This window comes from Nocardia vulneris, from assembly GCF_001613425.1.
Lineage (GTDB): Bacteria > Actinomycetota > Actinomycetes > Mycobacteriales > Mycobacteriaceae > Nocardia > Nocardia vulneris.
The window spans coordinates 112176-168353 of record NZ_BDCI01000010.1; the positions used below are offsets into that span (position 1 = coordinate 112176).

General features: G+C 67.4%; 55 protein-coding genes, 1 tRNA gene and 1 pseudogene. 32 read left to right on the forward strand and 25 right to left on the reverse strand.

The window, feature by feature from the left end:
- The first annotated feature begins 85 nt into the window (after positions 1–85).
- The gene (locus NVU01S_RS13890; protein ID WP_244467267.1) at positions 86–2206 is read left to right on the forward strand and encodes a prolyl oligopeptidase family serine peptidase; all 2121 of its coding nucleotides are present in this window, start codon (positions 86–88) and stop codon (positions 2204–2206) included.
- Between the two features lie 6 nt (positions 2207–2212).
- Here NVU01S_RS13890 and NVU01S_RS13895 read toward each other — a convergent pair whose 3' ends face one another.
- Positions 2213–2956, reverse strand: a complete 744-nt coding sequence (locus NVU01S_RS13895) for a PIG-L deacetylase family protein (RefSeq protein ID WP_043671420.1) — start codon at positions 2954–2956, stop codon at positions 2213–2215.
- A 158-nt stretch (positions 2957–3114) separates the two neighbouring features.
- Between NVU01S_RS13895 and NVU01S_RS13900 the strand changes: the two genes are divergently transcribed.
- Complete coding sequence (locus tag NVU01S_RS13900) at positions 3115–4839, forward strand: thiamine pyrophosphate-dependent enzyme (protein WP_043671423.1); 1725 nt, start codon at positions 3115–3117, stop codon at positions 4837–4839.
- A gap of 214 nt (positions 4840–5053) precedes the next feature.
- Positions 5054–6619 (forward strand): peptide ABC transporter substrate-binding protein, encoded by a 1566-nt coding sequence (locus NVU01S_RS13905; protein WP_043671426.1) that lies wholly within the window; start codon positions 5054–5056, stop codon positions 6617–6619.
- Positions 6620–6681: 62 nt separating this feature from the next.
- On the opposite strand, the gene NVU01S_RS13910 is transcribed toward NVU01S_RS13905, so the two are convergent.
- A complete protein-coding gene (locus NVU01S_RS13910; RefSeq protein ID WP_043671429.1) occupies positions 6682–7431 on the reverse strand; it encodes an SDR family oxidoreductase in 750 nt (249 codons plus the stop codon).
- 101 nt (positions 7432–7532) lie between these two features.
- Here NVU01S_RS13910 and NVU01S_RS44825 point away from each other — a divergent pair.
- A pseudogene (locus tag NVU01S_RS44825) lies at positions 7533–7676 on the forward strand (transcriptional regulator); the annotation flags it as partial.
- A gap of 252 nt (positions 7677–7928) precedes the next feature.
- Here NVU01S_RS44825 and cyaB read toward each other — a convergent pair.
- Genes cyaB through NVU01S_RS13930 form a run of 5 tightly spaced genes read right to left on the reverse strand, consistent with a single transcriptional unit; the run spans position 7929 to position 11094 of the window.
- Positions 7929–8495 (reverse strand): class IV adenylate cyclase, encoded by a 567-nt coding sequence (cyaB, locus tag NVU01S_RS13915; protein ID WP_167829390.1) that lies wholly within the window; start codon positions 8493–8495, stop codon positions 7929–7931.
- Between the two features lie 8 nt (positions 8496–8503).
- The gene (locus NVU01S_RS13920; RefSeq protein WP_043671435.1) at positions 8504–9910 is read right to left on the reverse strand and encodes a class I SAM-dependent methyltransferase; all 1407 of its coding nucleotides are present in this window, start codon (positions 9908–9910) and stop codon (positions 8504–8506) included.
- Positions 9907–10419, reverse strand: coding sequence for a hypothetical protein (locus tag NVU01S_RS43360; RefSeq protein ID WP_156161599.1), 513 nt, complete (start codon positions 10417–10419; stop codon positions 9907–9909). Before NVU01S_RS43360 ends, NVU01S_RS13920 begins: the two co-directional genes overlap by 4 nt.
- Positions 10420–10463: 44 nt before the next feature.
- Positions 10464–10778, reverse strand: coding sequence for a hypothetical protein (locus NVU01S_RS13925; protein WP_043671438.1), 315 nt, complete (start codon positions 10776–10778; stop codon positions 10464–10466).
- Between the two features lie 4 nt (positions 10779–10782).
- Positions 10783–11094, reverse strand: a complete 312-nt coding sequence (locus NVU01S_RS13930; protein ID WP_043671440.1) for a hypothetical protein — start codon at positions 11092–11094, stop codon at positions 10783–10785.
- Between the two features lie 742 nt (positions 11095–11836).
- Here NVU01S_RS13930 and NVU01S_RS44830 point away from each other — a divergent pair.
- Positions 11837–12115 (forward strand): hypothetical protein, encoded by a 279-nt coding sequence (locus NVU01S_RS44830; RefSeq protein ID WP_244467268.1) that lies wholly within the window; start codon positions 11837–11839, stop codon positions 12113–12115.
- A gap of 62 nt (positions 12116–12177) precedes the next feature.
- On the opposite strand, the gene mobF is transcribed toward NVU01S_RS44830, so the two are convergent.
- Complete coding sequence (gene mobF / locus NVU01S_RS13940) at positions 12178–16293, reverse strand: MobF family relaxase (RefSeq protein WP_052280653.1); 4116 nt, start codon at positions 16291–16293, stop codon at positions 12178–12180.
- Positions 16294–16885: 592 nt separating this feature from the next.
- Here mobF and NVU01S_RS43365 point away from each other — a divergent pair.
- Positions 16886–17065 carry a hypothetical protein gene (locus NVU01S_RS43365; RefSeq protein ID WP_156161600.1) on the forward strand — a complete coding sequence of 60 codons (180 nt, stop codon included), beginning with the start codon at positions 16886–16888 and terminating at the stop codon, positions 17063–17065.
- Positions 17066–17075: 10 nt separating this feature from the next.
- Here NVU01S_RS43365 and NVU01S_RS13945 read toward each other — a convergent pair whose 3' ends face one another.
- Positions 17076–18806 carry a recombinase family protein gene (locus NVU01S_RS13945; protein WP_082032078.1) on the reverse strand — a complete coding sequence of 577 codons (1731 nt, stop codon included), beginning with the start codon at positions 18804–18806 and terminating at the stop codon, positions 17076–17078.
- A 45-nt stretch (positions 18807–18851) separates the two neighbouring features.
- Between NVU01S_RS13945 and NVU01S_RS13950 the strand changes: the two genes are divergently transcribed.
- Together NVU01S_RS13950 and NVU01S_RS13955 are read left to right on the forward strand one after the other, a co-directional pair.
- Positions 18852–19610: a helix-turn-helix transcriptional regulator gene (locus NVU01S_RS13950; RefSeq protein WP_244467269.1), complete on the forward strand. Its 759-nt coding sequence runs from the start codon at positions 18852–18854 to the stop codon at positions 19608–19610.
- Positions 19611–19674: 64 nt separating this feature from the next.
- Positions 19675–20862, forward strand: coding sequence for an acyl-CoA dehydrogenase family protein (locus tag NVU01S_RS13955; protein WP_043671447.1), 1188 nt, complete (start codon positions 19675–19677; stop codon positions 20860–20862).
- A gap of 3 nt (positions 20863–20865) precedes the next feature.
- Here the strand turns inward: NVU01S_RS13955 and NVU01S_RS13960 are convergent, their stop codons facing one another.
- Entirely contained in the window at positions 20866–21354 is a 489-nt protein-coding gene (locus tag NVU01S_RS13960) for a GNAT family N-acetyltransferase (protein ID WP_043671449.1), read from the reverse strand.
- 78 nt (positions 21355–21432) lie between these two features.
- Between NVU01S_RS13960 and NVU01S_RS13965 the strand changes: the two genes are divergently transcribed.
- Positions 21433–22035, forward strand: coding sequence for a ClpP family protease (locus NVU01S_RS13965; protein ID WP_043671453.1), 603 nt, complete (start codon positions 21433–21435; stop codon positions 22033–22035).
- Positions 22036–22037: 2 nt separating this feature from the next.
- Complete coding sequence (locus NVU01S_RS13970) at positions 22038–22631, forward strand: ATP-dependent Clp protease proteolytic subunit (protein WP_042255441.1); 594 nt, start codon at positions 22038–22040, stop codon at positions 22629–22631.
- 91 nt (positions 22632–22722) lie between these two features.
- On the opposite strand, the gene NVU01S_RS13975 is transcribed toward NVU01S_RS13970, so the two are convergent.
- Positions 22723–23100 (reverse strand): helix-turn-helix domain-containing protein, encoded by a 378-nt coding sequence (locus NVU01S_RS13975; protein WP_043671456.1) that lies wholly within the window; start codon positions 23098–23100, stop codon positions 22723–22725.
- Positions 23101–23233: 133 nt separating this feature from the next.
- Between NVU01S_RS13975 and NVU01S_RS13980 the strand changes: the two genes are divergently transcribed.
- The 6 genes from NVU01S_RS13980 (at position 23234) to NVU01S_RS14005 (ending at position 27026) form a co-directional block, all read left to right on the forward strand.
- On the forward strand, positions 23234–23563 hold the full coding sequence (locus tag NVU01S_RS13980; RefSeq protein WP_043671459.1) for a hypothetical protein: 330 nt from the start codon (positions 23234–23236) through the stop codon (positions 23561–23563).
- 154 nt (positions 23564–23717) lie between these two features.
- The gene (locus NVU01S_RS13985) at positions 23718–24626 is read left to right on the forward strand and encodes an EamA family transporter (protein WP_043671461.1); all 909 of its coding nucleotides are present in this window, start codon (positions 23718–23720) and stop codon (positions 24624–24626) included.
- 189 nt (positions 24627–24815) lie between these two features.
- Entirely contained in the window at positions 24816–25205 is a 390-nt protein-coding gene (locus NVU01S_RS13990) for a hypothetical protein (protein ID WP_063048121.1), read from the forward strand.
- 61 nt (positions 25206–25266) lie between these two features.
- Positions 25267–25764, forward strand: coding sequence for a hypothetical protein (locus NVU01S_RS13995; protein WP_043671467.1), 498 nt, complete (start codon positions 25267–25269; stop codon positions 25762–25764).
- Positions 25765–25885: 121 nt separating this feature from the next.
- Positions 25886–26539, forward strand: a complete 654-nt coding sequence (locus NVU01S_RS14000; RefSeq protein ID WP_043671469.1) for a VC0807 family protein — start codon at positions 25886–25888, stop codon at positions 26537–26539.
- A 130-nt stretch (positions 26540–26669) separates the two neighbouring features.
- The gene (locus NVU01S_RS14005) at positions 26670–27026 is read left to right on the forward strand and encodes a hypothetical protein (RefSeq protein WP_014987590.1); all 357 of its coding nucleotides are present in this window, start codon (positions 26670–26672) and stop codon (positions 27024–27026) included.
- Between the two features lie 13 nt (positions 27027–27039).
- Here NVU01S_RS14005 and NVU01S_RS14010 read toward each other — a convergent pair whose 3' ends face one another.
- Positions 27040–27495 (reverse strand): hypothetical protein, encoded by a 456-nt coding sequence (locus NVU01S_RS14010; RefSeq protein ID WP_043671472.1) that lies wholly within the window; start codon positions 27493–27495, stop codon positions 27040–27042.
- Between the two features lie 153 nt (positions 27496–27648).
- Between NVU01S_RS14010 and NVU01S_RS14015 the strand changes: the two genes are divergently transcribed.
- The 3 genes from NVU01S_RS14015 to NVU01S_RS14025 all read left to right on the forward strand — a co-directional run bounded on the left by NVU01S_RS14015 (position 27649) and on the right by NVU01S_RS14025 (position 30118).
- Entirely contained in the window at positions 27649–28605 is a 957-nt protein-coding gene (locus NVU01S_RS14015) for a GlxA family transcriptional regulator (protein WP_043671474.1), read from the forward strand.
- A gap of 106 nt (positions 28606–28711) precedes the next feature.
- A complete protein-coding gene (locus NVU01S_RS14020; RefSeq protein WP_043671477.1) occupies positions 28712–29422 on the forward strand; it encodes a class I SAM-dependent methyltransferase in 711 nt (236 codons plus the stop codon).
- Positions 29423–29503: 81 nt separating this feature from the next.
- Positions 29504–30118: a dihydrofolate reductase family protein gene (locus tag NVU01S_RS14025; RefSeq protein WP_043671480.1), complete on the forward strand. Its 615-nt coding sequence runs from the start codon at positions 29504–29506 to the stop codon at positions 30116–30118.
- On the opposite strand, the gene NVU01S_RS14030 is transcribed toward NVU01S_RS14025, so the two are convergent.
- The gene (locus tag NVU01S_RS14030; RefSeq protein WP_043671483.1) at positions 30112–30804 is read right to left on the reverse strand and encodes an SGNH/GDSL hydrolase family protein; all 693 of its coding nucleotides are present in this window, start codon (positions 30802–30804) and stop codon (positions 30112–30114) included. The two genes, NVU01S_RS14025 and NVU01S_RS14030, sit on opposite strands and share 7 nt — an antisense overlap.
- 39 nt (positions 30805–30843) lie before the next feature.
- Positions 30844–31278 (reverse strand): MarR family winged helix-turn-helix transcriptional regulator, encoded by a 435-nt coding sequence (locus NVU01S_RS14035; protein ID WP_029892829.1) that lies wholly within the window; start codon positions 31276–31278, stop codon positions 30844–30846.
- An 83-nt stretch (positions 31279–31361) separates the two neighbouring features.
- Here NVU01S_RS14035 and NVU01S_RS14040 point away from each other — a divergent pair, with 83 nt between their 5' ends.
- Positions 31362–32540, forward strand: coding sequence for an MFS transporter (locus tag NVU01S_RS14040; protein ID WP_043671486.1), 1179 nt, complete (start codon positions 31362–31364; stop codon positions 32538–32540).
- Here the strand turns inward: NVU01S_RS14040 and NVU01S_RS14045 are convergent.
- The 4 genes from NVU01S_RS14045 to NVU01S_RS14060 form a co-directional block, all read right to left on the reverse strand.
- Positions 32537–33469 carry a hypothetical protein gene (locus NVU01S_RS14045; RefSeq protein WP_082032079.1) on the reverse strand — a complete coding sequence of 311 codons (933 nt, stop codon included), beginning with the start codon at positions 33467–33469 and terminating at the stop codon, positions 32537–32539. The two genes, NVU01S_RS14040 and NVU01S_RS14045, sit on opposite strands and share 4 nt — an antisense overlap.
- A gap of 132 nt (positions 33470–33601) precedes the next feature.
- Positions 33602–34537 carry a threonine/serine dehydratase gene (locus NVU01S_RS14050; RefSeq protein WP_043671492.1) on the reverse strand — a complete coding sequence of 312 codons (936 nt, stop codon included), beginning with the start codon at positions 34535–34537 and terminating at the stop codon, positions 33602–33604.
- A gap of 8 nt (positions 34538–34545) precedes the next feature.
- Entirely contained in the window at positions 34546–35937 is a 1392-nt protein-coding gene (locus NVU01S_RS14055; RefSeq protein ID WP_043671495.1) for a bifunctional lysylphosphatidylglycerol flippase/synthetase MprF, read from the reverse strand.
- Positions 35938–36117: 180 nt separating this feature from the next.
- On the reverse strand, positions 36118–36888 hold the full coding sequence (locus tag NVU01S_RS14060; RefSeq protein ID WP_244467270.1) for a dienelactone hydrolase family protein: 771 nt from the start codon (positions 36886–36888) through the stop codon (positions 36118–36120).
- A 258-nt stretch (positions 36889–37146) separates the two neighbouring features.
- Between NVU01S_RS14060 and NVU01S_RS14065 the strand changes: the two genes are divergently transcribed.
- Together NVU01S_RS14065 and NVU01S_RS14070 are read left to right on the forward strand one after the other, a co-directional pair.
- Complete coding sequence (locus NVU01S_RS14065) at positions 37147–37650, forward strand: hypothetical protein (protein WP_043671500.1); 504 nt, start codon at positions 37147–37149, stop codon at positions 37648–37650.
- 75 nt (positions 37651–37725) lie between these two features.
- Positions 37726–38460 carry a DUF6597 domain-containing transcriptional factor gene (locus NVU01S_RS14070; RefSeq protein ID WP_043671502.1) on the forward strand — a complete coding sequence of 245 codons (735 nt, stop codon included), beginning with the start codon at positions 37726–37728 and terminating at the stop codon, positions 38458–38460.
- Between the two features lie 6 nt (positions 38461–38466).
- Here NVU01S_RS14070 and NVU01S_RS14075 read toward each other — a convergent pair whose 3' ends face one another.
- From NVU01S_RS14075 to NVU01S_RS14085, 3 genes are all read right to left on the reverse strand, one after another.
- A complete protein-coding gene (locus tag NVU01S_RS14075; RefSeq protein WP_043671504.1) occupies positions 38467–38865 on the reverse strand; it encodes a VOC family protein in 399 nt (132 codons plus the stop codon).
- Between the two features lie 64 nt (positions 38866–38929).
- A complete protein-coding gene (locus tag NVU01S_RS14080; RefSeq protein WP_043671506.1) occupies positions 38930–39343 on the reverse strand; it encodes an arsenate reductase ArsC in 414 nt (137 codons plus the stop codon).
- Positions 39344–39711: 368 nt separating this feature from the next.
- Complete coding sequence (locus tag NVU01S_RS14085; RefSeq protein ID WP_043671508.1) at positions 39712–40617, reverse strand: oxygenase MpaB family protein; 906 nt, start codon at positions 40615–40617, stop codon at positions 39712–39714.
- Positions 40618–40714: 97 nt separating this feature from the next.
- On the opposite strand from NVU01S_RS14085, the gene NVU01S_RS14090 reads away from it, so the two are divergent.
- Positions 40715–41467, forward strand: a complete 753-nt coding sequence (locus NVU01S_RS14090) for an SIR2 family NAD-dependent protein deacylase (protein ID WP_043671510.1) — start codon at positions 40715–40717, stop codon at positions 41465–41467.
- A gap of 4 nt (positions 41468–41471) precedes the next feature.
- Here NVU01S_RS14090 and NVU01S_RS14095 read toward each other — a convergent pair whose 3' ends face one another.
- Together NVU01S_RS14095 and NVU01S_RS14100 are read right to left on the reverse strand one after the other, a co-directional pair.
- The gene (locus NVU01S_RS14095) at positions 41472–42767 is read right to left on the reverse strand and encodes a D-arabinono-1,4-lactone oxidase (protein WP_043671512.1); all 1296 of its coding nucleotides are present in this window, start codon (positions 42765–42767) and stop codon (positions 41472–41474) included.
- Positions 42768–42820: 53 nt separating this feature from the next.
- Entirely contained in the window at positions 42821–43495 is a 675-nt protein-coding gene (locus tag NVU01S_RS14100; protein WP_043671585.1) for a TetR/AcrR family transcriptional regulator, read from the reverse strand.
- Positions 43496–43612: 117 nt separating this feature from the next.
- Between NVU01S_RS14100 and NVU01S_RS14105 the strand changes: the two genes are divergently transcribed.
- A complete protein-coding gene (locus NVU01S_RS14105) occupies positions 43613–45112 on the forward strand; it encodes an MFS transporter (RefSeq protein ID WP_042255462.1) in 1500 nt (499 codons plus the stop codon).
- Between the two features lie 235 nt (positions 45113–45347).
- On the opposite strand, the gene NVU01S_RS14110 is transcribed toward NVU01S_RS14105, so the two are convergent.
- A complete protein-coding gene (locus tag NVU01S_RS14110; RefSeq protein WP_043672613.1) occupies positions 45348–46523 on the reverse strand; it encodes a lipase family protein in 1176 nt (391 codons plus the stop codon).
- Between the two features lie 524 nt (positions 46524–47047).
- Between NVU01S_RS14110 and NVU01S_RS14115 the strand changes: the two genes are divergently transcribed.
- The 6 genes from NVU01S_RS14115 (at position 47048) to NVU01S_RS14140 (ending at position 52638) form a co-directional block, all read left to right on the forward strand.
- The gene (locus NVU01S_RS14115; protein ID WP_043672616.1) at positions 47048–47389 is read left to right on the forward strand and encodes a DUF190 domain-containing protein; all 342 of its coding nucleotides are present in this window, start codon (positions 47048–47050) and stop codon (positions 47387–47389) included.
- Positions 47386–47625: a hypothetical protein gene (locus NVU01S_RS14120; RefSeq protein WP_052280725.1), complete on the forward strand. Its 240-nt coding sequence runs from the start codon at positions 47386–47388 to the stop codon at positions 47623–47625. The genes NVU01S_RS14115 and NVU01S_RS14120 overlap by 4 nt, the downstream gene beginning before the upstream one ends.
- 47 nt (positions 47626–47672) lie before the next feature.
- Positions 47673–49313, forward strand: a complete 1641-nt coding sequence (gene pgm / locus NVU01S_RS14125) for a phosphoglucomutase (alpha-D-glucose-1,6-bisphosphate-dependent) (protein WP_042255463.1) — start codon at positions 47673–47675, stop codon at positions 49311–49313.
- Positions 49306–50739 carry an MFS transporter gene (locus NVU01S_RS14130; RefSeq protein ID WP_043672511.1) on the forward strand — a complete coding sequence of 478 codons (1434 nt, stop codon included), beginning with the start codon at positions 49306–49308 and terminating at the stop codon, positions 50737–50739. The genes pgm and NVU01S_RS14130 overlap by 8 nt, the downstream gene beginning before the upstream one ends.
- A 256-nt stretch (positions 50740–50995) precedes the next feature.
- Positions 50996–51733: a DsbA family protein gene (locus NVU01S_RS14135; RefSeq protein ID WP_052280726.1), complete on the forward strand. Its 738-nt coding sequence runs from the start codon at positions 50996–50998 to the stop codon at positions 51731–51733.
- A gap of 101 nt (positions 51734–51834) precedes the next feature.
- Positions 51835–52638: an SAM-dependent methyltransferase gene (locus NVU01S_RS14140; protein ID WP_043672512.1), complete on the forward strand. Its 804-nt coding sequence runs from the start codon at positions 51835–51837 to the stop codon at positions 52636–52638.
- A gap of 552 nt (positions 52639–53190) precedes the next feature.
- Here NVU01S_RS14140 and NVU01S_RS14145 read toward each other — a convergent pair.
- Positions 53191–54618, reverse strand: coding sequence for a DUF222 domain-containing protein (locus NVU01S_RS14145; RefSeq protein ID WP_052280727.1), 1428 nt, complete (start codon positions 54616–54618; stop codon positions 53191–53193).
- 122 nt (positions 54619–54740) lie between these two features.
- Here NVU01S_RS14145 and NVU01S_RS14150 point away from each other — a divergent pair.
- Together NVU01S_RS14150 and NVU01S_RS14155 are read left to right on the forward strand one after the other, a co-directional pair.
- Positions 54741–54813: transfer RNA gene (locus NVU01S_RS14150), tRNA-Ala, on the forward strand.
- A 157-nt stretch (positions 54814–54970) separates the two neighbouring features.
- Positions 54971–55222: a hypothetical protein gene (locus tag NVU01S_RS14155; RefSeq protein ID WP_156161625.1), complete on the forward strand. Its 252-nt coding sequence runs from the start codon at positions 54971–54973 to the stop codon at positions 55220–55222.
- Positions 55223–56178: the final 956 nt, after the last annotated feature.

Here is a 56178-nt window from a genome sequence, read left to right on the forward strand (position 1 = left end):
CGTTCATGGGACGTTTTCGGTAGGCTGCCCGGGACAGCTCGGTCGGTGCAGCGAAGTGTGATCCGCAGGGAGCAGCATGAGTGGCGTGGGCGTTCGAGGTATGACCAGGGCCGTCGCGGCCGTGTGCGCGGTGGTGACGGTGGCGGCTTGTGGCGGGCGGGACGCGGCGCCGGACGATCCGTTCCTGTGGCTGGAAGAATTGGACAGTGCGCGGGCGCAGAGCTGGGTGGCGGCGGAGAACGAGAAGACGCTCGGCGTGCTGGAGCAGGACCCGCGCTACGCCGAGAATCTCGCCACGGCAAAGGAACTCGGGAACGCGCCCGACCGCCTGCCGCTGCCGCGGCTCGTGGACGGGCGGATCGCCAAACTCTGGCAGGACCCCGCGCACACGCGGGGGATCTGGCGGGTCACCTCGGTCGCCGATTACGAGTCGGCGCAACCGAATTGGACCACGCTGCTCGATCTGGACGCGCTGGCGAAAGCAGAGGACGAGAACTGGGTCTGGAAGGGCGCCGACTGCGAGTCGGTGAGTGGGACGCGCTGCCTGATCAGCCTGTCCGACGGTGGTGAGGATGCGATCACGATCCGCGAATTCGACGTGACCACAGGGCAATTCGTGCCCGACGGGTTCGTCCTGCCGCGCAGCAAACAGAATGTCGCCTGGTCCGGCGAGGACACCCTGCTGGTGTCGCGGGAATGGCAGCCGGGCGAGGTGACCACGTCGGGATATCCGTACATCGTCAAGAAGGTGCAGCGGAGCCGACCGCTCGCGGACGCGACGGAGGTGGTGCGTGGCGAAAAGACGGACGCGCTGGCGACCGCGCCGCTGCTGCTGAGTGACGGAAACGGCAACAGGCTCAACATCGTTCAGCGCTCGCCGTCGTTCTTCGAACGCAGCTTCACCCTGCTCACCGGGTCGGGCACGGCCGCCCTCGCGCTGCCCCCGAAGGCCGATTTCGCCGGCCGGGTCGGCGACCGGATCGTGCTGACCGTGCGGCAGGACTGGACGACCGCAGGCGCGACTTTCCGGGCGGGTTCGCTGGTGTCGCTGAACGCCGACGAGATGGTGAAAGATCCGCAGCGGCTACGCGCCACCCCGGTGTACCTGCCGGGCCCCACCGAGACCGCGGAGGGTGTACTCGCCACCCGCGATCGGCTGGTCGTCACCTCGATGAACGACGTGCGCGGCCGCGCCGCCATATACACTCCGCAGCCGGACGGTTCCTGGTCGGCAGCCCCGGTTCCGTTGCCGGACAACGCCGCGATCGCGACGGTGGACGCGGACGCGAAGGGCAGCGCCGCGTATCTGTCGGTGACGTCCTTTCTGGATCCGACCGCCGTGTGGCGGCTGGACACCGTGAGCGGGCAGGTGCAACCGGTGAAATCCACACCGCCCCGGTTCGATTCGTCCCGCTACGTGGTCGAACAGCACAAAGCCGTCTCGCCCGACGGCACCCAGGTGCCGTACTTCATCGTGCACGCCGCGGATCTGCGTTTCGACCGCAGCACGCCCACGATCATGTACGGCTACGGCGGCTTCGAGATCTCTCAGACCCCCACCTACGACGGTGTGCTCGGCAGGCTGTGGCTGGCACGGGGCGGCGCTTTCGTGGTGGCCAACATCCGCGGCGGCGGTGAATTCGGGCCCGCCTGGCATGAGGCGGCGCTGACCACCAACCGGCAGCGCGCCTTCGACGACTTCGCCGCGGTCGGCAAGGACCTGATCACCAGAAACATCACCGCGCCACAGCATCTCGGCATTCTGGGCGGTTCGAACGGCGGGCTGCTGATGGGTGTCGAACTCACCCAGCATCCGGAAATGTGGCAGGCCGTGGGCATTCAGGTGCCCCTGCTCGACATGGTGCGCTACGAGAAGATCGCCGCGGGGGCGTCCTGGGTGGGCGAATACGGCAGTGTCGCCGATCCCGCGCAGCGCGCGTTCCTCGAATCCATCTCGCCGTATCGCCAATTGCGTTCCGGTGTGCGATATCCCGAGCCGTTCATCTGGACCACCACCAAGGACGACCGGGTCGGCCCGCAGCACGCGCGCAAGTTCGCCGCGCGGCTCGCCGAACTCGGCAACCCGTACCTCTTCTACGAGGCGACCCAGGGCGGCCACGGCGCGGGCACCACGATCGACGAGCAGGCCCAGATGAGCGCACTGCAATACACCTACTTCATGCGCCGTCTCATGGCGTCGAGCTAGGGGAGTTCAGACGAAGAACGTCTCGGTGGTACCGGTGAACCGGTCGAGCGCGTGCGGCGGCAGCACCGCATGATCGGCGGGGTGTTCGGAGATCGGCAGGATCTGGCTGCGGAACTGCGCGATGGCGCGCAACTTGGCCTCCACCGCCGGGCCGGGCAGGCTCAGGGTGCGGGCGCGGCCGGTGGGCACCACGGGATGTTCGGGAGTCGCCCAGTGCCACATCCAGATCGGGAATTCGAGCAGCCGGGTCGGCGAACCGGCGCAGGCCGCGGCCGCGGCGCGACCCACCGCCTCGTGATCGGGGTGCCCGTCGTGGCGCCACGTCGTCGCGCACCACACGCCCGAGCGTCCGCATTCGGCGAGCACGCCGGTGATGGCGTCGGTGACCGCCGCCTCCGCGGCGGCGACCTTGCCGTCTTCGACACCCAATTGGAGCGGCGCGTCGACGCCCAATTCCGCTGCCGCACGCCGTGATTCGAGCGCACGCAGGTCTGCCAGCTCGGCCGGGGAATAGGTGGGCGAGCCGGGATGGGAACCTTCGCCGTCGGTGACCGTGACGACGGTGACCGGCAGGCCTTGCGCGCGTGCCAGCGCGATCAGCCCGCCGACGCCGAGCACCTCGTCGTCGGGGTGCGGGGCGATGACGACCAGATGCCGCCAACCCACGAGGGAAAGTTCGTGCTGGCGCTGCCGCCAGGGTGACCAAGCGCTGACCGGAGTGCCTCGGGCGGCTTGGTCGATGATCTGCATGCGTCCGGGCTACCCCGCACGGTCCGGGGCAAACGGCGGACGGGACCGGAATGTGGTTCACCTCGCTACCCGGCATGGTGTGCTGGTAGCCGGGTATGTCCGCGGAAAGACGAGGTAACGACGCCGAGAAAGACGACAGATCGCAGAGGAGCCGAGGAATGACCACGATCGCGGAAATGATTGTCAGCGCACTGGCCGAGGAGGGCGTCACCCACGTCTGGGGTGTCGTCGGCGACGCGCTCAACCCGATCACCGACGCGATCCGCCGCGACGATCGGGTGGAATGGGTCGGAGTGCGCCACGAGGAGGTCGCCGCCTACGCGGCAGGAGCGCAAGCCCAGCTCACCGGCACCATCGGGGTGTGTATGGGTACGGTCGGGCCCGGGTCGATCCATCTGCTCGGCGGGCTCTACGACGCGAAGAAATCGCACGCGCCGGTGCTGGCGATCTGTGGCCAGGTGCCTACCGCCGAGATCGGCAGCGAGTATTTCCAGGAGGTCGACAACGACACCGTCTTCCGCGACGTCGCGGAGTTCACCGCGACGGTCACCACCGCGGAGCAGATGCCGCGCCTGCTCGAGCAGGCGGTGAACGCCGCCGTCTCGCGTCAGGGCGTCGCCGTGCTGACGATTCCCGGTGATATCGGCGGATTGAAGCTCGCCGATCCCGACGCCCGCCCGCGGTTCGTCGCCCGCGATCGCACGATCGTTCCGGGCCCCGATGAGCTGCGCCAAGCCGCCGACACGCTGAACCAGGCGGAGAAGGTGACGTTGCTGGTCGGGATCGGGGCCAGGCAGGCGCGTGCCGAGGCGCTGGAACTGGCGGCGAAGCTCAACGCGCCCATGGTGCTGACGATCAAAGCGAAAGAGGGCCTCGAGGACGACAATCCGTACGCCGTCGGGCAGACCGGGTTGATCGGTAATCCCGCCGCGAACGCGGCGCTCGAGGACTGTGACGTGCTGTTCCTGGTCGGCACCGACTTCCCGTATCGCGACTGGTACCCCACCGGCAAGACGGTCATCCAGCTCGACGCGCGGCTCGAGCACATCGGCCGGCGCACCGCGGTCGACGTCGCGATGGTCGGTCATGCGGGCCCTGCGCTGCGCGAGCTGCTCCCGAAACTGGACGCGAAGAAATCGGACAAGCACCTGTCGAAGGCGCAGTCGCACTATCAGAGCTGGATGGAAAGTCAGCTGCGGCTGGCCGAGCCGAAGCACGACCGCAAATTCCTGGGCCGGATCCGGCGTCACCTGGACAATCCGGACGAGCTGATCCGCCCCGAGGCGGTCGCCGCCGCGGTGAACAAGCACGCGTCCGACGACGCGATCTTCACCTCGGACACCGGCATGTCGACGGTGTGGCTGTCCCGGTTCCTCACCATGCGCGGCTCGCGCCGGCTGCTCGGTTCGTTCAATTTCGGGTCCATGGCCAACGCGATGCCGCAGGCGCTCGGGGCGCAGATGCTCGATCGCGACCGGCAGGTCGTCGCCTTCTGCGGCGACGGCGGACTGCTGATGCTGCTCGGTGACCTGCGCACGGCCGTCACCTACGACCTCCCGTTCACCGCGGTGGTGTTCAACAACGGCAGGCTCGGCATGGTCAAGCTCGAACAGGAGGAAGGCGGCCTGCCCGAATTCGGCACCGTGCTGGACAACCCCGACATCGCCGCGGTCGCGCAGGCGATGGGCCTGCAGTCGCGCCGGGTCACCGACCCGGACGAGCTCGACGGGGCGATCGCGGAGGCGCTGCAGCAACGCAAGCCGGTGCTGCTCGACGTGGTCACCAACCCCGACGAGATCTCCGTGCCGCCCAAGCCCACGCTGGATCAGGCCTGGGGCTTCGCCATCGCCAAGGTCAAGGAGAGCATCGAGAGCCGCGCGTGACCCGTGACCCCGCCCGGCTGCCGGGCGCGGGTCTGATCATCGGTAGATCCCATGACAACCGGGCGCGGAAGGTTTAGTGTCCGAGGACATTCCAAGGTTGTCGGGATCGGGCACGGAGAGTTCCGTCGTGCGCGGGTGTATCTCGAAGACCGGTTATGAATCGGGAGAACGCGTGAGATTCACAAGAGCTGGTGCGCTGCTCGCGGCGGCACTGATGGCCACAAGCCTCGGGGCGACCGCATGTTCGTCGGACGGCGGTGCGGATTCGAGCATCGTGACCACCAACGCCGGGGAGCCGCAGAACCCGCTGGTGCCCACCAACACCAACGAGAACATGGGCGGTCGCGTGGTCGACCGGCTGTGGGCCGGGTTGAAGTACTACGACGCCGACGGCAAGGCGCACAACGAGGTCGCCGACAAGATCGAGACGACCGACCGGAAGAACTACAAGATCACCCTGAAGCCGGACTGGAAGTTCAGCGACGGCAGCCCGGTCACCGCGAAGTCGTATGTCGACGCCTGGAACTACGGCGCGCTCAGCACCAACGCACAGCTGCAGAGCTACGTGTTCAATCCGATCAAGGGCTTCAAGGACGTGTCGGCGGAGAACCCGACGGTCAAGACGATGTCCGGGCTGAAGGTGATCGACGATCGCACCTTCACCGTCGAGCTCGAATCGCCGTCCATCGACTTCGAGACCGAACTCGGTTACGCGCCGTTCTACCCGCTGCCGGAGGTGGCGTTCAAGGACATGAAGGCGTTCGGCGAGCACCCGATCGGCAACGGTCCGTACAAGTTCGCCAGCGATACCGCGTGGCAGCACAACGTGCAGATCGACCTGGTGCCCAACCCGGAATACAAGGGTGGCCGGCCGGCCAAGAACGACGGCCTGCGCTTCGTGATGTACCAGTCGTTCGACACGGCGTACGCGGACCTGCAGGCGGGCAACCTCGACACCCTCGACGTGATCCCCGACAGCGCGATGGGCACCTACAAGCAGGACCTCGGCGATCGCGCGATCACCAAGCCGATCGCGTACAAGGCGTCCATCGGCATCCAGACCTCGGTACCGCACTTCGGCGGCGAGGAAGGACTGCTCCGGCGCAAGGCGCTGTCGATGGCGATCAACCGGGAACAGATCTCGCAGAACATCTTCCACGGCACCCGGATTCCGGCGCGGGACTTCACCGCGAGCACGCTGCCCGGCTTCAAGGGCGACCTGCCGGGCTCGGAGGTGCTGCGGTACGACCCGACAGAGGCCAAGAAGCTGTGGGCCCAGGCCGATGCCATCTCACCGTGGTCGGGCACGTACGAGATCGCCTACAACTCCGACGGCGGCCACCAGGGCTGGGTCGAGGCCACGGCGAACAGCATCAAGAACACCCTCGGCATCGAGGCCGTCGGCACCCCGTATCCGACGTTCAAGACCATCCGGGACCTGATCAACGCCAAGACGATCAACAAGGCGTTCCGGTATGGCTGGCAGGGTGACTACCCGACGATGCTGCAGTTCCTCAGCGCGATGTACTACAGCTTCTCCGAGACGAACAACGTCAACTACAACAACCCCGAGTTCGACAAACTGCTGAACGATGCGCTGGCCGCGTCGACGCAGGAGGAGTCCTACAAGATCGTCGCGCAGGCGCAGACGCTGTTGTTCAAGGACATGGCCGATATCCCGATGTTCGACTACCAGGCCGCCGCAGGCCGCTCGGAGAACGTCAAGAAGGCCGAGTTGGCCTGGAACGGGCTGTTCGACTTCGAGGGAATCGAGAAGTAGCAGTTCGGCATTCGCCGGACGAGGCCCGCTGACGCGCGAAAGCGTCAGCGGGCCTTCGCTTGTCAGCCCTGCTGGGTGGGGACGACGATCATTTCGGCCACGTTCATCCGTTTGGGTGCCGCGACCGCGTAGCCGATGGCGTCCGCGATGTCCTCGGCCACAAGGGTTTCCAAGCTGTCGCGCCATTCGGCGAGGCCGGACTTCTGGCTGGTATCGCGCATGCCGTCACCGAGTTCGGTGCGCACCAGTCCGGGCTCGATGTTCTTCACGCGCACGCCACGCGGTCCGAACTCGGCGCGCAGATTACGGGTCAGATGGGCGACCGCCGCCTTGGTGGCGGTGTAGACGCCGTAGTTCGGGAACACCTGGTGCCCGCCGATGGAACCGATCAGGACCAGATCGGCGCGGCTGCCCGCGTGCGCGGCGGCGAGCAGGTCGTCGATGAAAGCCCTTCCGGTGTAGAGCAATCCGTTGATATTCGTGCCCACCATTTGATCCCACTCGGCGGTGGCGGCGGCCTCGAACGGTGCGGCGAGCATGACACCCGCGTTGGCGACCACGAGATCGACCGGGCCGAGCGCGGCCCGCACGGCGGCCGCGGCATCCAGCACGGACTGCTGGACCGTGACATCGGTGGCGACGGCGAGCACCTCGCCGCCGATCTGCGCGGCCAGTTCTTCGAGCCGGTCCTTACGCCGCCCGAGCAGGGCGACCTTCGCGCCTTCGGCCGCGAGCCGCTGTGCGGTGGCGGCGCCGATACCGCTGGTCGCGCCGGTGACGACCGCCACACGGCCGGTGAGGTTGTTTGTCATGACCACAACATTCGTGCTGGTCACGGCGCCGTGCCAGGGGAAGGACTTCCTGGTAGCGGGAGGGCCACCCAGGAACGCGGGCGCACACTTACGCTCGAAGCATGGACTCCGACAATCGACTGGGCGCTTTTCTGCGGGCACGGCGCGAGCTGGTGCGCCCGGAGGATTTCGGGATGTCCGGCGGGGGTCAGCGCCGGGTGTCGGGGCTGCGGCGCGAAGAGGTCGCGATGCTTGCGGGGGTCACGTTTAGATTAAGCACTCCATATTGGCTGGTCAGCGGTGGTTGTGTGGCAAGCCCCGAAGGGGCGCGGCAGTCTCTTCAAAATTGGGGTGGTTGGGACCGTGAGTCTCTGCTTTCGAGATCGGTCGTAGTGGTTCGGTGATCCACCCTGGCCACACCCCCGAGGTACCCCGGAACGTAAGGCGGGCACCCTGAGGCGGCGCGCGTATGCGCGCCGCTCTTGATGCCGATTCTGGACGATAAGTGTGCGAGGAGATCAGGGTGTAGCGGCCATGACGAGATCTCGGTATGGCAGGCCGATCACGGGGTGTTCGGTGATGCCGAGTTCGGCTTCTATCTCAGTGAGATGGGTGATCGCGGCGTCGGTGTCGGCTGCGGTCACCTCTGTCTCAATGAAGGTTCCGGCGTGGGTGACGATGTCGATGCTGACGATTATGTCGTCGTGTTCGGGATGGTCGTAGATGGTGCGGGCCTTCTCGACGCAGACGAGTTCGACCATGCCGATTGCGGCAAGCAGTTCGCTAGCGGCGGCGGCCTGGTTGGGGCCGCTGAGAGTCACGTTGGTTTCATGTTTGGCGATCACGTCGGCGTCATTGTGTGTGGTGGAGTCCGACGGCGGCTTGTAGGTGATCTCAGCGAACCCGTCCCGATGTCGAACACGCAGGCACTCAACGGTTTTCATATAGTCCACATCGGGGCGGCTGTAGTAGGTGTCGACCTCGGTGAGGTGCCCTGCTTCGCGGTAACCGAGTTCGGTGAGACGCTGGCGGAGAGCGGCAGGGTCCGGGAGCTGGCGTTTGCGCTCGACCTCGATCAGGTGCATAGGATGGATCATCCTCTCGTGTGTATCGCCGTGTGAACGCGGGCAAGGTTGGGTTTCGTGCAATGCTGACCGATGGTTCCGAGAGCTTGCTGTAGTGCCTCGGAGTCGGTGACGGGGATGTTCTGGAACAAAACCATCTGCTTGGCGTCGCCGAGCGGATTCGCGAGGTTTTTGCCGAGGAACCGGTTGTAGTAGTGGCGCTCTCGCGTGAAGACGTCCACCGCCTGCACGGGAATGAGGACTGAGGGGATGCTCGCCGGGGTTCCGGCAGAGTGGACGGCGAATGCTGTCAGTAGCTCGTCGGCGGTGAAATATGCGTAGGTCTCCCGGCCTTCACGTTCGAGCCAATCGGTCCATATTTGGCGACAGTTGTCGTCATCGTTTCCGACTGCTGCGAAGAATAGGTTCAAAGCGACATCGGTGACGGCGTCGAATATGTCTCCGTCGATTACATGGTGGTCGCCGTATGATTCGCTCACGGCCCGGATGTTGGCACGGTCGTTGGGCGACATGCACGCGCTATCGGTGAAGGCGAAGTGAACCCGCTTATGTCCGGCGCGGAAGTCGATCCAATCTCCTGAGAGTTGACCGTCGAGTACTGGCGTAAATCCCAGTATGCCCGAACGCCATACGTGATCACGCAGCGTAATGTAGTGGCGTTGTATTTCACGGAACAGGCCGATCGGACCATTGATGACGGCGCAGATGCGGGGGTTTAGTTCCGGTGCGGCGACGATGCGGGAGTTCTGGCGGACGATCACCTCGTCGTCGTAATGATGGTAGGGGTGGGTGCCGTGGCGGAGATAGTGCGGAAGGAAGAGGCGCAGGAACCGTAGCCACGACGGCGCACTGTAGGACTGGACAGCGGGCTCGTGTAGCGATGGCGTGTCCACGGCGTACACGTCGCGATAGACGAAGAACCCGTAGGGTTTCAGTACGTTTGGGAAGGTTCGAATCATCGTGTGTAGGCCGCTGTAGGCACCGCCGTAGGAGTAGACCTCGTGCAGCAGTGCTGAAGCGCTGATGACATCGACAGGTTCCGTGACCAGGGTCGCGATGTCCTGCGCCCAGCCGTGCACGAGTGCGCACGAACCGACTGTGTTGAAACGGTCAATGGCCTGGGTTAACGAACGTGACGTTACGCCAGGGGCCTCGATAAGTGTGAGGCGAACGTTGCGGGGATCAGCTTCGAGTTCGGACGCCAAAAAAGCAACGGCGGCACCACCGCCGGGCCCGATCTCGATGATGCGAGGGTCGGCGTCGGCCACGCGCGTTAGCGCGCGGTGCACGAGTAGACCCTTTTCGCGTCCGTGGTCGTTCGCGGCCACATCGAGGTAGGTTACCTCTGATTTCTGTTGCTGAGCAAAGTGATTCGATGTACCGAAGATCGCGCAGCGTGCGGATTCAAGCATCATTGGATAGCCTCGGTTTCCGAGGGCCGATGGTTTTTGTAGCGGATAGTGTTGACGTAGGTCGATATGTGGTCGAGGAGATAGGTCAGGCTGGGCAGCACGTTGCTGGCAGGTTCCGCAATCCACCAGCGGATATCGGCACGTTCTTCAGGTGGGGACGGGAGTGTGATCGACTCGGAGCGGGGAACGATTTCTATTCCGAGTTCGGACAGATGTTCCGGCAGAGTGCAGTCCGATTGACCTGGCGTAGTGAGCCACACCCATCGATCGCCGAACCGGCTTCGCAATGGCTCGTCGGATACTTTCTCGGCAATGACTGTTCTAGCGGTTGACCCGTAGGTGACCAAATGGTTTCGGAGATCTCGGCCCAACCTGCTGGGCATCGCTACTGCGGTGAGGATTCCTGAGGGTATCCATATTCGGTCCATGGGAGCATTGAGCCAGGCTTGAAATCCCATCGCCGCGTATTGTTTCTGTCGGGCGATCGTTGAATCTGTTTCATAGAATCTCATCGTGTCGACTCCGAGTGCTGGGTTGTTTGCGGGGCGCGAGGCGATCAGCGTTGCCGACTGGTGTCGGGCACCATTCGTCCGGCTGCAATGAGAGCCTGCTGCGCTGCGGCTTTGCGCGGACATTCCTCTGCGCGGCATCCTCGGTGGCGCTGCATGGTCACGTGGGCCTCGGGGGTGCCCATGATGTAGTCAGGTGCCTGATGCGGCCACGAGATCAGCCGCACGTCAGAGTCGGCGGGCTTGCTTTGCTCGGTCCGGCTCGTGGCGTGTTCGGTGCGCCACTCGGCTTGGACGCGGTCAACGATTTCTTGCACGGACAAGCCGTCCGTCTCGGCATCTCGCCACCAGTTGAAAGCCACGGCCTTACTCCTGCGAGCCTGATGCCACGGCAAGACGTTCCGGGTGCGGGTCGAAGGCCACGGGCGGCCAGCGGTGCCCGCGTTTCCAGGTCCGCTGCGGCGCGACCATGATCAAGTCGCAGAGTTCGGTCACCGCACGACGTACGGGCCAAATGTGGCGTTTGTCGGGCACAATCAGCGCGTCGGCGTCGTTGTCGAGGACGTAGCGCACCAGCCGCAAAGTCGGTGCGAGAGTTTCCGAGCCGACGACCAAATCCTGTATCAATTCGAACCCCCACCGGCCAGCCAACTCGCGAGCCGCCGCCTGATCGCTCAACGTGTTGACACCTGAAATCGATTGCCGCACATAGCAAATAGCAGTTGGCCTCATATCGCGCCCTTCGGTTGGTTGCACATGCGTGATGAGTGAGCACCCACCGCCAGGTGCCTTGCGAGGGAACGGGACCGCTATCGGCGGTTTGGCTCCGGTTCAGCGTGTCTGACGCGAAGTGCAGAAACGACGTCTAATCGGGCGTCTCTTAGCTGCCACAGCAGGCGACATTTGGGTGTCATTTCTCCGGGCGACGGGCTATCGTGGCGCTATGGTGACCGGACCGAACACGGCTTTGCGCGCTGCGCGAATGGGGCGTTTGATGAGTCAAGATGACCTGGCTCGGGCGCTCCGCGCGATCGGCTGCACGAGCGCGAACAAGCGGCTTGTGCAGCGATGGGAGTCCGGTACGACCCGAACGCCTCGCCCCTCTCACGCCAGCGCGCTGGAGCGGGTTCTGGGGATGCCGATCGAGCACTTGGGGTTTGTCATGGCACATGTAGCAGACGACGGCAGAGGGGGCCACGATGTGTCCTTGCCGAAGTCGGCGACCGAAAACATTACGACCACGACTACACGAGCCCGGCCGAACCCTGGAAATTTTTCGGGCATTTGGTTGTCGCACTATCAGTACTACTCCTCAGGTCGGCAAGAGACCTTGAGCACGGGGCACTATGTCGTCATCCTTCAGCACGGGGACCACCTCACGGTGAGAAGTTTGTCCGGCTCAGCGCCGTCGAGCGTGTCCATGGAGTTGGATCTCGACGGCGGTGTGGCGACAGGTACGTGGACTGAAGACACGGACCCGAGTGGCTACTACCGAGGCGCGCGGTACAGCGGTGCCATTCAGCTGCTGGTCGAGCCGACCGGTCATCGTCTTGTGGGCAAATGGATCGGCTACGGCAAGAACTTCGACATCAACTCGGGGCCTTGGGAATTCGTGTTGCAAGATGCCTCTACGAGCAAGTCTGCCATCGCAGCGTACGACCATCCTCCGGACTTCGACCAGGTAAAGCGACTGGACTGAGATCCGGGGACTGACTCGGTTGGATTTGAATATTTAGTTGGCGATCAATCGCAAGTTGCGATCTACCAGTCGATATCGTGGCCCGTGTCGGGTTGTGGCTGGTAGGGGTCGTATTGGTCGACGCTGTAGTCGTCGGCGTATTCGGTGTGGTGGCCGAGGTTCGCGTCGTTGATGGCGTCTGCGATTGATTGCCCGGCCGGGCCGGGGTCGTCCGCAGCAGGGGTGGTGTGGCTGTCGGGTTGCGGGGCGGGGAGGTCGTTTTCGTCGATTTCCAGGCGTGACCAGAGTGCGGCGGCGGGCATGTCGTCGGGTAGTGGTCGTCGCCCAGCGGCGTGGGTGAGTTGGTGTTCGATGTCGATTCCGGCGCGGGCGGCGGCGTCGAGGTGGGTGGCGATGATCGGCCAGGTCGGGTCGGTGCTGATGCGAGGGTCGATGCGGTCGACGGTGGCGGCCCACTGGTGTTGGGGTAGTTGGGTATAGCCGTCGTTGTCGAGGATGCGGCGTTGGAGTTGTTGCTGATAGGCGCGTTCGATGGTGGTGTGGCGGATTGGTCCGGTGGGGCGGTGGTCGGTGTCGGGGATGTGGAGTCCGGCCCGCCAGATAGCGAGGTCGGCAACGAGTTCGGGGGCCTGGAGGAGGTTTCGCGCCCAGCGGGGCGCGGTGGCCGGGGTCCAGGCGCGGGCGGTGTCGCTGATCTGGGTGGCGAGTTCGGTGACGATGTGCTGGCGGGCAAGCACGGGCGCGAGAGTCTCGGAGTCGAGCACGTCCGGGGCGCTGGTGGGTAGTCCGGGTGTCCATGGGAGTGGGCCGGGTCCGGTGGAGTGTGTTCCGGTGGGGTCGAGTCGCCAGTCGAGTACGGCGGCAGGATCGGTGGCGGTGTCGAGTTCGCGGGCGGTGATCGCGGTGCGGAGTGCGGTGATCGGGTCGGTTCCGGTGAGGGTGAGCGTGGCCAGGTGTTGGCGGAGGACGGGGTAGGCGGGGCTGTCGGTGAGTCCGGGTAGGAGTTGTTCGGCGGTGTGGTCGATGGTGTCGAGTCGTGCTGGGCCGCAGTGGTGTTCGGCGGTGAGGGTGAGGGTGTCGAGGTAGGTGTCGATGGCGCGGCCGATGCGGCGGGTGGGGTCGAGGGCGTCGCGGAGTTCGGTGTGGGCTGAGGTGGCGGTGCCGTCGCGGTCGAGGATGTGGTGGAGGTGTTCGACGGCGGTGCGGGGGTATTGGGCGGGCAGGGTGTAGATGTCGCCTTCTTCGCCGGTCAGGGCGGTGGTGAGGTAGGCGTGGTTGGCGTGGCGTCCTCGTGTCATCGCGACGTAGAACTGCTGGCGGGTCTCGCGTCCGGACAGGGCGATGTGGCAGGTGTCGGCGGTGATGCCCTGGGCGGAGCCGATGGTCGCGGCGTATCCCAAATGCAGGTGCTCGAGCACGTATTCGGCAGGCAGGCGCACGAGGGCGGTGGTGTCTCGGTCGTGGACGCGGCGCGCGAGAGTGACTGCGCCGTCGGGATGGACTTGGCGGAGGGTCCAGGTGTAGCCGTTGCGGACCCAGTCGTGTGTGCCGACGCGTAGGCGGGGGTCGTTGCGGCGGGTCCGCACGGTGTCCCCGACCGAGGCGAGCAACCCGTCACCGAGCACGACATCCAGGCCGGGGTGAGTGCCGGTGCGGGCGAGGCGTTCGGCGCGGGCGCGGATGTTCAGGGCGGTGACGATGTCGCGGGTGGGGGCGAGCATGACCGCGTGTGCACCTGCGGCGGTGTCGGTGGCCCAGCCTTGGTAGGTGTCTTCGTAGACGCTGCCGAGGTGTCCGGTGTGGATGCGGCCGTGGTCGAGGTACCAGGCCAGCGCGAGCGGATCACCGACACGCAAGCCTTTCGAGGCCAGCGCTTCGCCACGGCTGGCGAACCGCACCACCTCGGTGAGGGTGACGGGCTCCTGTGGTGCGGCGTGGGCCATGTCGGCAGCGGCGCCACCGGCATCGATCGAGGGAAGCTGCCGGTCGTCGCCGAGACATCGCACGGTCGCGCCCCGGCTGGTCAGATACCGCAGCAGGTGCAGGCGTTTGGTGGTCGGCACCGTGACGTGTTCATCGAGGATGACCAGGGTGGTGTCATCTATGTCGAGGACCCATTGCGGCAGGTGCGGCAGTCGCTCACCGGTGAGGGCGGCCGGGTGGTGGGCGTTGAGGACGTGCAGGAGTTTGTCGACGGTTTCGGCGCGGGCAGCGATGGCGTGGCCCAGTTCGGAGGCGGCGTTGGCGGTGGGGGCCAGGCCCAGCACGGTCCCGCCGGCCGATCTCCATGCGGTGGTGAGTACGGCCATGGCGGTGGTCTTGCCGGTTCCGGCCGGCGCGTTCGCGGTGTGCACGCGCAGCCCGGCAGCGGCGAAGGATTCGATGACCCGGACCTGGCCGGGGTTCAACGGCTGGTCCGGGTGCGTGGTGTCGTAGTCGCGGACCGCGACGGCGACATGTCCGGGGTCCAGGACACGTCCGCCTGGTTCGACGGCCAGGGCGATGAGGTCGGCCTCGGCGGCCAACGTGGACGCGGTGGTGTAGATCTGGGAATTCACGCGGGTGTGCACGGGGGTGCCGTCGTCGCGGCGCAGCCACGCCGGGACCGCCCGCAGCTCGGGTTGCTCGGTGAGGTCTGGATCACCGCGCGCGACAGCGGAAGTGGGTGCGAGCGCGTGAGCGCACACCTGCGCGGCGATGCGCGCCCAGTCCGCGGGGGCTACGTGTCCGCGGAGTTGGCGTTCGACTTCGGCGCGGAGGTTGAACTCGCGCCAGGTCGCGCGTTTGTCCGACACTGCCGCCAACGCCTGGGCGCTGATGCGTGCGACGAACGCGTCATCGGGTGCCGGACGCGCGACGGGCGCGACCGACAGCACGCGCGTGATGACGCCGTAGACCGCCCCTGGGCTGCCGAGCAGCTCAGCGGCTTCGGCTCGCCAGTGCGCGCGTTGCTGGGTGCGGGAGCCCGGAAGGTGTTTGCGTGGGCGGGTTTCCAGGGTCGCGCGCTGGGCCAGGCGGTGGACTTCGCCGGGTTCGGGTTCGCGTCCGAACGCGGCTTGCCATGCGGCGGTGAGGGTATCGAGCCGGTCGGTGATCGCGGCCCCGCGCCGCGACCACAACTGAATCAGCGGCAGTGGCACGCCGACGATTTCGCGGACACGGACCTGGTCGGGGGCGCGGTCGAGGCGGTCGGTGAACCGCAGGCCGAGCGCGGTTTCGAGGTGGTGTTCCAGTCGGGTGTCATAGATTTCGGAGACCGTGACCGCTGCCTCGTGGAGGGTGGTGCCGTCGATGGTGCGCCATTTCCCGTCAGCGGTGCGGACGCGGTTGGCGATCAGTACATGGGTGTGCAGGTCGGGATCGGCCGCGCGGGAGTCGCGGTGGTCGAACGTCGCCGCTATCGCGCCTTGCACCTGGACCTGGCGAACACCGTTGCGCCCCAACCGGGTGAACAACGCCTCGGACTCCAGCCACGTCAGCGCGTCGGCGACCGCGTGGCGGTGCGCGGCGGCGATCATGCCCGCCAACGGTGGTGAGGCGATCGCCCACAGTGCTGACACGCTCTTGACCGGACTGAACGTGAAGTCGTACCCCGCGACCGCCGTGCGATCCGGACGGGAGTTCTTGACCACCCACCCCGACAACTCCCGCGCGTCGAGCGGTGCACGTTCGTATTCGGCGGTGAACATCTCGGTCGCCACGTCGGTGCTGATCCGAGCGCGAACATCATCGGGGATGGGTGCGGTGGTGCACGCGCCGACGCTGGTGTTGTAGTCGCGGTACGCCTGGGCTTTGGCCGCGCGGTAGCCCGAGGTGGAGGTGTAGACCGGGTAGCGGTTACCGAGCCTGGTGGCCTTCTCGCCCATCCGAGCCGCCTGCACGCGCGGCATCCCGGCAGCCTGGTGGCGGGCGGTGGCGCGAGCGCGGACCTGTTCGGCGTCGGGATGGATCCCCTCGCCGAACAGATTGCGCATCTGCTCCTCGCTCACCTCGCTACCTGGGTCGATGCCGAGCGCGGAAAGTCCGGTGCCGCGCCAGGTTCCAGGAGATTCGCCGTGCTCGTCGTAGTACTCGGCCAGCGAGGCGCGCCCGCGCGCGCTGGTGTCGTTGGCGGCGGTGTTTCGCAGGTAGTACTGGTAGCCGTTGCCTGCGGCGACCTTGTGCATCGTCGCGACCATGCCTCCATGAAGCGCCTACTACACTTCGTAATTCAAGAGGGCAACCCTTAAATATATCCGAGCGCAACGATTTTCAAGGCGATTCGACCCCGAGATGCAAGATGTCTGCTTGTTGAGAAGCGAGAAGATACGGGGGTGGGGTATGAGAAGGGGAGGTGGCGAGAGTGGGTGTGTGCGTGAGGTATAGGGGCGGTGGCGCGCGGGTGGATGTAGGGAGTAGCGGATGTAGGTGGGTGAGGACTCGTCGGCGGGGTAGCTGAGGGAGTCCGATGCAACCGACACGCGCCGGAACACGCGGGCGCGCGCCCGCCGAGCGCGGCGCGCCCGGCGGGCGGGGGCCGTGTCCAATCTGGACCCCTCGGGCACTGTTGATCTTCAGGCATACTGGACGTGGAGAGAATCGGGCGTAGGGGACTGACAGGTCGATTTAGGAGACAGCCATGTCAGCCCACAGGATCCCTCGCGCGGGAGTGATCGCATGATCCCCGAGAAAACGCCCCGAAAGCCCCACAAAGCCACCAGCCGGGGCCAACCCCAACACAGTTCGTCGCGGCATGGTGACCCGCCCAGCGGGCAGCGATCCGGGCGGGGAATGCGGGTAGGACCGACCAGTGAGGAAACGCGGCGGCGGGTCGCCGAAGCCAGGGTGCGGCAAGGGCTTTCACCCCGGATCGACAACCCGGCCGTGATCGAATCGTTGGCGTTGTTCCTGCGTCACACCTTCGACACCCTCGACCGCGAACCCGGCAAGCCCGATGAGAGCGACGGCTAGCGCGCGGGGCTCAGAGTTCGTGCCACAGGATCTCGACCGAGTGCTCGTCGAATCGCCAGGTCTTGCGGTTCTGGTCTTCCCATTTGGCCGCATACACCTGCGCCGGTTTCACGATCACCTTGTCCACCAGCCGTGCGGTGGCATCGTGCCGCCACCGCGAGCCCTTGGTCTCCCACGCTGCCCGCAGCTCCCCGGGTGTGGAGCCGATATCGGCCAGCACCGCCAAGGCTTGGGCGCTGCGCAACGAATCCTGTTCGCCGCGAAGGGCCTTCAACGTCTGTTTGAGTCCAGCGATGGTGCGATCGATGACCCGCAAGTCGTACTCGTCCCCGGCCCCGGACAGGATCGCGGTGCGCTTGTCGGTCTCGGCGTCCAAGTTCGCGGCGGCGATCTCAACACGTTTCTGCAACGCCGCGATCTGTTCGGCGTTGTCGTTGCTCCGTTCGAAACGCGCCAGGATCTGCGGATCCTCGTAGGCGGCGATAACCTGTTCGGCAACGAACATCTCCAGCGCTCCCGCGTCGCGGTACACCTTCCCGCATCCGCATACCTGCTTACGCGAATCCTTGGCCCGGCAGATGTAGCGGCGCTGCTCGGTTACCCCGTTCTTGCGGGCGCGGATGAGCTTCGACCCGATCATCGACGCGCCACACCGCTGCCCGGCCCGCTCGCTGCCCTCAAGAAAGGTGCCGCCGCACTCGGCCAACCCGGTCATCCAGTATTCGCCGTTACGCTGACGCGGCTTGCCGGGGTCCTTCGCGCGCGAGTGCGCCTGCAACCCCACCCGCATCGCGTCGTGCTCGGCGCGGGTGAAGATGGCAGGCCACTGCGCGCGATGGCGCGTCCCGGTGCGCTTATGCACCCGGATTCCGTTGCCCTCGGGATTGTTCAAGCACTCACACCGCGCCCCGGTCGCGTCGGAATGCTCGCCCAAGTCGTAGGCCACATAGGCTTCGAGCAACAACAGGTGCGACAGCTTGCCCACTGCCCACAACGCACCCTCGGACGTGGTGATCCCGCGCGCGTTCCAATCGGTGATGATCGCGGTCTGGGACTCGCCGTTGATCACCCGGTCCCGGCCCTCACGCAGCACCGCTACTTCACTATCGCGCAGCGCGTACCGATCAAGAATGTCTTCGCCCGAAAGTGGATGCGCGCCAACCACTTTGCCGTATCCGAAGCGGCGCGAACCGCCCTGCATCACGCCCTTGGCCGCTTCCTCGCTCATCCGATCCAACAGGTTCTCGGTGTTGGTCTCGCGGTACTCCGCCGCCTCGGCCACCTTCACCATGAAATTCTTGCGCCCCGCGCCGCTGGTCAGGTCGTAATCGGTGTCCTTGACGAACAGATACCGAACCTCGTGATCACGGCCCAGCTTCATCAACTCGTTGCCCAAGTCGTAATCGCGGGTCAACCGCGCCACATCACGCGCCAGAACCGTCTTCGACGGACCCGCAGACACCAGCGGCAGGAGCGTGCGCAACCCCGGCCGTTCGGTGTCGGCACCGGACATGTCGTTGTCGCAAAAGATCTGCGCCAACGGCAAACCCTTGCGCTTGGCGTAGGCCACCTGATTCTTCGCCTGCAACTGCGTGCCCTCGGCGCGGTCCTTCTCGTCCCGCGAAATCCGCACATACCCATACACCCACAACGCAGGGTCCACACCAACCACCGCAGCGGCCAGCGTCGCATTGATCTCCACCAACCAAGCCAAATCCTCTTGCCGCTTCGTACGTGTCATGACCCAATTCTACAAAATGTAGTGCTTAAGAACACCCTCGCTGGAATGAGCGCCGACTATTACGTGCGGCTCGAGCAAGGACGGGACAAGCATCCCTCCGAGCAGGTGGTGGCGGCGCTGGCACGGGTATTCGACCTGGACGAGGAGGCCACCGCACACCTGCGGGATCTGGCCAGGCCGCCGGTGCGGCAGCGCCGGGCGCCGCAGCGCGCGGAACGCGTGAGCTCCGGGCTGGCTAGCCTGATGGCGCAGTGGCCCAACACGCCCGCGCTGGTGCTCGGCCGGTATCTCGATGTGTTGATCGCGAATCCGCTTGCTGCGGCGGTCAATCCATGTTCGGTACCCGGCGTCAATCAGGTCCGGATGATGTTCCTCGACCCGGAAGCCCGCCGGATCTATCCGGATTGGGCACAGCACGCGGCGGAGACCGTGGCGAGCTTGCGCGCCAATGTCGGCACCGACCTGGATGATCCGCGGTTGACCGACCTCGTCGGCGAGCTGTCGCTCAAGAGCGAGGACTTCCGCACGCTGTGGGCCAGGCACGATATTCGCGCAAAGATCGCGGGCCGTAAGCGCTTCGCCCATCCCCTGGTCGGCGAGATGACCCTGGACTACGAGACTTTCACGGTGAACGGCGCGCCGGGCCAGCTGCTCATCGCCTATCACGCCCAACCGGGTTCGGATTCCGAACGTACCCTGGCCCTGCTCGGCAGCATGATCGCCACCGGCGACCCGCTGCTGCGCGACCCCGACGCGCACCCGGTCGAGGCGCGGCGCGGGGGCTCGGTCCGGCCACCGGACTGAACCCTGGGCGGTGTGGCCGGGCCCGGCGATACTCGACGGTGCTTGCGCGGCAGGCGTTGTCGAGATGAGCGGAGGAACCACGGTGCCCGAGGTGACGACAGCGGCCGAGTTGCTGAAAGCCGCAAAGGCTTTCGCGCCCGAGCTGGCGAAGCGGCGACAGGAGATCGACGCGGCGCGCCAGTTGCCCGCCGATATCGTCGAGCGGCTGCGCGCGATGGGGATCTACGCGATGGGCTTCAGTGCCGAACTCGGTGGGCCCGGGCTCACCTCGCTGGAGCAACTGGAGGTGTTCGAGGCGCTGGCCTACGGCGACACCGCCACCGGCTGGTGCGCGATGATCGGCGCGGCGACCGGCGTCTATGCCGGGTTCCTCGACGAGCAGGCCGTCGCCGAGCTGATGCCGACCCGCGATCTCATCACGGCGGGACTGATCGCGCCGGCGGGCCGAGCCGATCGCGTCCCCGGCGGCTACCGGCTGAGCGGGCGCTGGAAACTGGGCAGCGCCATCAACCATGCCGATCTCGTGGTCGGCGGTGCCATGGTGTTCGACGACGGTGCGCCGGCCGCCGACGGTGCCCCGCTCGCGCGGATGTTCTGCATGCGGCGTGATCAGGTACAGGTCTTCGACACCTGGGACAGCACCGGTTTGCGCGGCAGCGGTAGCAACGACTACGCCGTCGACAACCTGTTCATCCCCGAGCACCATTGCTTCGACTTCTTCGAACCGAAAAGCGGCACAGGCAAACTCGCCGAACCGGAGACGTTGCCCCGGGTGATGCCCGGTGTCCCGCTCGGTGCCGCGCGAGCCGCGCTCGATCACGTCCGCGAGCTGGCCGAGGGCAAGGTGCTGCCCGGTACCGGCCAGCGGTGGGCGAACAATTATCGCGTCCAATACATCCTGGGCGAGTGCGAGATGGACTACATCGTCGCCCGCGCTGCGGTGGTGGAGAGTCTGCGTACCCAGTGGGAAGCCTTGGACCACAAGCGTTTCGCCGAACTTCCCGCCGATCTCCGGATCCAAACCCTGCTGACCCGGACCCACGCGTACCGGGCCTGCCGCCGCATCGTCGCCCGGCTGTGCGAGCTGGTCGGCACGGCGTCGGTATACAAACCGAGCCCCCTCGACGTCTGGTTGCGCGACACCAGCACCATGACCACCCATCTCATGGCCCACGACCAGATGCTCCAAACAGCAGGCGCCTTTCTCCTCGGCGGCACCCCCGAATTCCCCCTGGTGGTAGGCGAGCGCTGAGCCCTACGGCGCGACCGCTTTCACGTAGCGGTGGGCCGGGACTTCGATGGGGCCGTTGGGGCCTGGAGCATGATGGGTGAACAAGCCCTTGTCGGTCCAGCCGTGGGTTTCGTAGAACCTGCGAGCTCGGGCGTTGCCCGCGACGACCGCGAGCCAGGCTTCGCGGTGGCCGCCGGCGTGTACCCGCTGCTCGGCGGCGGCCAGCAGCGGGGCGGCGAGGCCGGTACCGCGGTGCTGGGCGGCGACGTAGACCTGCTCCACCTCGTCGCCGACCACCATGACGAACCCGGCGACGGTGTCGGCGACGATCGCGACGGTGGTCTGCGGAACCCGCTGTGCCGCACGGGCGTCGAAGGAGGCGCGGGAGCGGGCGCGCAGCAGCTCGTCGGGCACGTTGCCCAGGTGTGCGACCTGCCAGCCCTCGTGCCAGATCGCCGCGATCGCCGCCGTGTCCTCGGTGCGGGCCTGCCGCAAGGTCGCCCCGTCCTGCATTTGCGCACTGTAGCAACGGCGGTCTGCTGTTGGCAGACACAGGGGCGATCAGGGGTTGGGCGCGATTACACCTGAGGCATGATCGAAACATCGCACCTGGACTATCGAGGCCAACTTGCCGACAGATTGTTCCGCCATCGGACGATCTTGCTCACCGGTGAGGTCGACGACGCGATGGCCGAGCGGGCCTGCACCGAGCTGGTGCTGCTGTCCGCCGAGAACGCCGCACGTGACATCGTCGTCTACATCAACTCACCCGGCGGCTCGGTGCTCGCCGGACTCGCCATCTACGACACCATGAAGCTGATCCCCAACGACGTGGTCACCGTCGCGGTCGGATTCGCCGCGAGCATGGGGCAGGTGCTGCTCGCCTCCGGCACGCACGGCAAGCGAATCAGCTTGCCGCACAGCCGGATCATGATGCATCAGCCGTCCGCGGGCATCGGCGGCACCGCAATGGATATCGCGATTCAGGCGGAGAATCTCGAGTACATGAAGTTGCAGTCCGAACAGATCCTGGCGGCCGAGACCGGCCATACGCTCGAGGAGATCCGCGAGGACAGCGACCGGGACCGCTGGTTCACCCCGGAGCAGGCGCGCGAATACGGGATCGTCGATCGGATCGCCGAAAACTTCCACCAGATCGCACCATTCACCAACGGACACCGAGCGGGGCTGTAGTCATGTCGCAGTACACCATTCCGCACGTCATCGAGCGGACGCCGAACGGCGAGCGCTCCTTCGACGTGTTCAGCAGATTGCTCAACGACCGAATCATCTTCCTCGGCACCGAGATCGACGACGGCGTCGCCAATGTGGTGATGGCGCAGCTGCTGCATCTGGAGTCCGAATCGCCGGACCGCGAGATCGGCATCTACATCAATTCGCCGGGCGGCTCGAACACCGCGATGCTCGCGATCTACGACACCATGCAGTTCATGCGCACTCCGATCGAGACCTACTGCATGGGCCAGGCGGTCTCCGCGGCGGCGGTGCTGCTGGCCGCGGGCGCCCCGGGACGCCGGTATGTGCTCGCGCACTCGCGGGTGCTGCTGCATCAGCCGTCCGCGCAGGGGCAGGGCACCATTTCCGACCTGGCACTGCAGGCGGCGGAGGTGATGCGGATCCGCGCGCAGACCGAGGAGATCTTGAGCAAACACACCGGTCAGCGCGTCGAGCAGTTGCGCAAGGACACGGCACGGGACCGGGTCTTCACCGCCGCGGACGCCGTGGCGTACGGGCTGGCCGACGAACTGATCGTGACCCGCAGCCATTGAGCGCGGATCCAGCGCGGCGTCGAGGGGTCAGCACTCGGCGCCGCGGCTCTGGATATCGCGGAACGCGCTGTCCCTGAGCGGGTTTCGCGGGTCAGGCGGCCAGCGCCAACATCTCGACGCGGGTCTCGGAGACCTTGCGGGGGCGCAGTTGGCGCAGCGCGCCCAGGCGGCGCGCGCCGCGGAAGAGCAGCGATTCGATCGGCATGCCGAGCGCGCCGCAGATCGAGTGCAGCATCTCCGAGGACGGTTCCTTGCGGCCCCGCTCGATCTCGGACAGGTACTGCTTGGACATCCCCACCTCGGCCGCGACCTCGGCCAGCGTCCGATCCTGGTCCAGCCGCTCGTCCCGCAGCACCTCGCCGTAGACGGCGCGCAGCAGCGGGGTCGCCGCCTCGACCGGCTCGCGATGAGGCTCGGCGCGGCGGCGCGCGGCGAGTTCGACTACCACGCCATCCTCTTCTGCTGCCATACCCACGAGTCTCGCACCCCGCGCCGCCGACCGACGCGATGTTCACCCAGGGCGGAAGTGCCACCTGTGCGCGGAGGTCGGCGAGCATGTTTGCGCAGTGTTATCGGGGTACTCGACGCGCAGGAGGTGTGACATGCCGAAGCAATGGAGTGATAAACGGGAACGTCAATACGAGCACATCAAGGACTCGGCCGAGGATCGTGGCGCGAGCACCAAACGGGCCAAGGAGATCGCGGCGCGGACGGTGAACAAGAACCGTGCGCAGTCCGGTGAGTCCGAGACCGCGAGCCGCTCCTCGATCAAGGACAAGTCACCGCAGAGCCGCGGCGGACAGCGTTCCGGGCGCAAGGGACCCAAGGGGCCGACCCGCGATCAGCTGTACAACGAGGCTCGCCAGCGCAACATCGAGGGGCGTTCCAAGATGAACAAGTCCCAGCTGGAATCCGCGCTCGGCCGTAAGTAGCGCCCGGAATGCGCTCCTGGTGCAGGGTTCGCACCTGCGCGGGAGCGTATTCGCGCGGATGGGGGGAGTAAAAACCGAATTCTCCTTGTCGTAGAGATGTGCTTCGCTGAGCAACGGCGGCGAAGCACATTGGTCTGTGGATGGGAGAACTGCCGTGGTAGCGATCGACGTCGAACGGCCGATTCGCGGAGGACGAACCTGGGCCGGGTGGCGGGGCATCGCGGAGCGCGGACTCGGCGGCGTGCCGCCCACGGCGCTGGTACTGGCCGGAATCGTCAGCGTGCAAGTGGGCGCGGCGCTGGCCAAACAATTGTTCGCGGCGACCGGGGCCGCGGGCGCGGCCGGCATCCGACTGGTTTTCGCCGGGCTCGTGCTGGTGTTGTTCTGGCGTTCGGCGTTGCGCATCGGCTGGCGCGCGGTGCCGGTGGCGCTCGCGTACGGCGCGGTGCTCGCCTTGATGAACCTGTCCATCTACGAGGCGATGGATCGCATTCCGCTCGGCATGGCGGTGACGATCGAATTCCTCGGACCGCTGGCCGTCGCGCTGGCCGGGTCGCGACGCTGGATCGACCCGGTGTGGGCGGTGCTGGCGGGCGGTGGCGTGCTGTTGCTGACCCAGGCCGAGGGGGACGTCGAGTGGGTCGGCGTGCTGCTGGCGCTGGCGGCCGGGGTGTGCTGGGCGGGCTACATCCTGTTGAGTGCGGCCCTGGGCGAACGGACCAGCGGCGGTGGCGGACTCGCGATCGCGATGGCCTTCGGCGGGTTGCTGATCGCGCCGATCGGGATCATCGAAGCGGGCAGTGCGCTGCTCGATCCCGAGATACTGGTGGTGGGCTTCCTGGTGGCGATGCTGTCCTCGGTGCTGCCGTATTCGGTGGAACTCGAAGCGTTGCGGCGCATTCCACCCCGGGTGTTCGGGGTGCTGATGAGTCTGGAGCCCGCGGTGGCCGCGCTGGCGGGTCTGATCCTGCTGGGGCAGGTGATGAACATTCCGCAGTGGTTGGGGATCGTCTGCGTGGTGGCCGCCTCGGCGGGCGCGACCCGCACCTCGGGCAAGGCTTGACCCGGATCGGGTAACTCGCGGCCTCGTCAGCGGCGCATTCCCGCCCGTATCGCGCTGTGGCGGGGCGAGTTCGGCGGTTCGGGCGCGCACCGGGCCCGGCCGGGGTGAGGATCTAGGGGAGTTGCCCCGGGTGCGTGGCCACGTCGGCCGGGGTACGAACCGGTGATCAGGACGGATAGGACCCTCGGGATGCGGATGCGAATCGGTGTTGTGGCGGGAGTGTTCGGGGTGGCGGCGGCGCTGGCCGCGCCCACGGCAGGGGCGACGGTGACCCAGGTTTCGATGTACCCGGGGATCAATTTCGGGTTGGCGACCAACTACGGGACCGGCTGTACCTACACGGCCCGCGCGGCGGTGACCGATGTGACGCAGCCCGTGGTCTTCTACGACAACGGGGTGCCGTTCGCGGCCGTGCGTCCGTCCGGCGGCACCGCGCTGAGCGACTGGGTGCCCGCGACGGAAGGTCCGCACACGATCAGCGCGGTGCAGGCCCCCGACGACCGCATCGTCGCGAGCGTGGACCTGCGCGTCGGGCGCGGCGTGCATCTGGGCTACGGCTGCAACGTCTTCGGCGGCTGATCCCGCGGACTACACCAGGTGAAGCCCGGTTGGCACGCGCGTACCGGGGTGGCGTCGGCGTGTGGCGAATCGTCTGCTCCGTCCGGTGGCCGCGACGCCGAACGAGGGCTACCATCAGCGCATTCGAGCGCCCGCCGAGGAGAACAGTGATGCCGGAGACTCCGCTCGGGGCAGCGGTCACCGCCCCACGTCGCGGCGCGTGGACAGCGGGGGTGCGCTCATGATCCGGGTCGAACTCGATATCCGTTCCGGCAGGCCGAATCCCCAGTGGCGGTTGTCCTCCGGCGACGAGGCACAACTGCACGGTTTGATCGCCGCGGCACCGCGGGCGGCCGACGGCGGCAGCGAAAACGACAGCGAATACCAGGGTTTCCTCGCGCAACTGTCGGAGGCGGAGACGCTGCGGGTGCAGCGCGGAGTGATCGAGATCGAGCGCGGCGGCGAGCGCACCTATCGCACCGACGCGGACCGCGCGGTCGAGCGCTGGTTGCTGGCGACCGGGCGCGCGTCGCTCGAACCGTGCGATTACCAGGCCGTCGTGGCGGCACTCTGGGCGTGAGTTCGCGGGCATGACACTTGTCATGCCGCAGTCGTGATGGTTGACAGATCCGCCTGCTCCCCGGCGTCCGTAGCGTCAATTCTCGTAGCGCACCGCTGAATACGCCGCCGAGGAGCACCCGATGACCGTCACCACCGACACCGTCCAGCCCGCTGCCACCGTCGCACCGGTGAGCCACCTGAGCCTGCTCGCGCCGATCGCCCGCGATATCGCCGTCCCCGTGGGCGCCTACTTCCTCATGCACGCACTGGGTTACAGCGATTTCGCCGGGCTGCTGGCCGGCACCGTGGTGTCCGGGGCGATGGTGGTCGTCGAGGCGATCCGGCACCGCAGGCTGGAAGTGTTTCCCGCGATCCTGTTGAGCGTCTTCGCTTTCGGCCTCGTCACGTCGCTGATCAGCGGCGACCCGCGGATGATGATCGTGAAGGATTCCGCGGGCACCCTGCTGATCGGTCTGGCCTTCCTGATCAGCGCCGTGGTCGGCAAGCCGCTGACCTACCTGGCGGCGCGTAAAGCGGCCGTCGCCGGTGGCCCCGCCCGGGTCGCCGCCCTCGAAGCGGTCTACCGCGACAACGCCGCGAAGCGCCGGATGTTCGCCGCCCTGGCCGTGCTGTGGGGCGCGGGTCTGGTGGTGGAGGCCATGATCCGGGTGGTGCTCGCCTACCAGTTGCCGATTCCGACCATGGCGTGGCTGTCGCCGGTCCTGATGATCGCGGTGATCGCGCCGCTGCTGGCGGTCACGGTCGTACTGCGCAAGCGGGCCGATCGCGCCTGAATCGCGCAGTTCACCCGCTCGCTCGGCCCGGTCCGCCACGGACCGGGCCGACGTCGTGAACTCGGTCACCGGGCGCGCGCAGGTAGTGTCGGTTTCGTCGAGTTTGCCACCCCACGGAATGGAGAAAGCAGTGCAGATCCAGATCAATACCGGAAGCGGCATCCACGGCGGCGCGAGCCTGATCGAGCGGGCCGAAGCCGAAATCGCCTCGGTGCTGGACCGTTTCAGCGCGCAGCTGACGCGGGTCGAGGCGCATCTCACCGATCAGAACGGCGAAAAGGGCGGACCGGACGACAAGCAGTGCGTGCTCGAGGCGCGGCCGAACGGTCAACCGCCGGTCGCGGTCACCCATCGGGCGGCGTCGGTCGAGGAGGCCTACACCGGTGCGGCCGAAAGCATGGCGCATCTGCTCGACAGCCGGTTCGGCAAGCTGCACCACACCAAGGGCGGGGAGTCGATCCGGCACATGACGCCGGCTCCGGAGTAGCCCGCCGCGGTCGTCAGGCCCCGGTGGTGGAACCGGGGCGGACGATCATCAGCACGGTGACGACCACCCACAGCAAGTTGAAGATGCCGGTATCCATGCCGAGCCGCCGGATCAGTGCCGGGGTCGTGGCAGGCAGATCGGCGAGGATCTTGTGCTGACCGGGCAGGATGAGCATGGCGAGCACCCCGGCGGCGGCCGCGGTCAAGCCGATGGAAACGATGAGCCACTTGTCGGTGAGCACGCCGAGGCTCAGGGCGGTGAGCGCGCCGAAGGTGGGCACCAGGATTCCGATGTAGGCGTAGACCCGGCAGATGCGATGCAGCGTCGCCAGTACGGCGGCGTCGCGATCGTTCGCGGGGCCGGCGAGGGCGCGGCGAGTGGTGGGCGCGAACATGCTCGCCGCGACCGTGACCGGCCCGACGGCGATGATCACGGCCAGCACATGGACCGAAAGCAGGAACTTCGTCACAGCCGCGAGGTTAACGATCTTCGGGCCGCAGCGAAATAGGCGAAACGGCCATACACCGGTCGATTCTCGCCAATAGCTCTGACGTCGTGGTTTGCAGAAGATGTACTGCTCGTGGCTATTGGCTGGAATCCGGGTGCACCCTATCCTGAAGCCATGCATGTCGTAGCCGTCCTGGCGCTGGACAAGGTCATTCCGTCCGACCTCGCGACGCCGGTCGACGTGTTCGGCGGTGCCCGCCTGCCCGACGGGCGGATGGCCTATCGGGTGCGGGTCTGCGGTGTCACCCCCACCGTCGACGCGGGCGCGTTCACGCTGCATCCGCCCTACGATCTCACCGCGCTGGCCGACGCCGACACCATCATTGTGCCCGGCCGGGCCGAGCCCGAGCGGCCCGTGCCGGAGGAGGTGCTCGACGCGCTGCGGCGGGCGGCGGCCGCAGGCACCAGGATCGCGTCCATCTGCGTGGGCGCGTTCGTGCTCGCCGCGACCGGCCTGCTCGACGGGCAGCGGGCGACCACGCACTGGATCGCCGCGACGCAGTTCGCCGCTCGCTATCCCGAGATCGACCTCGATCCGGATGTGCTCTATGTGGACAACGGTCAGCTGCTCACCTCGGCGGGCGCCGCGGCGGGAATCGACCTGTGCCTGCACATGATTCGGCGTGACCACGGTTCCGCGGTGGCCGCCGACACCGCGCGGCTGTCGGTGGTGCCGCTGGAACGTGAAGGGGGACAGGCGCAATTCATCGTGCACGACCAGCCGCCGACCCCGCGGGGCTGTTCGCTGGAGCCGGTGATGCAGTGGATGCGGGACAATTCCGCGAAGGATCTGACCCTCGACGACATCGCCGCGCACGCCAAACTCAGCACCCGCACCTTGAACCGGCATTTCCGCGAGCAGGTCGGCACCACGCCGCTGCAATGGTTGCTGCGGGCCAGGATTCGGCAGGCGCAGTACCTGCTGGAGTCCACCGGTCACCCGGTGGACCGGATCGCCGGGCAGGTCGGGTTCGGCTCGCCGACGGCCTTCCGGGATCGATTCAAGCGCGTGGTCGGCACCACCCCGCAGAGCTACCGTGCGGCGTTCCACGGTGCGGGCGTCGGCAACTGAACCCGGCGGAAAATGCATGTCACGTCAAAAACGGAGCTTTGTTCTCCGTTTCTCGATAGGATCGGTTTGTTCATCCTGATCCACCATCGAGGCAAGGGGCAGGTTCATGACCGAGAGTGAGGCACCATCCGGGCTCGACCCGGCCGATATCGATTTCGAACAGGCCTACCAGAGCGGCACCCTGGTCGAGGGTGCCGTGATGGATCGGCTGCCCTGGGAGATAGATCGCCCGCAACCGTTGCTCGTAGAGTTCGAGCGCAGCGGCCGGGTCACCGGCGATGTGCTCGACATCGGTTGTGGCCCAGGGGATACCGCCATTTACCTGGCCGGGCTCGGCTACCAGGTGACGGGCCTGGACTTCGCGCCGACCGCCATCGAGAAGGCCCGCGCGCGGGCCGCCGAGCGCGACGTGACGGTGGCCTTCGCCGTCGCGGACGCCACCGAACTCGGCGGGTACGACAGCCGATTCGACACCGTGGTCAGCAGCGCGCTCGCGCACTGTCTCGACCCCGAGCAGCGCAAAGCGCATGTGGCAGCACTGCATCGGGTGATGCGGCCCGGCGCGCGACTGTTCCAGCTCTGCTTCTCGGCAGGGCCGCACAGTGCCGGCTACGCGCCCTATGCGGTCGGCGAAGACGAGTTGCGCGCCGCCTTCGCCGCGCCGGACTGGCGGCTCACCGAGCTGCGGCCCGGCAAGTTGACCGCGATCAAACCGCCGCCGGCGTTCCTGGAGCTGCTGCAGGGCATGCCGCTCGAACTGGACGCGGACGGTCATCTGCTGCTGCCGGTCTGGGTGCTGGAAGCCGAACGGGTCTGAATCGATGCGCGACCGATGATTTTCTTCGCGCCGTACCGTCGGATCAGGCAACGTACTCACCACTGATCCAGGAGTTGGGCGATGAGAAAAATCACCGCAGGTCTGTTCATGTCCCTCGACGGCGTCATCGACAACCCGCAGGACTGGCACTTCCCGTACTTCAACGACGAGATGGGCGTTGCGGTCAACGCCCAGCTCGGCGCCGCCGACACCCTGCTGCTCGGACGCAGCACCTACGAGGGTTTCGCGGGTGCCTGGCCGGAGCGGGAGGCCGCGGGTGGCGAGGACGCCGCTTTCGCGAAGGTGCTCGGCGATGCGCGCAAGGTCGTCGTCTCGCACCAGGATCTGGAGTTCACCTGGCGTAATTCCGAGGTGTTGCAGGGTGGGCTGATCGAGGGCGTCACCGCGCTGAAGAACGAGCCCGGTGGCGATATCGGTATGAGTGGTTCGGTCTCGGTCGTGCTCCAGCTGCTCGACGCCGGACTGCTGGACGAATTGCACCTGCTGGTGCATCCGATCGTCGTCGGCAAGGGCGCTCGGCTGTTCCCGGACCGCGAATCGACGCTGCCGCTGCGGCTGCTCTCCTCTCAGACGTTCGAGACGGGCGTGCTCAACCTGATCTACACCCGCGACGAGGCGGCGACCACCGCCACCTACGACGACGCGAAAGTGCATCTGCCCGAGGCGGATCAGTAGTCGTCGCGCCGCTGGGCGGGGGTGTCGAGCAGGTGTGCGAGCTGCTTGACCACCTCCGCCGCCAGGACCGCCTGTCCGGCCGCGGAGAAATGAATCCGGTCCGCGCTCAACAGATTCGGGCGGTCGTTGAGCGGGTGCTCCCAGCACTCGACCACGGCGACATCGTATTCCGCGGCCAAGGCGCGGGTGAGGTCGTTGAGCCGGCGGACACGATCGGTCCAATCCGGGAAGACCGGCACCACATAGGCTTTGCCGAGGGTGAAGACGGTCATCGTGGCGCCGGTGCGTGCACCCAGGCGATACATATCGCGCAGCTGCTGCTCGATCTCACCGAAATCCGGTGTGCGGCGGACGATATCGTTGGCACCGCTGGACAGGTGCAAGAGGTCCGGGCCGAATTCCAGCAGTCGATCCGCTTGGTGCCGGACGACCTCCGCGGTGGTCGCGCCGACCACACCGGTATTGCGATACGCGAGATCGGGCCGCACCCGGCGCAGCACGTCGGCGACGCGATCGGCCCAGCCGAGGGTCGTGTAGCCGGGGCTGGGGTCGCCGGTGCCCACCGACAGGCTGTCTCCGATCACCGCGAAGCGCCGCCAGGGGGAGTCGTAGAGCAGGGCCGCGGCCTCCAGCGGGGGTAGGCAGAACGGGTCGGTTTCTTCGGTGGTGGGGCACGCCACGGTCATGAACAAACAATACGTTCGACCGTATGTCTATATCAAGGGTCAATCTTCGGCCGCCATGGCTTGGAGTAGATCGCGCAGCGCGCGCTGCTGAGCGGCGGTGAGCGAGGTCAGCGGCGAGTCGGCATTGAGCAACTCGACCGCAACCGTCCGCTGCCGGGCGCCGGCCGGGGTCAGCACGATCTGTTTGGCGCGCCGGTCGCTCGGGTGTGGCTCGCGGCGGATCAGCTCCTGTTCCTCGAGCCGGTCCAGGACGAAGGTCGCATTGGACGGCTCGCACGACATCCGGGTGGCGAGTTCGCGTGCGGTGATCGGCTCTGACAATTCACGCAGGGCGATGACCTGGGACGGCGTCAGGTCCAACTGCTCGGCGACGCGACGGACGTGCTGGTCGAGGCGGTGGGTGAAGCGGTGCACGAGTTTGCAGACGTCCCGGTCGAGTTCGGTCTCCACGGGCGGCGGGGGTCGGCGCTTCATTGCATCGAGTCTAGCGCGTATCGTTCGAACTGTGATAGTTCTAGTTCGTATCATTTGAGTTCGAACTATATGAGGATGCTCTGATGCGCCCTGCTGTCCTGTCCCTGATGTTGGTGGTGTTCGGTCTGACGACCGGTGAGTTCGTGATCGCCGGGATCCTGCCGGAAGTGTCCGGCGGGCTATCGGTTTCGGTGCCCGCCGCGGGCATGCTGGTGACCGCCTACGCGATCGGCATGATCGTCGGCGGGCCGGTGGTGACCATGCTGACCGCGCGGGTGTCGCGCCGGCGGCTCGTCGTCGGGCTGGTCCTGTTCGCGATCTGCGCCAACCTGGGCTCGGCCTTCGCGCCGAATTATCCTGTGCTGCTGGCGATGCGGGCGGCCGCCGGACTGATCGTCGCCACCTTCTTCGCGGTCGCGATCGCCACCGCGGTCTCGACGGCCGAACCCGGGAAAGAAGCCACCGCGGTCGCGCGGGTCGCTCTCGGACTGAACCTCGGGATCGTGCTCGGCACGCCGATCGGCGCGCTGATCGGTCAAAACTTCGGCTGGCGGGCGACTTTCGTCGCGGTGGCGTTGTGCGTGGGTCTCGCGTTGCCCGTGGTGCTGCGGTACCTGCCGGACGCGCCCGGGACCGCTGCCGAATCGGTATTCGGGGAGTTGCGCGTGTTCGGCGACCGGGCGGTCTGGGCGGCGATCGCGCTGACGGTGCTCGGAAACATCGGCGTGGTCACCGTTTTCACCTTCATCACACCGCTGCTCACCGATTTCAGTGGATTCGGCGCGGGCGCGGTGCCGGTTCTGCTGCTGGTATACGGGGCGGGTGCGGTCGTCGGCAATCAGGTGGGCGGCTGGCTCGCCGACCGCACCCGGGCAGGGGTGGCGAGCCTGCTGGCGGCGCTCGCCGTGGTCCTCTTGCTGTTCTGGGCGCTCGGTGACGGCCGAATCGCCGCGGTGCTACTGACTTTCGGGCTCGGCGCGCTCGCGTTCGCGATCGTTCCCGGCATGCAGACCCGGGTGATCGCCGCGGCCGCCGCAGCGCCGACCCTGGCCGTCGCGGTGAATGCCTCCGGCTTCCAGCTGGCGGCCGCCGGCGCGGGCCGGCTGGGTGGCTGGGTGCTCGGCGACGGTTCGGGGCTGCGGGCGATTCCCCTGGTGGGCGCGGTGCTGACGCTCGCCGGCCTGGCCCTGGCGCTCGTGCTGCTGTGGCGGGACCGCGAACAGGTCGGCGAGTCCGCGCCGGAGCTGGCCGAGAAGCGTTAGGCGGTCAGTGCTTTCGCGACGATGCCGCCGGTGATCGCCTTCGTCAGATAGTGGGTCGAGTCGTGCGGGCTGGCGCCGTTGTCCAGTGGTTCCTCGGTGACCGGCACCACGCCGGCGCCGGGGAACGGCGGGAAGAACGGGGTGAGATCGAGATGCGCGGCGACCAGATCGTCGCGGTCCACCAGATTGTGCCAAGCGGCAACGGCTTTCGGGACCATGGCCGGTTGCGGGCGGAGCCGCTCGTAGATGACGGTGCGCAGGCCGAGCGGGGAACCCATGGTCAGCAGGGTCACCTCTTGGTCGACGCGATGCAGCGCCTCGTAGGCGACGACCGAGCCGAGCGAATGCGCGACGACCAGTTCGGTCTCCGGCCCCACCTGCGCGAGCACCTGCTGTTGCGCGTACTCGCGCACGTTCTCGTCGGTGAAATAGCGGGCCACCTGGGACAGCGCGCGCACCACGAACTTCTCCGCAAGCCCGATGCCGAACGGTGCGAACCAGCGCAGCCGCACCAAGGCGTTGAGTGCCGGGCGCAGTGCGGCTTTGGGTCCCTGCGGCTTGGCCTCCGGCGGCACCACCGCGGTGAGGCGCTGGGCGGTCAATCGATCCCGCTGGTCGCCCGCGTGCTCGGCGGCCGTGGCCAACCAGAGTTCGGCGAGCTGTTCCATCAGCTCGAGTTGCTCTGCGTCGAGATCGCCGACGGCGCCGCCCTGCGCTCCTTCGGCCAAGAACTGATTGCCGTAGAACGCCATCCTGGTCGAGATGTCGCCCGGTCTTCCGTTGCGCCACAGGCGATCGGCGAGTTCCAGGTCGCCGTGGTTGCGCACCCCGCCCGCGAGGCCGGGCAACCACTGCGCCTCCAGCGTGTCGGCCGACGCCTGTTCCTGTGCGATGCCGTGTACGAGGACGATCGTTGCCAACGTCCCCACCCCTTTCCTCCGGCCGTGCGGCCTGCGCCATAGCGCCGTGCCTTCCGTCGGGATCGAAGACGCTCTGAGCATAATCCCGCCATCCCCAACCCGCCCCGCGAATCAGCCCTCCGACAGCCGTTCGCTACCTGATCAACTCGCGAGGTCGGCGGGGTCGGTGTTTGCGCCGCAGAGGATGACGCAGACTTTTTCGTTGGGTGCTGGGGTGTAGGCGGAGGAGTGAAGGGCGGCCGGGGCGGTGGCGGCGCCGTGTTCTACGGCGAGGCGGTGCTCTTCCCAGAGGGTGCGGCGGGTGGCGATGATGGCTTCGTCGTCGACCAGGATCGAGTCGACGCGGTAGGACTGGGCGGCGTGCAGGGCCAATGCGGTGGCGCGGCGGGCGCCGAGGGAGTCGGCGGCGATCGAGTCGACCGGGACGTCGACCAGGTGGCCGGCCTCGACGGCGGCGTGCAGCGCTCGGCAGTTCCGTGGCTCGACGGCGACCGTGCGGATGCCGTAATGGTCTGCGGCGGTGGCGATTCCGGCGAACAACCCGCCGCCGCCGACGGCGACCACGACGGTGTCGAGGTCGGGCATCCGCTGCCGGATCTCTTCCATGAGGGTGCCTGCCCCCGCGGCGATCAACGGATGGTCGTAGGCGTGGGACAGCAGTGCGCCGGTCGAGGCCGCGAAATCCTGGCTCGCCGCCAGCGCGTCCGCGTACTGCGTGCCGACCAGATGCACTGTGGCGCCATAGGAATGCAGCCGCCGCACCTTCACCTCCGGTGCGGTGGCGGGCAGGAACACGGTGGCTTCGACACCCTGCGTCCGGGCCGCCCAGGCACAGGCGAGCCCGGCGTTACCACCCGAGGCGATCGTCACGCCCGCCGCGGGCAGGGTGCCGTTCTCCTGATGCGCCAGTAGGAAATTCAGCGCACCGCGGACCTTGAAACTACCGGTGTGCTGGAGCAGTTCCAGCGCGAACCACAGGTTCCCCGCACCGTCGCCCGCGGGCGCGAGGGTGATCGGCCGCACCCGGTGCGCCACCCGCGCGACGGCGGCCTTGATATCGGTGTGGCCGAGTTCCATTGTGCTCCTCAGTGTTCGCGGCGGTGCGGTGCGAACTCCAGGGTAAGCAGCGCGGCGGCCGCGATGAGCACCTCGCGCCAGCGGATCAGCACATACCGCTGGTCGGACAGCGCGTGGAACTTGCGCAGGAACCGATACAGCGATTCCAGCCGGATGAGCGGATCGCCGAGGTGCACGAGCGCATACATCAGCTTCGCGGTGCGCGACTTCTCTTTGTCGGCGAACAGCTCCGGGAATGGCGCGAAGGCCAACGAGATCCGAGTGATGCCGTGCTCGCGGGCGTAGTCGACCAGATCGATGATCATCCGCTCGTCCAGGCCGTTCGGGGCGCCCTTGCGCCGCCACGGCACGTCGAGGCTGAGTTCGCGGCCGCGCCCGGAGATGCCGTAGCGCTGGAAGCCCGACACCGTGCCGTCCGCGTCCTTGGCCATGACCACCAGCATGTTCGGGTTCCGGCCGTCCAGCAGGTGATCCAGGATCATCGAGAAGCCGCGGGTCTGCCTGCCCTTACCCCATTCGTCGACGATGCCGAGCAGTTCGGCGCGCTGGCCGTCGGTCAGGGCCGACTCGTCCACGATCTCGGTGGTGACGCCGAAATTGCGGGTGCGGCTGACGGCTTGGCGCAGGTTGCGGAAATGCCGGCCGACCATCGCGAAATCATCGACCTCGAGCATCACGTCGCGTCCGATCGGAACGGCGTGCAGCCCACGGTGTTCCAGCGCGCGCACGCGCCACAGCTCGGTCAACTCCGGGCTCGCGCCGAGTACGGCGATGCGCCAGCCCTGATTGAGCGCGAACTCGGAGAACTCGGTGAGCAGCGCGGGGAAGGCGGCGCGGTCGCCGATCGGATCGCCCGCGACCACGGCGATACCGAAGCGGGCCCGATAGCCGATGCCCGCGGTCGAATCCGCGTTGAAGAAGTAGGTTTTCGAGGAGTGCAGCGCGAAGGGGGCGAGCGGATCCCGTTCGGTGCGGCCGACGAGTTCGGCGACCCGGTACAGCTGATCGGGCTGCGGCCTGCTGGATTGCGGGAGCACCAGCAGGAAACCGCTCGACGCGAGCAGCACGAAACCGTAGCCGGGATGTTCGGCGCGATAGGCGAGATGGGCGATGGCCAGGACGAGCAGCGCGACCGCGAAGTGGGCCAGCGTGATCGGCCTGCGCAGGTGCAGCCCGCGGGCCACGAAGACACCGGCGAGCGAGACGGCGACGAACCACGCGTGGTCGACGCCGTGGTTCGCGGCCTGATGTGCCTCGTACACGAGCAGCACGCTGATCGCCAGGGCGGCGCCGATGAACACCGGCCGCACCCACGAGTCCGCCGGGAAAGCGGCTTGCCGGTATCCGATTCGCGTCGCCAAGCGCGCGGGCACGGCGGCCGCGGCGCGTTCCTCGCTCACATCCCCACCAGCTTCGCCATGTGGTCCTCCCGATGATCGCCTACCGAACAACATTAAGCGGAACCGGCGGTAACGGGGAACAGCGGTCCCCGAAAACCGGCCGGTTGGTCGCGTGACGGCACGATCCCGCGGTTGCTGGGGCCGAGGCCGACCCCAGGCGAAACATAGGATGATTCGGACTTATTCCGCGGAGAGCGAACGCCGGAACAATGTCACAAGATCGTCCAGGTGACGTCGGTAGGCGTCCTCTCGGTACACCGGGATGTCCCGCATGGTGAAACCGTGCGGTGCATCGGGGTAGACGACGGAGGTGTACCGCGTGCCCGCGGCGTCCAGTGCCTGCTCGAGGCGGGCGATCTGCTCGGGCGGCATGGACGAATCCTGATCGGCGTGCGCGACGAACACCTCCGCGGTGATGCCCGGCGCCGCGAAGTGCGGGCTGTCCGGCTGGTCCGCGGCGGCGAGGTTGCCGCCGTGGAAGCTGGCCGCGGCGGCGATGCGATCGCCGAACGCCGCGGCGGTGCGCAACGCGAGCCGCCCGCCCATGCAGTAGCCGGTGGTGGCCACTGGGCCTGGGGTCACCGCCGGGGCGGCGGCGAGCCAGTCCAGGTAGTACTGCGCGTCCTGCAGGGCGCCCTCGGGCGTGAGGGCGGCGCGCACCGGCGCCAGCTCGGCGAAGAACGCGGCACCCGCATCCGGCTCGGTGAAGTCCGGCATGGGCAGCACCGGCGCGCGGCCGGTGCGATAGAAGATGTTCGGCGCGAGCACGCTGAAACCTTGCGCCGCAATGGTCTCCACCAGTTCGCGCAGGTAGGGACGCAAGCCGAACGCGTCCATGTAGAGCAGGACGCCGGGGTGGCGGGCGCCGTCGTCCGGATGTGCGAAGTAGGCGTCCGCGGTGCCGTCGGGGAGGGGAATATCGATCGCCTGAAAAGCCACAGGGGAAGTCACCGGAGCGAGTCTACGGAGGAATATCGGCGCCGGTCGACCCGTCATTACCTTGGCAAATTACCGCATATCTCGGCGATTTCGGGCGTGTGTACGCTCCATTCGCCGCTGAAGTTGACATGCTCTCTGTCGGTGCCGTGTACGGCTCCCGAGTGGTCACGTTTCACCAGCGCCCGCGGGGTCCGCGCGATTACGTCACCGTGTTCGATCGCCGATCCGTACCAATCGCCTGGTGAATGGGCGCGACGAGAGGTTTGACTCGTGAAATTGAGCTGGCTGGTGGTTCCGGCGCTGGTCGCCGTTGCGGTGACAGGGTGCTCCGACGACACGTCGACGAGCCCGGAAGCGACCTCGTCGAGTGGTGCGGCGACCTCGAGTTCCGCTGCTCCGGCTGCCGATTCGAACAATGACGACGAAGCGGGCGGTGTGCGAATCGCGCTCGGTGAGACCAAAAAGGTCCCGATTCCCGCCGATGCGGTGATGGATATCCGAGTGCCCGCGGACTGGGGCGCCGCCGCGAATACGTTGCGCTGCACCGCGGTGGACAGTTCCGGCCGGAACGAAGATCTCCGGTCGAGCGACGTGAAAAAGACCGAAACGGTCAATGGCAAGGACTGGGTCACCGTGTGGACGTTTTCGTCCGCGCCCGCCGGTGAGGTCACCGTGGGGTGCAAGGACCCCGACTCGAGCATCGCGGCCGCCCATCCCGCGCCGTTCGTCCGCGTGGTCCCGCGCGGGGTGCTTCCGGTGCCGCCGCAGCGCTGAGCCCGCCTGCCGTTCTCGGCGGTCATGCGCGCGAACGCAGCCGACCCTGTCGGCGGATGCCGGTAGCGTCGAGTCATGAGCGCAGGCGGGTACCGGGAGCGGCCGTCGCGGTTCGCCCCGGCCGTGGCGTGGACCCGCACGGTGACCGCCCGGGACGCCACCGTGCCGGTGTTGCCGGACGGCTGCATGGATCTGCTGTGGGTCGGCGGACGACTGGTGGTGGCCGGACCCGATACCCGGGCTTTCCGGCCGGTGGTCGCGGCCGGTACCCGGTATGCCGGGTTGCGCTTTTTTCCCGGCACCGCGCCCGCCTTGCTCGGGGTGCCCGCGGCGGAACTGCGGGACCAGCGCGTCGAACTGGAGCAGATCTGGTCGTCGGCGTCGGTGCGGCGGTTGGCCGACCAGGTGACCGAAGCGCCGGATCCGCTGGCGGCCATGGAGGCGATCGTCCTGCGGCGCGCCGCCGCGGTGTCGCCGCCCGACCCGGTGCTCCGGCGGGTGGTCTCGGCCTTGGACGCGGGCTGGTCCGTCGGGGCGACCGCGGCGGCGGCGGGGCTCAATGCTCGGCTGCTGCATCGGCGTTCGCTCGCCGCCTTCGGTTACGGGCCCAAGACCCTCGCCCGGGTGCTGCGCCTGCAGCGCGCGCTGGCGCAGGCCCGCGCGGGCATGTCGTTCGCCGCGACCGCGGTCGGCGCCGGTTATGCGGATCAGGCCCATCTGGCGCGCGAGGTCCGAGATCTCACCGGAATGCCCTTGGGGCAGGTGCTCACTCGATCAGGGACCGCCGCGGACCAGGCGAGCGTCGGCTGACCCGTTTCAGTCGGTGGGGAGCGCGGCGTACAGGTCGATGCCGTTGCCGTCCGGGTCGAGCACGACCGCGTATCGCTGGCCCCAGAACGCGTCCCACGGCTTCAGTTCGCCGTGGTAGCCCGCGTCGACCAGATCGGTGTAGACGGCGTCGACTTCGGCGGGATCGGCGCACCGGAAGGCCAAGCCGATCCGGCCCGCGCTCGCCGGGGGTGTCCAGGTGGGGTGGAACGACTTGATCGTGGCCTCGGTGTCCAGGGCCAGCCGCAGTCCGTTCGGCAGGGCCGCCTCGGCATGCGGCGCCGCTTCCGAGCCTTCGGGGAAGTCGAGGCCGAGCCGCCGATAGAACGCGACCGAGGCGCTCATATCGGTGACGACAAGGCCGGCGACGTCGAGTTGAGGAGTCATACCCGAACGGTAGCCAGCCGCGGGCGCCGCAGTCTTGAACGAATCGGACACCGCGGCCGGCCGGTCAGCGGGCCGGGGCGGGCACCAGTTCGGCGATCAGGTTCTCCACCAGGATCCGGATCCGGTCGCGGATGGTGCGCACGACATCGATGGTCTGCTCGGACGGATCCGGCAGGACCCAGTCGCGGTAGCTGATGCCCGGGAAAAAGGGGCAGGCGTCGCCGCAGCCCATGGTCACCACGACATCGGAGAGGCCGACGGCGTCCATGGTGAGCAGCTTGGGGGTGCGGCCCGCGATGTCGATACCGACCTCGGCCATGGCGGCGACCGCGACCGGATTGAGCGCGGCGGCCGGCGCGCTGCCCGCGGTTCTGACCTCGATGCGGTCACCGGCCAGCGCGCTGAGGAACCCGGCGGCCATCTGCGATCTGCCTGCGTTGTGCACGCAGATGAACAGCACGCTGGGCTTGTGCGGCATAGAGGCGCCTTTCGGGGTGAGCTGAGCAAGGGGTATGCGGTGCCGCCGGACCGATCGTCCGGCATGGTGTCGCCGAAACGCTGTCGAAGCGTACGGGATACGTATACCAGCGTGGCGAAGATCGTTACCGCGCACCGGGTCCTCGCTTGCCGCGGCGGGCACGCGCCGCCGGTCGGGCCATCGAAGTTGTTGCTACACAGCAATAATCGGAGCATCGCGGCGGCGGGCGCAACGCGGCCGGTGCAGCTCCGGACCGGTCGGTATTTCCACGGCGCGGGCCGCGCTGTCGTCGCCGACAGCGCGGCCCTGCGGTGGAGTTCATGAAAACCGTTGACCTACAACGGATGAATCGGACTGGTCGAGCTGCCTCAGATCGGCCGGAAATCGATCATCTTGCGCAGCCGCAGCCGGTCTCGCTCCAGCCGCCGCGCTTCGAAGGCGATCGGGAAGTAGCGCACCCGCTCCGGCAGCAGCGGGACCGTGCGCGCGAGCACCCAGCCGAGCGCGCGCAGCTTCCGCTCGTCGGCCGCGGTCCAGGTGAGCCCGAGCTTGTCGCGGGCGACCTCGGGCGTGGTGCCGACGGTCACGAAGTACTGCATCCGCCCGATCGGGGCGGCCGCGCGCCGCCAGAGCGGCGCGAGCACCCGCGGCAGCTGCTTCGGCGGCGCGACCGAGCGGATCACCCGCAGGTAGTCGCGGGCGGTGTCGGTGGCCACCAGGTGGTTGGCCACCTGGTCGGCGAAGAACTGCTCGAACTCTCGATAGTTCGCCGGAATCTGCTTGGGCGGCACCGAGAAATTGCGCATGAGCTGCACCATCTCCTGGTAGACCGCTTCCTTTTCCGCGTCCGTGAGCGGATGGCGGGCGAAGTACCTGGCGTTCTCGGCGAACGCGAAGGTCCCGGTGTGCAACACCCAGGCCCACGGTCCCGCAGACAGCGCCTGGTGCCGGACGCCGTGTGCGTCGGTGGTGTTGAGCGCGGCGTGCATGGTGCGCAGTCGATCGGCCTCGGCGAGCGCCTCTTCGCCGCCGTAGATCCACATCATCACCGATGCGATGCTGCGGACCGCCCGGCCCATCGGGTCGGTGCGGAAGGTGGAGTGCTCGTCGACGACGGCCGAGATGCTCGGCTCCATGGTCTGCAACAGGAACGCCGAGCCCGCGGTCAGCGAGAAGGTGATCAGGCCGGTCTCGTCCCACAGTCGGCTGCCCGGTGCGAACGGGCGGCGGGGTGGCAGCGTCGCCGGGTGGGTGGCTTCGAGGGCGGCGGTCATCGTGATCTCCCTTGATCAGCAGCATTCAGGCGATGAGATAATCAGAGTAACATTCTCTCATCGTCTTTGGGGTGCCTGCGACCTACGCTTGGTTGCTATGACGAGCGAGTGGCGCAGTCGCGACGGCCGGATCGGCGTGCTCACCGGGGCGGGCATCTCTACCGACTCGGGTATTCCCGACTTCCGGGGCCCGCGTGGCGTGTGGACGAAAGACCCGATCGCCGAACTGCTTTCGACCTACGACAGCTACCTGGCCGACCCCGACCTGCGCCGGCGCTCCTGGCTCGCGCGCCGGGACAACCCGGCCTGGCAGGCCCAGCCCAACGCTGCACATCGGGCGCTCGCCGAATTGGCGCGGGCGGGACGGGCGGTCACCCTCATCACCCAGAACATCGACCGGCTGCACCAGCGCGGCGGTTTCCCGCCGGAGCGGGTGATCGAGATCCACGGCAACATGTTCGAGGTGGTCTGCGTCGAATGCGATTACCAGGCCACGATGGCCGACACCCTGGCGCGGGTGGCGGCGGGCGAGGCCGATCCGCCCTGCCCGAACTGCGGCGGCGTGCTGAAAGCCGCCATCATCATGTTCGGCCAGCAGTTGGACCGGCGCGCCGTGACCAAGGCCGCGCTCACCGCGGAAACCAGCGATATCTTCCTCGCGATCGGCAGTTCGTTGCAGGTCGAGCCCGCGGCGTCGATGTGCGCCGTCGCCGTGCAGAACGGGGCCGATCTCGTCATCGTCAATGCCGAACCGACCCCGTACGACTCGATGGCGACCGAACTCGTCCGCGAACCCATCGGCACCGCCGTGCCGCGGTTGGTCGCCGAAATCCTCTCGGCCGGAACGTGATCGGTCAGAGTGGGCCGAGCACGCGCTCGACGTAGCCGTTGCTGAAACGACCCTTCGGATCCAAGCGGCGGCGCACCTCGGCGAAGCGATCCCAGTCGGGGTAGCGCTCGCGCAACGTATCCGCGGTCTGGAAGTGCCGTTTGCCCCAGTGTGGCCTGCCGTCGTATTTGTCGAAAACCGCTTCGCAGGCACGGAAATACGGCTCGTAGTCCATGCCGCGGTACTGATGCACCGCGATGTAGCAGGTCTCGCGGCCGCCCGCGGGGGAGAGGAACGCGTCGTCGGGGGCGACCCAGCGCACCTCGATCGGCATCGGCGTCTCGAAATTGGTGGCCAGCGCTTTGATTTCGCGGATCGCCGCGGCGGAATGCGCGCGCGGGATCGCGTACTCCATCTCGGTGAACCGGACCAGTCGCGGCGAGGCGAACACCCGATAGGACCGATCGACCTGACGGCGATAGCTGCCCGCGTACGCCGCGCCCCGGTGGATCCACGGCACCATGCGCGGTTGCCAGCGGCCCAGTTTGCACAGCGCGTCGAAGGTGTAGTTGGACATCAGGATATCGGCGAACCAGTCGACGGTCTTGCCGCGCGGCTGCTCGGCCAGTTCGACCGGGTTGTTGCGCTTGGTCAGCGCCAGCGGGCTGTGCGCGAACATGTAGAACTCGAAATGCTGGTTGCCGTCGACGTGCGTATCCAGTTCTGCGAGTACGTCTTCCAGCGGGATCGGGCGCTCGACACCCTCGAGCACGAACGACGGCACCATTTGCAACGTCACCGCGGTGACGATGCCGAGTGCGCCCACGCTGACCCTGGCCGCGCGCCAGCCGTCCGGGTCGGTCTCGGCGTTCAGTTCCACCGTGCTGCCGTCGGCGAGCAAAAGTTCGATGGAATGCAGTGCGGCCGAGAGGTTTTGCAGCGTCACGCCGGTGCCGTGGGTGCCGGTCGCGGTCGCGCCCGCGACGGTCTGCACGTCGATATCGCCCAGGTTCGGAAACGCCAGGCCGTGCGCGTGCAGCGCGTTGCTCACCGCTTTGAGCGTGCTGCCCGCCTCCACCCGGACGCGTCCGGTGGCGGTGTCGACGTCGAGGATGCGATCGAGCTTCGACAGGTCGAGCAGGACGCCGTCGGTGAGGACGGCGTCGGTGAACGAGTGCCCGGCTCCGGCGACGCGGACGGTCTGTCCGGCATCGGCTGCGCGACCGAGGATCTCGGCGATGTCGTCAGTGCTGCGCGGCGTCGCCACGATTGCCGGTGCGCACTGCTGATCGCCAGCCCAGTTCACCCATGAGTTGGTCATGTGACCAACTGTAGGGGATGGCCTCCTGATGTGGGCTTTCTATAACGTAGTTGTTACCTTCTGCGGCCCGTGCACGCGCCCTTCGCCTGCTCTACCTCGACGTCGGTGAGCGGCGGTACGAGCAGTTGCTGTCGCGGGGTGCTGTCGGCGCGTACGCCGTTCAGGGCGATCGCCATGTAGCGCTGCCAGACATCGGGATTGACCGACCGGGAGAACTCGGCGATGCCGTCGACCATGTGGATCAGCGCGAAGAAATCGGACGGCTCGACGCCGGGGGCGAGCACGCCGGCCTCGCGGGCCCGATCCACGATGGCGGTCACGGTCGGCTTGATCCGGTCGCGCACCACCACGAAGCGGTCGATGTTGTCCTCTTCCAGTTCGAGCATGACCGAACTGAAGCCGCGGTTCACCGCCATGTGCCGGCAGGCGTACTCGAAGAACTCGACCAGGCCGAACCAGGGATCCGTGTGCCGATAGGCGGCGTCGGCGGCCTCGGCGAACTCTCGCAGGTTCTGCTCGAAGACCTCGGTGATGAGGTCCTTCTTGTTGGCGAACCGGCGGTAGACCGTGCCGACGCCGACGCCGGCGCGCTCGGCGACGTCGTCGAGGGTGATCTCGAGTCCGTGGTCGGCGAACAGCTCGCGCGCGGCGGCGATGATCCGCTGCTGATTACGCGCGGCATCGGCACGCAGGCGGCGGGGCGGAGAAAGTGCCGTGGCGTGATTCACACCCACATCCTAACAAGTATCGGGATTAAGCGGAGGCGTTCTCTCCGTTATGGTGGTAGCTTTTCACGGTAACCGGAGATGCCAACTCCGCATCAATACTCGAGACAAAGGGGACACATGACTACCACGTTCGACCGTGGGGCACCCGCCCCCGCGAAAGCAGACCAGGGCCGTCGCGGCTCGCACGCCCTGCGCTGGTGGGTGCTCGCCACTCTCGGCGTGGCACAGCTCATGGTGGTGCTCGATGCCACCGTCGTGAACATCGCACTGCCCGCCGCGCAGCGCGACCTCGGCTTCACCGACGGGGACCGGCAGTGGGTCGTCACCGGTTACGCGCTCGCGTTCGGCAGCCTGTTGCTGCTCGGTGGTCGCCTCAGTGACCTGTTCGGCCGCCGCAACACCTTCATCATCGGCCTGATCGGCTTCGCCGGCGCCTCCGCCGTCGGCGGCGCGGCCACCAGCTTCGAGATGCTGGTCGCGGCTCGCGTCGGGCAGGGCGTCTTCGGCGCACTGCTGGCGCCCGCGGCGCTCTCGCTGCTCACCGTGACCTTCACCGAACCGTCCGAGCGCGCCAAGGCCTTCGGCATCTTCGGTGCGGTCGCCGGCGCCGGTGGCGCGATCGGCCTGCTGCTCGGCGGCATGCTCACCGAATGGGCCAACTGGCGCTGGGTGATGTTCGTCAACCTCGCGTTCGCTGCCGTCGCCCTGGTCGGCGCGGTGCTGCTGCTGGCCAAGCACGTCACCAACGAGCGGCCCAAGCTCGACATCCCCGGCACCGTCGTGGTGACCGCGGCGCTGTTCGGCATCGTGTACGGCTTCTCCCACGCCGAGTCGACCAGCTGGACGAACCCGGTCACGCTGGCCTTCCTCATCGGCGGTGCGGTGCTGCTCGCGGCGTTCGTGGTGATCGAGAGCCGGGTCGCGCATCCGTTGCTGCCGCTGCGGATCGTGCTGGACCGCACCCGTGGCGGTTCGTTCCTGACCGTGTTCGTCATGGGCATCGGCATGTTCGCGATCTTCCTGTTCCTCACCTACTACATGCAGTTGAGCATGGGTTACTCGCCGATCAAGACCGGTCTGGCGTTCCTGCCGATGGTCGCGGCGATGGTCGTCTCGTCCACCACCGTGCCCTCGCTGGTGCTGCCCAAGCTCGGCCCGAAGATCGTGATGGCGGGCGGATTCCTGATCGCGGCCGGCGGCATGGCCTGGCTGACCCAGATCGGCCTGGACACCGGCTACTCCTCGCACATCCTGCCCGCGCTGATCCTGCTCGGTCTCGGCCTCGGTGGCGCGATGTCGACCGCGTTCCAGGGCGCAACCGCCGGTGTGCACCACGAGGACGCCGGCGTGGCCTCGGCCATGATCAACACCAGCCAGCAGGTCGGTGGCTCGATCGGCACCGCGCTACTGAGCACGATCGCCGCCTCGGCCGCCACGGACTACCTGTCCTCGCGCACGCCGGACCCGCTGACCGTCGCGCAGTCCGCGATCGAGAGCTACACCACCAGCTTCTGGTGGGCGACCGCGATCTTCGTGGCCGGCGCGGTGATCACCGCCGTGCTGATGCCGAACACGGTGCCCGCTCCGTCGGAAGGCGAGCCGGTCATCGTGCACTGAGTTGTTGGCCGCGTGGCCGCGGCGGGTTCGCGGCCCCTGGTGTCTCGCGGCCGAGCGGTCGAGACTTGCGCCTGCGGCGCGTGCGCTTCGACCGCTCGGCCGCGAGACGGCCGCGAACGGGTCGCTCGTAAGGCTCGCTCCGTGGTGCGGCTTCAGATGGATCGTTTCGATAGGGCTTTGCAGCACAGCGCCCGCGTTCTAGGTGAACGCGGGCGCTGTGTCGTCTGCAGGTGGTTCAGCAGTTACTGGGGGCGGGGAGGCCGGCGAAGCGGTCGCCGAGGTAGGTGAACGCTTGGGGGGCGCCTGCGGCGATCGCGGTGCCGTGGTCGGCGCCCGGCACCATGTTGAGCAGCACGGGAACGCCTGCGGCGCAGTAGCGTCCGAGCACGTCGCGCACGAGTTGCGGCGAGACCTGATCGTTCGCGCCGTGCCACTCGTAGATCGGCGTACGCGGGACGCCCGGGTAGATCTCGATGCTGTTCTCGTGCAGGATGCGCGCCACCGTCGGGTCGGCGTACATATCGCCGAAGAAGACGTCGCCGAAGCTCTTGTTGGCGCCCGCGTTGATGATCTCCTGGGTGCACGCGTTGGCGAGCTGGCTGCGCAACGCCAGGCCGGCCGGGTTCAGCACCTGGTCCATCGGCAGTTCGCCCGGGTATTCGCGCTCGAGGCCGATGGCGGCCGCGAACCCGAGCCCGAACAGCGGGCTCGGCTGCATGCCGACGTCGAGTGCCAGCTTGCCGATGTTCATCGGGACACCACCCTGGGCGGCGCCGACGATGTTCAACTCCGGCGCGTACTCGGGGGCCAGCGCCGCGGCGAAACCGGTCGCCATGCCGCCGCCCGAGTAGCCGGCCATGCCCACCGGGCTGAGCCGCAGATCCGCCGGGCCGAAACGCTGTACGGCGCGGATGCCGTCGAGAGTCAGCCTGCCGCCGAGCTTCGCGGCGCCGTAGGAGCTCATCGGTCCGAGATGATCCGGCACGGCCACCGCCCAGCCCCGGGCGAGCAGCAGGTTCAGCGCGGGCGCCTCCTGCATGGTGCCGTTGAAGATGCTGTGCGAGGGCGCGCACTGCAGGCCCAGCGAGTTGACGAACGGCTGGTAGGACACCAGCGGCCGGTTCATGCCACCGCCCGGGGGCAGCAGCAGGGTGGTCATCGCGGCGATCGGATCGCCTGCCGAATTGCTCGACCGGTACAGCAGCTGCCACGCGGACGCGCCGGGGAATCCGTTCGCGGCCACCGGCCTGCTGCGGATCACGTCACCGGGCTGGAAGTTTCCGACATCCGGTGGTGCCCAATAGAACCCGTCGCCGTCGGCGACCGGGTAGATCGGCGCGGCCACCGCCGGTGCCACGTGACCGAGTCCGGCCGCCGCCACCGCGAGTGCCGCGAGGGAGAGTCGCCGCAGTGACCGGCGGACGCCTAGCCGTCTGCCGGATATTTGCTGATGACCCGCTCGGCGTGCTGCCTTCGCCGTCGGGTGCGCATTCGGTTGTGCCCGCTGTGCCGCCATCGTTGCTCCGACCTGAGAGGTGAAGTGGGGGGAGACAACTTCGGCCAAACCTTCAGGCCATTCGTACGCGGAACTGGCCGGGATGTCAATGAACAACACTGTTCGCAGTCTTCGCGCGGGTGGGGTGCGGCTGAACGGACCGTCCGGTCCAACCGATAACATTGCCTGGATACGGTAAATGTCATGGGATGCATTGCCATCGGGATCCTGATGGTTCCGCACCCCGCGGGATGGGTAGCCCACAGACTGCTGCGTCCCGTTCTCCGGATCGGAGTGCTCGGCGGCTGCACTACTTCACCTACTGCCTCACGGTTCGTAGACTGCTCGGATCGGGTGGCTCGGGGGGATCGGTAGTGGCGTCGCCGGGGGACATCTGGCACGACTCGGCGGTCGACGGCGCGACGAAAGGGGGCCTGGGCATGAATGAAGCGGGACAGTGGCAGCCGGCGGCGCGGTTGACGGTGTTACTGGACGAAGACGACAAATGGCGACACACGCCCCTGTATGCCGAGATAGTCAGCCGGGCCCGGGACACCGGTCTCGCCGGCGCGAGCGTCTGGCGCGGCATCGAAGGCTACGGCGCGTCCTCGCGCATCCACACCACGCGCATTCTGGACATGGCCGATCACTTGCCGCTGGTGCTGATGCTCGTCGACGAACCGGAGCGGTTGCGCGCGTTCGTCGAGCAGAACGCGGAACTGTTCACCACCATCAACGTCGCGCTCTCGCCACTGGAGCTGTGGCAGGGAGCCGCCCGATGACACTGCCGTACCACCCCCTGGACCGTGCCGTAGCAGCACGTTTCGAGGCTCTGCTGCCACTTGGGGCACCGACCGTTAACATTGTCGGTTCGGCGCTGCTCGGTGGACTGGTCGGCGCGGGTGCGGGCAACTGGCTGCCGGCCGCCGCCGGTTTTCGCGGCGCGCTGATCACGTTCAGCACAAGCCTCGTCGCGGTATTCGCCGCGGCGTCGACGACACAGTGGTTGTGGACATGATCCTGATGACGAGCAGGGCGCAGCCGATACGGAAGGGAGACCCGAGCATGGCCCATGATCGAGCAGGGCGACTCGCGCGTCCCACCGACCTGGAGGACATCGCCCACCTGGTCACGGCCTATTACAGTCGCATCCCGGATCCGTCCGATCCGGCGCAGCAGGTGGTGTTCGGCACCTCCGGCCATCGCGGCTCGAGCCTGGACACCGCCTTCAACGAGGCGCATATCCTCGCGATCACCCAGTCGATCGTGGAATACCGTGCGACGCGCGGGATTACCGGCCCGGTGTATCTGGCCAGGGACACGCACGCGCTGTCGGAGCCCGCGCTGGTCACCGCGCTCGAGGTGCTCGCCGCCAACGACGTGGTGGCGATGATCGACGCCAGGGATCGGTACACGCCGACGCCCGCGCTGAGTCATGCTGTGCTGCGCCACAATCGGGGCGGCACCAAGCACCAGGCCGACGGCATCGTGATCACGCCGTCGCACAACCCGCCGCGCGACGGCGGCTTCAAATACAACCCGCCGCACGGCGGCCCGGCCGACAACACCGCCACCGACGCCATCGCCGCGCGAGCCAACGAACTGCTGCGCAGCGGCCTGTCCGGGATCAAGCGGACCACGCTGCAGCACGCGCTGGAGACCAACGTCCAGCGCTACGACTACCTCGACCACTACATCGCCGATCTGCCGAACGTGTTGAACCTGGACGCGATTCGCGGCGCGGGCATCCGGCTCGGCGCCGACCCGATGGGCGGGGCGAGCGTCGACTACTGGGAGGAGATCGGGCAGCGCTACGACCTCGAGCTCGAGGTTGTCAACCCGTTCGTCGACCCCACTTGGCGCTTCATGACGCTGGACAGCGACGGCAAGATCCGGATGGATCCGTCCTCGCGGTACGCGATGGCCTCGCTCATCGCGATCAAGGACGACTACGACCTGTCCACCGGCAACGACGCCGACGCCGACCGGCACGGCATCGTCACCCCCGACGGCGGGCTGATGAACCCGAACCACTTCCTCGCGGTCGCCATCGAATACCTGGTCGCGAACCGGATGGGCTGGGACGCGCTCACCAAGATCGGCAAGACGGTGGTCACCTCGTCGATGATCGACCGGGTGGTCGGCGTGCTCGGCCGCGACGTGCACGAGGTGCCCGTCGGGTTCAAGTTCTTCGTGCCCGGATTGTTCAGCGGCAGTCTCGCTTTCGGCGGTGAGGAGAGCGCGGGCGCCTCGTTCCTGCGGATGGACGGCACCGTCTGGACCACCGACAAGGACGGCATCCTGCTCGCACTGCTCGCCGCCGAGATCGCCGCGGTCACCGGCCAGAGCCCGTCGGCGCGGTACGTCGAACTCGAAAAGCGGTACGGCACTCCGGCCTACGCGCGGATCGACGCCGCCGCGACTCCGGAACAGAAAGCACTGCTGGCGAAGTTGACTCCGGACATGATCACCACCAAGGAGATCGCCGGTGAGCCCATCACGTCCGTGCTCACCAGGGCGAAAGGAAACGGCGCGCCGCTGGGCGGCCTCAAGGTGACCACCGAGAACGCCTGGTTCGCTGCCCGCCCGTCGGGTACCGAGGACAAATACAAGATCTACGCGGAGTCGTTCCACGGTCCCGAGCATCTGGCGCAGGTGCAGGCGGCCGCGGAGGAAGTGGTGGGACAGGCGCTATCCGGTGAGTGACGGATCGGCGAGCGGTAGCTCGAGCAACCGTCCCGAAGCCCTCCCCATCGAGATCTGGGTGCTCGTCGGCGGCGCGTTCGTCATCGCCATCGGGTTCGGTTTGGTCGCGCCGGTGCTGCCGCAGTTCGCGCGCAGCTTCGGGGTCGGGGTGGCGGCGGCATCGGCGATCGTGAGCGCGTTCGCGCTGATGCGGTTGCTCTTCGCGCCGCTGAGCGGACGGCTGGTGCAGCGGCTGGGCGAGCGGTCGGTGTATCTCGGCGGCCTGCTGATCGTCGCGGTCTCCACCGGTGCCAGCGCACTGGCCCAAAGCTACTGGCAGCTGATGGTTCTGCGGTCGCTCGGCGGGATCGGGTCGACCATGTTCACGGTGTCCTCGCTGGCGCTGGTGATCCGGATGTCGCCGCCCGCCGCGCGCGGACGGGTGTCCGGACTGTGGTCGACCAGCTTCCTGATCGGGTCGGTCAGCGGGCCGCTGGTCGGTGGTGCGCTGTCCGGGCTCGGGCTGCGGATGCCGTTCGTGATCTACGCGGTCGCGCTGCTGGCGGTGACCGTCGCGGTGTATCTGGCGCTGCGCGATTCGCAGCTCGCCGCCCCCGAACCCGTTGGCGGCGTGCGGATGATGTCGTTCCGGGAGGCGTGGGCGCGGTCGGAGTATCGCGCGGTGCTGTGGTCCAACTTCGCCAACGGTGCGGCGATCTTCGGTGTGCGGATGGCGTTGGTGCCCCTGCTGGTCGTGGAGGTGCTGCACCAGACGCCGGGCATGGCCGGGGTGGCGTTGACCGTGTTCGCCGCGGGCAATGTCGCGGTGCTCTTCCTCGCCGGCCGGTACTCGGATCGCCTGGGGCGCAAACCTTTTCTGATCGCGGGATCGCTGGTGTGCGCGGTGGGCACGGCCGGACTCGGCATCGCCGACACCCTGCCGTGGCTGCTCATCACGTCGTTCGTGGCCGGGCTCGGGGCGGGCATGTTCACTCCGACGCAGCAGGCCGCGGTCGCCGACATCATCGGGCCGAACGCGCGCGGCGGACCGGTGCTGGCCGGCTTCCAGATGGCGGCCGACTTCGGCACCGTGCTCGGGCCCGTCGCGGTCGGTGCGCTGGCGCAGCAGGCGTCCTACGGGCTGGCGCTGGCCGTGACCGGCGCGCTGCTCGCCGTCGCGGCCGTCGGGTGGGCGATCGTGCCGGAGCCGCTGCGCAAGCGGGCCGCCGAGGAAACGGTCGAGTGTGACCACCTCTGTGGTGCGGACGGCGCCGATCATCAGTTGTCGGCGCGCGGGGACAAGGTGGATCAGGCGGTGAGTGAGGTCGCGGGTGCGCCCGTCGCGGACAGTGCGGTGCCGCCGGTCGCCGAACCCGCTGTTACCGAACAGGACCGGGTGCAGCGCACGGATGCGGACAGATCGCACGGTGCCACCCCGGCTCGATGAGGAGCGGCGGGGTGTGACTCCCGGTCGGTCTGTTCGCGTAGCGCGCTGACGGGCGATGGGTTGTCGCCGCGTGCGGGGGGTTACGTGTCTGTTCGTGTAGCGCGTCGATGGGCGATGGGGGGTCGCCGCGTGCGGAGGTCACCTTTCTGTTCGCGCAGCGGGCTGACGGGCGATCGGTGGTCGCGGCGTGTGGGGGTCATCGCAGCGTATTGGGGGTGGCGCGCCGGTGTCACGGGCGTTGCGGCAGAGTGTGGGGGTGAGCGAATCGCGTTCGAACTACACCCCGCGGCCCATGTCCAGCAAGACCACGTACGCGCTGGGGGCGGTGGCCCTCGCGTTGATCGCGGTGATCGTCGTCGCGGCGATCAACTGGGGGCACGACGAGGCGAGCGTGCGCAACGACGGGTACGGGCCGGTGCGGGACGCCTCGGTCCGGGCACAGTTGGAACCGAACGGTTCGATTCTGCTCGGGCGTATCGACGCCAAGAAGACGATCGATATCTTCGAAGATCCGCTCTGCCCCGGCTGCGGAAACCTGGAACGCATCTACGGTCAGGAGATCGCGCAGCAGATCGATGGGGGCAAGCTGGCCGTGCGTTACCGGCTGGTCAACTTCCTGGATGCCCGTTCGCGGAGCAAGGACTATTCCAGCCGGGCAGTGGCCGCGAATCAGTGTGTCGCTGAGGGCGGTTCGGGCCCGGTGTACTCTAAGTTCCATATGGAACTGTTCACCACCAAGCGACCGAGCGAGGGCGGTGCGGATCTGAGCAACGACGAACTCGCTGCGCTCGCCCGGGTCTCGGGCGCGCCGGAGTCGCAGTTGCAGTGCATAGCCACCGGTGCCCGGGTCGACGAGGCCAAGGTCACCGCCACCGCCGCGACCGCGGCGCTCGGCGAGGCGCTCGACGGCACAGCGGCAACCCCCGCGGTGTTCGACGGCAAGACGAAGATCGATGTGAGCAACGCGGACTGGGTGGAAGTTCTGACCCGGTAGTAGTGAGTGCCCGATTGTGTCATTGGCCCGCGCCGCATGTGGCTGTGTAGCTAGGCTTTTCGAAGACGGTCAATTGTCCGAGTCCGCCCGAAGGATGAACGATGACGAGTTCCGAGTCGGCGCCTGTTGAATTCGACGTGAGCAAGCCGAGCATCTCGAGAGTCTACGACGCGCTACTCGGTGGTAAGGACTTTTACCCGTCCGACGAGCGAGTCATCGAGCATCTCCGGCAAACGATGCCCGAAGTGGACGAACTGGCACGGCTGAATCGCGCCGTACTCGGTCGCGGCGTCAAATACCTGGCGGGAAAAGCGGGCCTGAAACAGTACCTCGACCTCGGCGCCGGACTGCCCACCATGGAGAACACGCATCAGGTGGCGCAGGCGTTCCAGCCGGACGCAAAGGTCGTCTATGTCGACAAGGATCCGATCGTGTTGGCGCACGGGCGGGCATTACTCGGTGACAACGGTCAAACTCGAGTCATCACCGCCGATTTGCGCGATCCGGCGGCCGTACTGGCACATCCCGATGTGCAGCGGATGATCGATTTCGCCGAACCCGTGGCGGTCATGCTCGTCGGCATGCTGCACCACCTACACGACGACGAAGATCCGGAAGGCGTTGTCGACGGATATATGGACGCGGTACCGGTCGGCAGCTATTTGTTCATCACGCACTTCCTCGACAACGGCCCGGAATCGCAGGCGCTGGAGAAGTCGTTCCTCGAATTCCTCGGCACCGGGCGCTTCCGGACCGAAGCCGAGATCGTCCGGTTGTTCCGTGGTTTCGATCTCGTCGAGCCCGGCCTGGTGCCGCTGAGCAATTGGCAGCCGGACACTATCGTGCGCGATCCTCTCCCCTTGGTCGAGCAGATCATCGTCGGCGGGATAGCCGTCAAGTCCTGAGTCCGAGGGGCCGAGCCGGACGCACCACCCGCCACGGCCCGGCCCGCCCGGCGCGCGATCCGACTCCCAGAGTTCCCCGGGACCGCGGCGCCGAGCATTCGGGTGGTTTCCCAGTGCGCCCAGTGGGTTTCGTCGGCAACCGGTTCGTTCCAAGGCATCCTGTCGGGTGCAGGGCGCCGGTTGGTTCTGCGGCATCCGGTTGGTTCCGGGGCCGAGCCGTCGAACGCTGTCGAGGGCTCGGCCCGCTCGACGGGCGATCCGGCTTCCCCAGCCGACCGGATAGCCGCGGTCGAGCATTCGGTTGGTCTGTGCGGTGTGCGCTGTTGTGCGGCCGAAAGTTTCGTTGTTGGGCCGGGCCGGCGACTCCACCAGTCGCCGGCCCGGCCTGCTCGACGGCGCCGTCCCGGCTTCCCCAGTAACCCGGGACTGCTGCGCATCGAGATTTCGGGTGGTCGGTGGGCGTGGCGTCGACTCCGGCTGCCGACGTCCCGGCCCCGCTGTTCGACCGTCGGATCCGTTGCCTCGTCACCGTGGATCCGTGCCGGTCGTGGTTCAGTACGCGGTGTCCACCGCGGGAGTTGCTGTGTCATCGGGGATTTCGTCCTCCGGGGTGATCCGGCACAGTTGCCGATGGACCAGGACGTGACCGCGCAGGGGATAGGCGATATCGTCGGCCAACGAGCGGGTGCTCGACTCGATGACCGGTGCGTGCTCGGTGGGCGCGCCGGAATCGCTGTGCGGGAACAGATATCGCGCGCCTTCGCGCGTCGTGGTCTGCTGCCCGCCGGTGGGCGTGGTCCACCGCAGCCGGTCGGCCTCGGCCAGCCAGGTCTGCCACGGCACTTTTCGCTTGTCCACCAACACTTTCAAGCGATTGTGCCGGGTGCACAGGGCTGTCAGGTCGGCGCGGGTGGCGGGGGAGCGGTGATGTGCGAGTTCGGATTCCGCCGCGGGCATCACACAGTTCGGGAACCGGCACATGCCGTCGAGCGCGCGCACCTCGCGCGCCAAACGCGGTGTGTGCGCGACCTGTTCGGCGGCGACCGGCTCTTCGGCGCCGGACTGTTCTGGAATCACTTGGAACCGAGCATGTTCGGCGACCATCCGAGCCAGCGCCGCATCGATCGGACCGTAACCGGCCAGGAATGCCGGCGCCTCCGTCATGCCGAGCAGCGTGTCCGCCGGTATGCCGATCTGGATCAGCGGTCGCCGCGGCGACTGCGCCACGTCCCGCTTCGGACATCGTTCGCCACGCCCGCACGTGCACCGCAGGCGTCCCGAACCGTCCGCCAACGCCACCAGCGCATCCGCCCGCCGCTGCGGCATCGTCCGCGGATCCGACGAACACACCTGCAAACTCATCTCCCGCAGCCGCATCGCCACCGTCTGCGCACCCGGCGCCGGCAGCACCCCGTCGAACACCGCCATGCTGTCCTGGATCGCCCGAATCCGGACGTCCCGATCGTCCTGACGCCGCTCCCGCCGCCGTTGCGCCCCAACCGGATCCAGCCGCGCCACCCAGCGCCGCGCCGTCTGCCGCAGCCGCACCGGCGTAGTCCGGCTCGCCGTCTCCAGCAACCGCGGCTCCAACTCGGCCAGCACCTCCCTGGCCACCGCGCGCGTATTGTCGATCACCACCCGCACCTTCGCCAGATCGATCCGCCCCGCGGCGAACTCCGCTCGCGTGCGCGGCAACCACCCCTCCAGCGCCAAACCCACATCGATCATCGCGGCGACCGACCCCTCGTCGACCTGGACCGCCATCGCCGCTTCGGTCGCCGCGAACTCTCCCGCCCGCACCCCACCGGGCCCAGGCTCCGCACTCGACGCCCGATGCCGCCGATACAACTCGCGCACCGCGAACACCTCCGCCGCCTGCGCCGCCGCCGCAGCCCCATGCGCCGTCCGAAGGGCCTCGATCAACCCCTCATCGCTCATGGCCTGAAAGTCCATCACCGAGGAACCGTCTCCTTCGAACATGCGTTCGAGTCTACGACCCCGAAGCCCCCGCCGCCACCCCCAATTCAAGGCGATTTGGCCGCCGCCACACCCGTGGTGTAACTTCGTTCAGGCAGTCAGGGAAACCTGAAAGCAACCCACTCGGGGCTATGGCGCAGCTGGTAGCGCACCACACTGGCAGTGTGGGGGTCAGGGGTTCGAGTCCCCTTAGCTCCACCGATGTAGTCGGTATACGAACCGTCCCTTCGGGGGCGGTTTTTGTATTTTCCGCGATGGGCGGGTCCTGTGGGGTGATCGAGATCGTTCGCTACGCACCAGCGGAAGTGAGGGAATCGTGAATCGTAGGCTCGTTCTGCTCGGCATTGTGCTAGTGGTGATCGGTGTGGGTGTTCTCGCGCAATCCAGCGCCGGCTCCAAGCCCCCGGATCAGGCCACCAGCACCCCCGACCAGCAGGCGGACCCGCAGCGATCAGCTGAGGAGCCCCTCATCGAGGACGGCAAACCATCGACCTGGCAGGACTTCATCGACGACTCCCGCAAGGGCAGTTCGCACGCCGGCCCTCCCGCAGATCTCGGTCCGGCCACGACCGGCACGGACTCGACCGCCGAAAGAACCAACGAATAGACTTGGTGATCGTCCACGGTTGACTGCGATTTCGACTCCAGAACCCGAAGGGCGGCACAGCAACGAACAAATCGTCTACGGCTGAACAGGGGCAGGGTCACGCTTCGGCGTATTTCGCCGCGACCGACTCTGACCAAGCGACCTGCCACGACAGCCATCGTCCACGCTGCGGCTCACCAGGGTCGAGCCGTCGAAACAAACCGATCGAAAAGCGGCAGTTCGGAGAGAGAACCTGCAGCTCAACAAGTGTGCTCCCCGCGCACGCAGGGATGGTCCGCGGACCCAGATGCGCTGCCCAATCCGGCATCTGTGCTCCTCGCGCACGCGGGGATGATCTTTCGACCACTCGGAACGAGGAGCGCGCAAGTGCGGGCTCGTAGCTCGTCACAGTCGGTGAGCGGGGAAGTCCGCCGACCGTCGCCGGGCCGACGCACTCGGCAATCCCCAGCTTCAGGGGCCTGCCGCCGAAGTCATAGGAACGCTGACGTATCCGACAATGGGCCGGTTGCCGCGGACCGACGCGCACCAGCGCGACATCCAACGAGGTCGCGCCGAGATCGTAGACGAGCACGAACTCCAAGCCTGACGTATCGCGTTCGCGTGCAAGCCATTCCGCGGCGGCGACCGGCTCGGATACCAGATGCGCCACCTGGGCAACGGAAAGTACCGGCGCCTGCCTCAACAGCTCCACCTGTTTGTCGGAATAGATGGCCCGATAGGTGACGGTCATATCGACGGCAAGGTGGCCCGAAGCGATGAGGTCGCGCACCACCGATGCGGTCAGCGGCGTCGGGACCAGATCCGGCCTGCGACCGTGACGGTCTCCGGTTCCCGTATCAGGTCCGCGAAATCGGCGATGACGGTGCCGAAGGCTTCGCACGTGTCCGCTCCGGACGGGCCGACTCCCACCGTGGTCGTTCGGCTCGAGACCGCCGTCGCCCCCGCGGGTGATCGAT

Excerpts from the sequence above, each read along its gene's own strand:
- NVU01S_RS13895 (WP_043671420.1), bottom strand. The coding sequence starts at position 2,956 with ATGCAGATCATCGACCAAGCCGCCCGAGGCACTCCGGTCAGCGCTTGG.
- NVU01S_RS13900 (WP_043671423.1), top strand. The coding sequence starts at position 3,115 with ATGACCACGATCGCGGAAATGATTGTCAGCGCACTGGCCGAGGAGGGC.
- NVU01S_RS13905 (WP_043671426.1), top strand. The coding sequence starts at position 5,054 with ATGGCCACAAGCCTCGGGGCGACCGCATGTTCGTCGGACGGCGGTGCG.
- NVU01S_RS13910 (WP_043671429.1), bottom strand. The coding sequence starts at position 7,431 with ATGACAAACAACCTCACCGGCCGTGTGGCGGTCGTCACCGGCGCGACC.
- cyaB (WP_167829390.1), bottom strand. The coding sequence starts at position 8,495 with ATGCACCTGATCGAGGTCGAGCGCAAACGCCAGCTCCCGGACCCTGCC.
- NVU01S_RS13920 (WP_043671435.1), bottom strand. The coding sequence starts at position 9,910 with ATGATGCTTGAATCCGCACGCTGCGCGATCTTCGGTACATCGAATCAC.
- NVU01S_RS43360 (WP_156161599.1), bottom strand. The coding sequence starts at position 10,419 with ATGAGATTCTATGAAACAGATTCAACGATCGCCCGACAGAAACAATAC.
- NVU01S_RS44830 (WP_244467268.1), top strand. The coding sequence starts at position 11,837 with ATGGAGTTGGATCTCGACGGCGGTGTGGCGACAGGTACGTGGACTGAA.
- mobF (WP_052280653.1), bottom strand. The coding sequence starts at position 16,293 with ATGGTCGCGACGATGCACAAGGTCGCCGCAGGCAACGGCTACCAGTAC.
- NVU01S_RS43365 (WP_156161600.1), top strand. The coding sequence starts at position 16,886 with ATGCGGGTAGGACCGACCAGTGAGGAAACGCGGCGGCGGGTCGCCGAA.
- NVU01S_RS13945 (WP_082032078.1), bottom strand. The coding sequence starts at position 18,806 with ATGACACGTACGAAGCGGCAAGAGGATTTGGCTTGGTTGGTGGAGATC.
- NVU01S_RS13950 (WP_244467269.1), top strand. The coding sequence starts at position 18,852 with ATGAGCGCCGACTATTACGTGCGGCTCGAGCAAGGACGGGACAAGCAT.
- NVU01S_RS13955 (WP_043671447.1), top strand. The coding sequence starts at position 19,675 with ATGAGCGGAGGAACCACGGTGCCCGAGGTGACGACAGCGGCCGAGTTG.
- NVU01S_RS13960 (WP_043671449.1), bottom strand. The coding sequence starts at position 21,354 with ATGCAGGACGGGGCGACCTTGCGGCAGGCCCGCACCGAGGACACGGCG.
- NVU01S_RS13965 (WP_043671453.1), top strand. The coding sequence starts at position 21,433 with ATGATCGAAACATCGCACCTGGACTATCGAGGCCAACTTGCCGACAGA.
- NVU01S_RS13970 (WP_042255441.1), top strand. The coding sequence starts at position 22,038 with ATGTCGCAGTACACCATTCCGCACGTCATCGAGCGGACGCCGAACGGC.
- NVU01S_RS13975 (WP_043671456.1), bottom strand. The coding sequence starts at position 23,100 with ATGGCAGCAGAAGAGGATGGCGTGGTAGTCGAACTCGCCGCGCGCCGC.
- NVU01S_RS13980 (WP_043671459.1), top strand. The coding sequence starts at position 23,234 with ATGCCGAAGCAATGGAGTGATAAACGGGAACGTCAATACGAGCACATC.
- NVU01S_RS13990 (WP_063048121.1), top strand. The coding sequence starts at position 24,816 with ATGCGGATGCGAATCGGTGTTGTGGCGGGAGTGTTCGGGGTGGCGGCG.
- NVU01S_RS14000 (WP_043671469.1), top strand. The coding sequence starts at position 25,886 with ATGACCGTCACCACCGACACCGTCCAGCCCGCTGCCACCGTCGCACCG.
- NVU01S_RS14015 (WP_043671474.1), top strand. The coding sequence starts at position 27,649 with ATGCATGTCGTAGCCGTCCTGGCGCTGGACAAGGTCATTCCGTCCGAC.
- NVU01S_RS14020 (WP_043671477.1), top strand. The coding sequence starts at position 28,712 with ATGACCGAGAGTGAGGCACCATCCGGGCTCGACCCGGCCGATATCGAT.
- NVU01S_RS14025 (WP_043671480.1), top strand. The coding sequence starts at position 29,504 with ATGAGAAAAATCACCGCAGGTCTGTTCATGTCCCTCGACGGCGTCATC.
- NVU01S_RS14030 (WP_043671483.1), bottom strand. The coding sequence starts at position 30,804 with ATGACCGTGGCGTGCCCCACCACCGAAGAAACCGACCCGTTCTGCCTA.
- NVU01S_RS14035 (WP_029892829.1), bottom strand. The coding sequence starts at position 31,278 with ATGAAGCGCCGACCCCCGCCGCCCGTGGAGACCGAACTCGACCGGGAC.
- NVU01S_RS14040 (WP_043671486.1), top strand. The coding sequence starts at position 31,362 with ATGCGCCCTGCTGTCCTGTCCCTGATGTTGGTGGTGTTCGGTCTGACG.
- NVU01S_RS14050 (WP_043671492.1), bottom strand. The coding sequence starts at position 34,537 with ATGGAACTCGGCCACACCGATATCAAGGCCGCCGTCGCGCGGGTGGCG.
- NVU01S_RS14070 (WP_043671502.1), top strand. The coding sequence starts at position 37,726 with ATGAGCGCAGGCGGGTACCGGGAGCGGCCGTCGCGGTTCGCCCCGGCC.
- NVU01S_RS14075 (WP_043671504.1), bottom strand. The coding sequence starts at position 38,865 with ATGACTCCTCAACTCGACGTCGCCGGCCTTGTCGTCACCGATATGAGC.
- NVU01S_RS14080 (WP_043671506.1), bottom strand. The coding sequence starts at position 39,343 with ATGCCGCACAAGCCCAGCGTGCTGTTCATCTGCGTGCACAACGCAGGC.
- NVU01S_RS14085 (WP_043671508.1), bottom strand. The coding sequence starts at position 40,617 with ATGACCGCCGCCCTCGAAGCCACCCACCCGGCGACGCTGCCACCCCGC.
- NVU01S_RS14090 (WP_043671510.1), top strand. The coding sequence starts at position 40,715 with ATGACGAGCGAGTGGCGCAGTCGCGACGGCCGGATCGGCGTGCTCACC.
- NVU01S_RS14095 (WP_043671512.1), bottom strand. The coding sequence starts at position 42,767 with ATGACCAACTCATGGGTGAACTGGGCTGGCGATCAGCAGTGCGCACCG.
- NVU01S_RS14105 (WP_042255462.1), top strand. The coding sequence starts at position 43,613 with ATGACTACCACGTTCGACCGTGGGGCACCCGCCCCCGCGAAAGCAGAC.
- NVU01S_RS14115 (WP_043672616.1), top strand. The coding sequence starts at position 47,048 with ATGAATGAAGCGGGACAGTGGCAGCCGGCGGCGCGGTTGACGGTGTTA.
- NVU01S_RS14120 (WP_052280725.1), top strand. The coding sequence starts at position 47,386 with ATGACACTGCCGTACCACCCCCTGGACCGTGCCGTAGCAGCACGTTTC.
- pgm (WP_042255463.1), top strand. The coding sequence starts at position 47,673 with ATGGCCCATGATCGAGCAGGGCGACTCGCGCGTCCCACCGACCTGGAG.
- NVU01S_RS14140 (WP_043672512.1), top strand. The coding sequence starts at position 51,835 with ATGACGAGTTCCGAGTCGGCGCCTGTTGAATTCGACGTGAGCAAGCCG.
- NVU01S_RS14145 (WP_052280727.1), bottom strand. The coding sequence starts at position 54,618 with ATGTTCGAAGGAGACGGTTCCTCGGTGATGGACTTTCAGGCCATGAGC.